Raw genomic sequence first — 55,546 nt, forward strand, 5'->3', positions numbered from 1 at the left:
TACCGCCACACCGGCAGAGTCGTGGCGCCGAGCTGCGAGTCCTGCAGGTGACAACCGGCCGTGCAGCAAGTCACCGAGCCTCGCTCGTCTGGCCAGCATCGGTGCAAATGGGGGTCGATGAATTGCAGAATTTTTGTATTCGAAATAACTAGCCGATGGCCCAGGCCGTCGACGACCTACCGCTCCTGCCGTTCGACTGTTCCTGGAGCCGATACAGCCTCGTGGATGTGCCACGACTGGCAGCGGTTGCACCAGGCGAAGCCGGGGGCGGCACTAGGATCGGCTGCCAGGTCGTCGAGGGTGTTCTTATCTGCGTCGGTGATCGGACTGCGGTGACCGCATTGCAGCATGCAGTTCGCCACGTTCCTTCTTCGCCGCGTCCATGACGGCCGGTCCTATGACCCCGTTCGTGATCGCTGACAAGATGGTCGACGTGCTCAAGCCACAGGACCGGCCGATGACATCGGACGCACTACCAAGATCCACTCGCCAGCGACGGTCACGGGCGACCGCTATCGGTGGTCCTCACAGCGGCGACATCAACGACTGCACGATGTTCACCCAGGTCCCTAACCGGAATCGAGCTCTGTCGGCGGGTCGCGGCCGCCGACCCGGCCGGGCAGGGTGCGGGCGGACAAGGGCTATTCCAGCCGCGCGATCCGTCCCTACCTGCACCGACGGCACATCCCGGTGACAATCCCCGAACGCCGTGACCGGTAGGCCAACCGCCTGCGCCGAGGCCAGGCCGGTGGCCGCCCACCGGTCTTCGACCGCGTCGCCTGCAAACGCCGAAACATCGTCGAACGCGGCTTCGACCGCCTCAAGCAATCACGCGCCATCGCCACCCGGTTCGACAACAAGACCGCCATCTCCTACCAAGGGCTCGACCTGGCCACCCTGCTCATCTGGCTTTTGAGGACACGCCCTGGCTACTAAGCCGAAGATTCCTCAAGGCCGTACAGATACAGGTCGGAGCGAACCAGAGACCGCTGCTCTAAGGGATGTCTCGTAACCCGGTGTGGGTCTGGTTGCCTAGATAGTTGATCATGGTGTGGTGCAGGTGATCTCGGCGTTGCGGTCGGAGTGGATTGCCCCGTTCACGGGGTTGGAACCGGGTCAGTTCCGCAGGTTGGTACGGATCGTGGCGAAACGTGGCGGTGACGAGATCGCCGATGGCCGACCTGGTCGTCAGTGGCGCCTTGACCTGGCCGATCGTGTGCTGCTGGTCGCGACGTACTGGCGGACGAACCTGACGATGCGCCAGATCGGGCCGCTGTTCGGAGTGTCGCATTCCGCGGCGCATCGGGTGATCGACACGATCGGGCCGCTGCTGGCGCTGGCCCCGGTCCGCACACGGCGGATCGACGCGATCGCGATCGTGGACGGCACCCTGGTGCCGACGCGGGATCACCGGCTGGCAGCACCGTCGAAGAACTACCGGTATTCGGCGAACGTGCAGGTCGCGATCGATGCCGACACCCGGTTGGTGATCGCCACCGGCGACGCGCATCCGGGCAACGCAGGCGACTGCACCGTCTAGGTGTATTTGGCCATTAGGTTGGTGGCAGTCGGCTGGTGGGTGGGTGTCCGCCGAGTGCGCTGTGGCGGCGTTGAGTGTTGTAGTGCTCGAGCCAGGGGGCAAGGGCTGCGGTGCGGTCGGTGTTGCTGGTGAAGGCTTGGCGGTAGGCCCATTCGGTTTGCAGGGTGCGGTTGAGGCGCTCGACTTTCCCGTTCTGCCAGGGGCAGTGGGGTTTGATGAACTTCTGCCGGATGCCGTGCCCGGCGCAGACCTGGCGTAGGGACCAGCGGTAGGCCCAGGCGTTGTCGGTCATCAGTCGTTCGATGCGGGTGATGCCGTGTTCGGCGAAGTAGGCGATCGCCCGGTGCAGGAACGCGGCGCAGGTCGGGCCTTTCTCGTCGGGGTGGATCTCGGAGTAGGCCAGCCGGGAGTGGTCATCGACCAGGGAGTGGATGTAGTCGTAGCCGACCTTGGTGTGGCGGTCGCGGGTGGTTTCCCGCTGGGCCCGGCCATGTGCTCGCCAGCCGCCGCCGTCAGGGATGCGGCCGATCTTCTTCACGTCCATGTGGACCAGCTCACCCGGCTGCTCTCGTTCGTAGCGCACGGCTGTGGTCTTGCTGGCCCGGATCACCAGTCCGGTGATCGGGTCCAGCGCGGCCAGCCGCGGGATCTGGTGGCGGGCCAGCACCCGTGAGACGGTCCGGGTCGGGACCCCGAGTTCATGGCCAAGCCAGGCCGGGCCGCGGCGTTCACGCTGCCGCAACGTGATGATCCGCTGCTCAAGCTGATCATCGGTTCGCCGCGGTGAGGTGTGCGGTCGCGAGGACCGGTCACGAAGACCGGACTCCCCCTCGGTGGCGTAGCGGTCCAGCCACGTCTTCACGCATTTGCGAGAGATTCCCATCGCGGCGGCGATGTGTGCTTGCGGCCAGCCGGCCCGATGGCGCTGGACGATCAGCAATCTGCCAAGGAAGGTGGTCCGGGCATTACGGTGAGACACGAGAGCCTCCGGTTCGGGGCGGGTCCTAGACAAGCCACACCCCAACTCGGAGGCTCTCCCCACGTCAACCCGTACTTCCCGCTACCAACGTCCTGGCCAAATACATCTAGGGCGCCTGCGGCATCGAGCAGGAGTTGGCGGGGCGTTCGGTGATGGCCGACGGCGGCTACCAAGGCAATCCCGAGGTGATCATGCCCTACCGCAAACCTCGTGACCGCAGCGATCTGCCCGGCTGGCAGGAAGACCTCAACGCCGACCATCGCAAGATCCGGGCCCGTGTCGAGCACGCGCTGGCGCGGATGAAGTGCTGGAAGATCCTGCGCGACTACCGCCGCGCCGCCAGCACGCTGAACGACACGGTCTCCGGCATCGCGCATCTGCACAACATCCTCCTCGCAGACTGATCCGCAACACCAGTCCCACCAACCACAAGATCAGTTACGAGACATCCCTTAGCGGAGGTCACCCAGCGGGTCATGAGGCGATCGGCGTCACGAGCGCGCTCGGCCCCTGACGATTTTGCGAGGAATCTGCTGAGGTGGTGTGGCTACTGGTGCTGGTCGCGCGGGCGCACCGGGAGCGGCAGGGCTCGCGACCGGCACGGGCCTACCGCGTGGCGACGTCCCGGCATCCGGCTCTTCCGCTCTGACCCGCTGTCAGGGCCGGTAGCCGAGCTCGCTGCCGGGCCGGGCGGTTTGGCCGGTGCCACCCGGGGAAACCGGCGGGTGCCGACGAGCGAGGTGAACCACATGAACGCACCACGCCAGGTGGCCGTCGGGGTACTGGCCGACGAAGGGCTACCGGAGCAGGTGATCGCCGCGATCGCCGACGATCTGCCCGGGATCTTCGCCGCCCGGGTGAGCGGGAAGACGCGGTGGCGGGTGGAGCACCAGGTGGCGCAGCTGCCGCTGGACGGAGACGGTGACATCCCGATGCGCACGTTGTCGCAGCAGCACCGGCAGAACCAGGGCTGGGACCTGCTGGTCCTGATCACCGATCTGCCCCGGCGCGCAGGGACGAAACCCGTCGTCGCAGGAATCGACGTCGAGCACGCAGTCGCGATGATCTCGCTGCCCGCGCTCGGCGCCGTCCTGGTGCGTCACCGGGCACGGGCGTTGCTCATCCGCGTGGTGCGGCAGCTGGTGTCGCGGCTCGGAATCGACGCGGATCACGGCCGACGGGGAGCGGTGGCACGGTTGCGTGAGGCGCTGGCCCCGACGCAGCGGATGTCCGGCGGACACCAGTCCGCCGCGACCCACCTTGCTCTGGTCGGGCTGCGTGGCCAGCTACGACTGATGGCGGGGATGGTGCGGGACAACCGTCCGTGGCAGCTCGTCCCGCACCTGGCGGGCGCCACCGCTGCGGCGGCCGGGACTGCCGCCTACGGAGTCATCACCAGTTCGTTCTGGAAGCTCGCGGCCGCGCTGTCCCCACTGCGGCTGGCGGGGATCACGGTGGTCACCGTCCTGGTCATGGCGGTGTGGTTGATGGTGTACAACCACCTGTGGGACCGGCCTTCCGAGGCCATCGAGCGACGCAAAGCCCTGATATACAACGTTTCCACGGCGACCACGCTGGCGGTCGGGGTGGGGTGCATGTACGCGATCCTGTTCGTGCTCGCGCTGCTCGCGGCCGTCGTCCTGATCGACAGCGGCTATCTCGCGCAAACGCTGGGGCACCCCGTCGGCGTGGGTTCGTACTTGAACCTGGTGTGGCTGTGCAGTTCGGTCGGGATCGTCGCCGGTGCGCTCGGGTCGAGCCTGGAGGACGAGGAGACCGTCCGCAAGGCGACCTACAGCCGCCGCGAGCGGGAACGCCAAGAGCGAAACCGGCGCCGACGGGAAGACCGGACGTCCCCTGGCAGGGAATGTCCCACGCAGACCGCGCGAAGCGACGAGTGACCGACGGCGTTGCAAGCAGATCACCCCCCCGGTGGCCGGCCGCAAGGTCGAGAGCGACGTCGGTGATCATGTCTTCTTGGCCGCCGACCATGCCGCGGCGGCCGACTTCCACGAGGATCGCTCGGGTGCCGAGGCCGTACCACGTCGCGGCCACCTCCGCGTGGCGCACAGGAAACTCGAGTAGACACCGGCGTAGCCGAGGCTGAGTGTTTCCCGGTCCACGCGGCCCCCTCGATCCTGCAACGGACGGACGAGGTCGTCGGCAGCGTCCATCAGCGGAAAGAGGTTGCAGCCGTGCTCGTGGCCCATCAACTCGGCGACCGCGATGAAGGCTCGAGGGGTCAGTTCCCGGCGCCCGCGCCCTGCCCGGCCGGGGACGCGTCCACCCGGGTCGCGCCGTTCTCCACCGCGACGACGCTGTTGGCGACATCGAGAACGAGGTTCTGGTGGGCGTGGATCCCCAGTTCCGTGGAGGGACGTCACGCTAGGCGCGGAAGCGGTCGCACACGCCGTCCATGGTCAGCCGCCCGCCGGAATCGGTGACATGCACAATACTAGTTGGCCAGACGCCAATAGGCCTTCAAGATCAACTTGAGTTTTCCCCAGGTCAACCGCATGATCGGGAGATGCAAAGTGGGCCGGGTCGGGCTCGAACCGACGGCCAAGGGATTATGAGTCCCCTGCTCTAACCAACTGAGCTACCGGCCCCTCGCTGACGCCCAGTTTGCATTAGCACATGAGCCCCAGTTCGCTCCAAAATATCACAGGGCCGCGGGCGCGCCGGTGGAGTAGGTCGAACAGGTTGTCGTTGTGCCGTGGAGTGGGACTCGTCGTTAGGTTGCAGGGACGTCGCCGCCACGACCTCGGCCTGGAGGGTTGAGCAGTGGGTGCCGCACGACGTCCGCCGGGGTCGTGGATGGTTCGGCTGGCGCTGGTGGACGCGTCGGCCGCGCTGAGTGCACAGCCGAGCTGAAGCAGCCAGGTCAGCTGCCACCGCCCGCACTGGTCGGGTGACTGTGCGTACCACGTGACCGTCCGTGACGCACTGGGCTTCGGCGGCCCGCCCGAGCAGGGCCGGCGATGCGCCCGCCGCGATTCTTCTGCCTGCCCCGGCGAACTCCCTTCGTGAGGAGCAGAACCGGTACGTCGCCGCTCCGCCACAGAATGTCAGTCGGGGCCCGCGAAGCTCACCCGTGCGCCGCCTCGGGTGAAAAAGCCGTGCCGCCGGGAAAATCACGGGACTTGGTGCATGGAAACCACGTCGAGGCCGAGGACGCGGAACAGGCTCAGCAAGCGGTGCAAACGTTCCTCGTCGGTGACGTGGCAGTAGATGATCGTTTCCGGTGGGGCCGCGGCGACTTCCAGCTCGCCGAAGTCCACGACGGCATGGGCGGCGCGGTCGGACAGGCGGCCGGAGACGCGGAACACATAGCTGGACTGCGACACTTGAGCCTCCCGTCTGGCCCTTCGAGCGCCCCTCGCCGCCACCGTCGCGCGTGCGCGGGTGGGCGTCCTCGCCCGTGCCGGATGAGCTCGTGTTCGGGCGGTGGGCGTGCGACAGTGGGTGACGGCGGGTCGGAGGGAGAAGAGGGTGTCCCACAACGAAAAGCCGCGCGTGCCGCGGCGCAAGAGGAGTGTGGCCGAACTTCCGGAGGGGTTCGTGTCCCGGCCGCGGCTGTTGAAGGCGCTCGATCGCGCGGCGCCGGAAGCCGCAACGATGGTGTGTGCGCCCGCGGGGTCGGGCAAGACGTTGGTTCTCGCGGAATGGCTGCGCGGCGGCGGACTCGGTTCCGCGGCCTGGCTTTCGCTCGACGCCGCCGACAACGACGGGCACCGGTTCCGCTCCGGTCTCCTCGACGCGCTCACCCCGGCGGCGCCCGGCCTGCACGACTTCGACGCGGGCAGCCCGAGTTTCCTGGCCGACCTCGTCGACGCCCTCGACACCCTGCCCGCGCCGCTGCGCCTCGTCCTCGACGACGTGCACGAGCTCGTGGCGACGGAACCGTTGCACGACGTGGAACAGCTGCTTCGCCTGCGCCCACGCGGGTTGCGACTTGTGCTGTCGACGCGCTGGGACCCACCGCTGCCCCTCGCACGCCTGCGGTTGTCCGGCCGGCTCGCCGACCTGCGCTCCGATCACCTGCAATTCCGCCCGGACGAAGCCGCGGCACTACTGGCGTCCGAAGGCGTCACCATCAGTCCGGAACAAGTCGACCGGCTCGTCACGCGCACGGAAGGCTGGGCCAGCGGGCTGCGCCTGGCAGCCGAATCCCTCAAGGGCGGCGCGGAGTTCACCGGCACCGACCCGACGGTGAGCGCCTACCTCGTCGACGAGGTCCTCGCGCCACTGTCCGAAGAGGAGCGTCAGTTCCTGCGCGAGATCAGCGTCTGCGAAAGAGTTTCCGCCTCGCTCGCCACCGCGCTCTCCGGTCGCGCCGACGCCGGCGAGCTGCTGGCCCGGCTGGAACACCGCACGGCGATGCTGTTCCGCGCCGGCGCCGGGCGCCGGATCTACCGCCTGCACACGCTGTTGCGCGCCCACCTGCTCGCCGACCTCATGCTGCGCACCCCCCGCCGGGTGCCCGCGCTGCACCGCCGCGCCGCCGAGTGGCTGCGTGAGCGCCACCAGGCCGGTGACGCCGTGTCGCACGCGCTGGAGGCCGGCGACGCCGCGCTCGTCGCGGACCTCCTGCGCCGCCACGCCCTCGACCTGCTGCTCGCCGGCGAACACGACGTACTGCGCCGGGCTCGCGCCGCGCTCAGCGACGATGTGGTCGGCGACGACCCGTGGCTCGCCCTCACCGGCGCCCTCGAGCATCTCGACGCCGCCCGCCCCGGCGCCGCGCGCGCCCAGGTCACGCTCGCCGAACGCGCGTGGCCCCGCGAGCCGTCGCCTGAACTTCACGCGCTGCGCGGGCTCGTCGACTCCCGCTTCGCCCACGCCACGGGCTCCCTCGAAGGCGACATCGACGCCCTCGCCCAGCAGGGTTCCGCGCTGAGCGCCATGACGCTGCTGGAGTCCGGCCAGGCGCTGCTCACCGCGGGCCGCGCCGTCGAGGCCCGCCGGCCCGTGGAGTCGGCGCTGGCCTTCGCTCGCGCACACGGTCACGGGCACCTGGAACAGCAGTGCCTCACCGTGCTGGCCGGCGTCGCCGCGGCCACGGGTGACTTCCGCGCCATGACCGCCCTCGCCCGCGACGCCGACGAGCTTGCCGAAACCCACGGCTGGCGCGATACCGTGGCCGGCGCGAAAACCTCGCTGCTCCTGGCCTGCGGAGCGCTGCTTCGTGCCGACGCCTCCGCCTGCCTGGCCCAGGTCGACCGCGTCGCGGGCGTGCTCGCCACCACCGAAAGCCTCGGCCACGGCGGCCTCACGCTGCTGACGGCGACGCTCGAAGGAACCGCGCGCTTCGACGGCGGTCAGCGCTCGGCCGGGCTGCGCCGCATGACCGACGCCCGCGTCGCCGAGGGCCCCGCTCCCCTGCCCGACGGCATCGTCGCCCTCGCCGCCGTGTGCGAGCACGACGCCGCCACGCGCCTCGGCCGCGGCGAAACCGCCCGTGACGTGCTGGCCTGGGCGCGCGAACGGATCCCCTCGGCCGCCGAGATCCTCCTGGTCCGCGCGAGCACGCAGGTCGTGCTCGGCCGCGACGGCCACGCCCGCAACCTGCTGCGTCCGCTGCTCGACGGCGCGGTCGACCCGGTGCTGCCGTGGACGCCGGTCACGGCCTGGCTGCTCGAAGCGGAGATCGCCCTGCGCTGCGGCGAGGACGCCCGCGCGCGGCGCGCCGTCGCGAAGGCGCTCGGCCCGGCCGAACGGCTCGGCGTGCTCCGCCCGCTCGTCACCGCCGCTCCGGAGGTGCTCGACCTGGCGCTGCTCGACGTGCCGGGCGGCCGCCGCTTCACCACCGACCTGCGCCAGGCGCGGGCCGTCCGCGGGAGGCAGCCCGACGCCGTCGCGCTCACCGAGCGTGAGCGGACCGTACTGCGCCTCCTGCCGACGGTCCGCTCGCTCGACGAGATCGCCGGAGACCTCATGGTGTCGCCCAACACCGTCAAAACACACGTTCGGGCTCTGTACCGGAAGCTCGGCGTCGGCTCGCGACGGGAGGCCGTGCGCTCGGCCGTCCGGCGCGGTCTCGTGGACAGTTAGTTGGGACGTTCGGCCCTTACCTGGGCACAGCGACGTCCTACGGTCGAAGGCGTGGGTGGAGTCGGCCGGTCGGGGACCAACCGGTGGCGGGTACCGGGTGCGAAGGTGACAATGCCCTTGCTGCCACCGGATTTCGTGACGCGCCCACGACTGCTCGACGCCCTCGACGCGGCCGCCGGCAGCCCCGTCACGGCCGTCTGCGCGCCCGCCGGCTTCGGCAAGACCGCGCTGCTGGCCGAGTGGGCCACGACCCGCCCCGTCGCGTGGGTCTCGCTCGACACGGAGGACAACGACCCGCGCCGCTTCTGGTCCGCGATCCTCTGCGCGCTCGACAAAACCGTGCCCGCCGACAGCCGGGTGCACAGCGTCGCGGCGCCGGAAGGCGACAGCCGCGCCGATTTCCTCGCCGAGCTCGTCGATGCCCTCGACGCGTTGCCCGCCCCGGTACGCCTGGTGCTCGACGACTTCCAGGAAATCGTGGCCGCCGGCCCGCTGCACGACATGACCACGCTCATCCGCACTCCGCCCGCCGGGCTGCGCCTCGCGCTCTCGGCGCGCGCCGATCCCCGGCTGCAGCTCGCGCGCCTGCAGGTGCAGGGCGACCTCGTCCGCATCGGCGCGGACGACCTCCGCTTCACCACCGCGGAGACCGCCCAGCTGCTGCGGGTCACGGGCGTGCGCTGCGGCGAGGACGAGGTCCGCCGGCTGGTCGAACGCACGGCGGGCTGGACCGCCGCCGTGCACTGGGCCGCAGTGTCGCTGCGGACCGTGGCCGACGTCGACGCCTTTCTCACCCAGCTCGACGGCGACGACCGCTCCGTGGCCGGGTTCCTGGCCGACGAGGTGCTCGCCCGCCTGCCGGAAGGCGCGCCCGAGCTGCTGCGCCGCATCAGCGTGTGCGACTCCGTGCCGGCCGCGCTGGCCCGCGAGCTGGCCGCGCGCGAAGACGCGGGCGCGGTGCTCGCCGAGCTGGAGCGGCGCACGTTCCTGGTCGCGCGCATCGACGACCCCAGCGCCTCCTACCGCGTGCAGCCGCTGCTGCGCTCCTACCTGCGCGCCGACCTCGATCTGCGCTACCCCGGCCTCGCGAGCGAGCTGCACGCCACGGCCGCGCGCTGGTTCGCGAACGAGGACCACATCGGTGAAGCCCTCGAACACGCCGTCGCCGGCCTCGACCGCGACGGCATCGTCGACCTCCTCCACGCCCACGCCGTCCCGTGCCTGCTGGCCGGCGACGACGATGCCGTCCGCGAAACCCTGGCGCACCTGGGTGACGACGTCGATCCCGGCCTGCGCGCGGCCCGCACGCTCGCCGCCATCCAGAGCGGCGACCCGGTCGAAACGCCCGACGATCCCCTGCTCGCCCGCCACCACGCGCTGGCAGAGGGCCGCCGTCCGGACGGGCCCGGACCGACCGAGCCGGGCACCTGGGCGGACCTCGACCGCGCCTGGTCCTCGCTCTACCGCGGCGCCTGGCACGACGCCGCCACGCGCGTCCGCGACGCCCTCGACACCGCGCGCGGCGACGGCCAGGACTACCTCGTGCTCCACGGCCTGGCTGCGCTCGCCGTGGCCGGCGCCTTCGGCGGCAACCAGGACGCCGCCCGCGCGGCCTGCCAGGAAGCCGTCGAACTCGCCGCCCGGCACGGCTGGCCGCGGTCGCCGTGGCTGGCCGTCGGCCGGCTCGTGCTCGCGTGCGACCACCTGCTGCGGCTCGACCCGGCGGCCGCCGCCCGCGACGCGCGCGACGCGGCCACGCCGCTGGGCGCGTTCCTCGAGGGCGCGGCGCAGTTCGACGGCGAGGACCGCCGCAACGGCCTCGAGACCATGCGCCGCGCCCGCCACGACCTCGGCGAGCTCGCCGCCGGCCCGGCCGCGCTCGTCGCCGTGCTGGAGCACCACGCGGCCGTGTTTCTCGGAGAACCCTTGCACGCCAACGAAGTGCTGCTGTGGGCCCGCGACCACCTCCCCCACACGCGCGAGCTGGACCTCATGCAGGCGTGGACCCACCTTGCCGCCGGCCGGCTCGACGAGGCCGCGGCCGCGGCGCGCACCCGCCGCGCGGCACTGCTGCCGACCACTCCGGTCCACGTCGAGCTCATCGAAGCCGCGCTCGCCCTGCGCGCCGGGCGCCGCACCGAGGCGCTGCGGACGCTGGAACACGCGCTGGACCTGGCAGCAGGCGGTGATTTCGCGCGGCCGTTCGCGCTGACCGAGCCGGCCGTGCAGCACCTGCTCGTGGACCACTCGGGCGGCTTCGGCCGGCTCGACGGCTTCGCCGCTTCGGTCCGCGACCGGTTGCGCCGCTTCGACCCCGCCCCCGTGGACGACCGCCTCACCGAGCGCGAGCAGGTCGTGCTGCAGCGGCTGCCGTCGCAACGCTCACTCGACGAGATCGCGGCGGACCTGACCGTGTCCGTGAACACCGTCAAGACCCATGTGCGGGCGATCTACGTGAAGCTCGGCGTGACCAACCGCCGCGACGCCGTGCTCATCGCCCGCGAGCACGGTCTCGCGTGAGGCTTCATCCGCGACAGATGAGGCCGGACCCGCGCCGGCGTCCGACGCTTTCCGCAAGCCCGGCACGGGCACGGATCCCGCGGACACGAGAGGACTCTCACCATGACCGACACGGGAGCACGAGCGCCGCACACCGAGGCCGGCGGAACCACCGGCCGCCACCCTGACTCTCAGCCGGTAATGAGCGGCTGGACCGGCTGGGTCGCCTTCGCCGCGACCATGATGATGCTGCTGGGCGCGTTCCAGGTGATCGAAGGGCTCGTCGCACTGCTCAACACCCGCTACTACGTGGTCGACGAGACCGGTCTCGTCGTCTCGGTCAACTACACCACGTGGGGCTGGGTGCACCTCGCGCTCGGCGCGCTGCTCATCCTCGTCGGCGTCGGCGTGTACATGGGCAACCGCGCGGCGCAGATCACCGGCATCGTCCTCGCGGGCCTGAGCGCGATCGTCAACCTCGCGTTCCTGCCGGCGTACCCGCTGTGGTCGATCATCATCATCGCCGTCGACGTGCTCGTGATCTACGCGCTCGCGGTGCACGGCAAGGAGATGAAGAGGATCTGACGGGGCGGTCAGGCCGGTGCGGGCCCCGGTTCCGCGGGGTCCGCGCCGGTGTCCGCGCGGGTTTTCCCCGGTGCTTCGGTCTCCTCGGCCGCCTCTTCTCCAGGCGCCGGACCGTCGGGGCCCCTGGCGACCATGCGGATGAGCGCGTCGGCCGAGCCCGCCGTCGGGTCGATGTCCACGAACAGCGCCTTGATCAGCAGTGTCGCCGGCACGGCGAGGATCGCGCCCAGCGGGCCGAGCAGCCACGTCCAGAACACCAGGGAGAGCACGGTCACCAGCGTCGACAGCCCGACCGAACCGCCCACGAAGCGTGGCTGGATGAGCGACTGCACCACGAAGTTCAGCGCGCAGTAGACCGCGACGACGACGACCATCTTCTCCCAGCCGCCGTCGAGCAGGCCCAGCAGCGCCGGCGGGATTACGCCGAGCACGAACCCCACGTTGGGGACGTAGTTGGTGACGAACGCCAGCAACGCCCACAGGATCGGCACGGGGATGCCGATGATCGCCAGCGCCGCCCCGTCGAGCACCGCCACGATGAAGCCGAACACGGTGGTCACGAGGATGTAGCTGCGGGTACCCGCGGCGAAGCGGTGGAACGCGGCGGTGAGCCACGGCCGGTCGGTGTCGATGGCGTCCAGCCGCTTGTCCGCCCAGGTGGCCTCGGTGCTGAGGAACAGCAGCAGCGCCAGCAGGAACACGAGGTTGGTGAGCACGCCGCCGATGCCGGAGAGCAGAGAGCCGACGACGTTCGCGAGTTTGCCGAGATCCAGTGAAGACACCATGTCCCGCAGCTGCTGCGGTCCCACGCCGAACTGGGCGAGTTTGTCGGTGGCGGACTGCAGCAGCTCGCTGGCCTTCGACGCGTAGGTCGGCAGCAACGTCGCGAGCTGCGCCAGCGACACGATCACCACGAACACCAGGCTCACGATCACCAGGTAGACCACCGTGACGAGCACGACCGTCGTGAGCCAGCGCGGCCAGCCCTTGCGCCGCAGCCAGGACTGCACGGGGCTCGCGGTGACCACGATGACCATCGCCAGGAACACGGGCCCGACGATGAACGCGATCGCCCGGAGGCCGGCCAGCGTGATGACCACCGAAGCGGCACCGACCATGATCACGAGCACCCGCGGCAGCATGCTCCCGGGCGGGAAAGTCGGCGCGACGGGCACAGGGCCGGATCGCTTGCGCTTCGTGGCACCGGTTCGTCCGCGCAGCTTCACGAGACCACCTCACCCTCGTCCGGGTTGGGGTGCTGCGGCGGTGCCCCGCGTCGACGGGCGACGCCCCCATGTCACTCCGGTGTGGCCGGACCTGCGCGGCGGCTCCGGCCGGTGGGTCCCGGGGATACGGTCACCGTGCGCACACGGCTCGCGCCTCACCCGTGCCGGATGAGACCTGGGCCGGCGCGTCGGGAGGGCCGGCGACGGGCTTGTGCGGGCGAGTTCGCGGGGCCGCGACGCGCGGGGCGCGGTGGCCGCGATGTCACTCGCGGCGGGTCAGTCCACAGGGGACCGTTGCGGCCTCAGCCGGCCAGCTCGCCGGATCCGCCGACGCAGGTGCGCTGGTCACCCGTCCGCCCGGGCCGGGGACACCGGCCGAGGCAAGGGATCTGCGCCCACACCGTCTTGCGCCCGAACCCGGTCTCGGGCAGCACACCCCACGTCACCGACAGGCGGTCGACGAGCAGCAGCCCGCGGCCGCGCGGGCCGGGCAGGCGGGACAAGCCCATGGTCGGCTGCACGAGGTTGCGGTCGGCCACCTCGACCCGCACGGTGCACGGGCGCAGGCTGTGCCACAACTGCAGGTGGCGCGGCCCGTCGCCGTGGTCGTGGGCGTTGGCCAGCAGTTCGGTGGCGACGAGGAGCACGTCGTCGCGGTGCTCGTCACCCAGCGTGCTCAGGTGCTGTGACACCCATCTGCGCATCGTCCGCACCGTCGCAGCCGTGGTGCCGTGCAGCGGCAGCACCCACGTGCCCGGACGGCCTGCACTTCGGGCCCCGGTCAACGGCACCACCTCCCCGATTCGCGGTAAGCGCACTTCCGACTTACCCGATCGGGTCACGAATGAATCACCGGAAGTGGCCCGGTCACGGACCGGCCCTGGTCCACAGTGGATCCGAAACTCAGCTCGCCGGCACGTTTTCCCTGGCCAGGAGCTCGTCGACCGCCTCCGCGGTACCCGTTCCAGGGCGGGGAACGAACGTGAAAGGTTCTGTCGGCCGGCGCCTCGCGAGGCCAGGTACTCAACGTAGAAGTTCAGCTCGCCCGCGCCCGGGTGGAACATCCGCTTCGTCGAACGCGGGGTCGCCTCCACGCGGTGGTCGGCCCACACGCGGCGGAACAGCGGGCTGGTCGCCGACAGTTCGGCCACCAGACGCCGGGCCCGCAGGTCCTCGGGGTCGCGGCCGACCGCGAGGCGCAGCATGCCGATCATCTCCTCGACGATGCCCTCCCAGCCGTCGTGGAGGGCACGGGCGGACTCGTCGCACAGCAGCCACCGTACGACCACGCGGTCACGCGCGGGCATGCCGGGGAAGTCCGCGAACACCAGCCGCGCGACCCGGTTCGCGGCGAGCACCTCGGTGGAGCGGCCGAGCAGGATCGCGGGCACGCGGCGCAGCTCGTCGAGCAGGCTGCGCATGCCGGGCCCGACGCCGCGCGCGACCTCGTCCGGCGGACCGCTGCGGCGCGCGGACAGGCGGCGCAGGTGGGCGCGCTCGGCCTCGTCGAGGCTGAACACCCGCGCCAGGGCATCGAGGACCTCGTGCGACGCCGTGAGCTGGCGGCCCTGCTCCAGGCGCGCCTAGTAGCCGGCGCTGAGCCCGGCCAGGGCCGCGACCTCTTCGCGGCGCAGCCCGGGCCCGCGGCGGCGGGCCGTCGGCGGCAGGCCGACCTGGGCGACGTCGACGCGGGCGCGCCTCGTCCTCAGGAACTCGCCGAGCTCGGAGCCCCTCATCGCCACCCGTCCTTTCGCCTGGTCACAGCCTGCGTCGGCCGGGGACCGGGCCCGTCCGTCGTGGACCGCCCGTACCCGCGGAGCTGCCCCGGCCGGTCGCTCGTGTGACGCCGATCCTGGGAACGGCAAGTCCTGGCTGAGCCCTCTTTCACCCGCCGGGGTCTGGCTTCATGGGCCGTGGGCACCCCGGGATGTCCGTCGAGGAGGGACACCCAAGAGATGAAGTACGACTACGTGGTCGTGGGCGGGGACGGCCGGTTCGGTCCTCGCCGCGCGGCGGAGCGAAGACGCGGCGGCGACCGTCCTGCTGCTGGAGGCCGGTCGCGCGACCGGGCCGGACGTGATGGGGGTGCCGCCCGCGTGGCCGGCGCTGCTGGGCAGCTCGGTCGACCGGAACTTCCACACCACCCCGCAGCCGGGCCTGCACGGCGTGGAGCTGCCGTACCCGCGCGGGCGCACGCTCGGCGGTCGAGCTCGATCAACGCCATGGCACACCTTCGCGGCCACCGCGCCGGCTACGACGCCTGGGGCGTCGACGGCCGGCGCTACGACGACCTGCTGCCCTACTTCCGCCGCAGCGAGACCGCGCGGCCCGGCAGCGACCCGAAGTACCGCGGCACCGACGGCCCCATGCGGGTCGGGCCGCCGCCCGTCCGGCACCCGCCGGCCCACGCCGCGCTGGCCGCCGTGCGGGAGCGCGGGTTCCCCGAATCGCCCGACCTCAACGGCGCCGAGCCGGAGGGCGCGACCTGGCTGGAGATGAACATCGTCGACGGCGCGCGCCAGTCGCCCGCCGCCGCCTACCTGCGCCCGGTGCTGAACCGGCCGAACCTGACCGTGGTGACCGGCGCGCCCGTGACCCGGCTCGTGCTCGCGGGCAGCCACCGCACCGGCGTCGAGTACCGCTTCGGCGATTCGTCGGCCTCCGCCGAGGCCGAACGGTCCGTGGTGCTGTCCGCCGGCGCGATCGGCTCGCCGCACCTGCTGATGCTCTCCGGCATCGGCGACCCGGCCGCGCTGGAGCAGGCCGGAGTCACGCCGCGGGTCGCACTGCCGGGCGTCGGGGCGAACCTGCAGGACCACCCGCTGACCGGCGTCGTGTACTCGAACGCCCGCCCCCTGCCCGACGGCGCCAACAACCACAGCGACCTCGTCGCCGACGTGCGCAGCAGCGCCGATCTCGAAGCGCCCGACGTGCAGCTGCTGTTCCTGGACATCCCGTACTTCCGGCCGCCCCTGCCCGGCCCGGCGACCGGGTTCACCATCGGCTTCAACTACCTGTACCCGCATTCCCGCGGCTCGGTCACGCTGGCATCGGCCGACCCGGCCGTCGCGCCCATCGTGGACCCCGCGTTGCTCCGCGACCCGCGCGACCTCGCCGGCATGCTGGCCGGCCTGCGCCTCGCCCGGCACGTCGGCACCGCCCCGGCGCTGAATCCGTGGCGCGACAAGGAAGTCCTGCCCGGCCCGGCTTCGATGAACCCTGCCGCGGAAGAGGACTTCCTGCGCCAGAGCACGGGCAGCTACTTCCACGCCTGTGGTACCTGCGCCCTCGGCACCGTGGTGGACCCCGCGCTGAACGTCCACGGCGTCACCGGCCTCCGCATCGCCGAGGCGTCCGTCCTCCCCACCCTGATCGGCGCGAACACCAACGCGACGGTGCTGGCGGTGACCCGAACGGGCGGCGGATGTGCTGCTGGGTCGGGAAGCCGCTCGGTAACGGCCTGCCCCTGGTGCAACGGCGGCTCCTGGAGCGAGTCCGAAATGCGAAATGGCCCGGCACCGAGAGGTACCAGGCCATTCCCCGGGCCGCCGTTACCGGTTCCGGGCCGCCACCAGCTCCCTGAGCCGGTAGTGCTGGATCTTCCCGCTCGGGGTCTTCGGCAGCTCCGTCACGAAGTCGATCGCGCGCGGGTACTTGTACGGCGCGATCGCCTGTTTGACGAAAGCCTGCAGAGCGGCGGCGTCCTCGGCGGCGCCGGGTCGCAAGTGGACGAAGGCGTGCACGATGGTGCCGCGGGCAGGATCCGGGGCGGCGACCACGGCGGCCTCCAGCACGTCCGGGTGGGACAGCAGGGCCTGCTCCACCTCGGGGCCTGCGATGTTGTAGCCGGAGGAGACGATCATGTCGTCGTTGCGGGCCTGGTACCAGAAGTAGCCGTCGGCGTCGCGGAGGTACGTGTCGCCGGTGAGGTTCCAGCCGTTGTCGACATAGTTCTTCTGGCGGCTGTCGGCGAGGTAGCGGCAGCCGGTGGGCCCCTTCACGGCGAGGCGGCCGGGCGTGCCGTCGGGGACGGGCCGGCCGGCGTCGTCGAGGATGGTGGCTTCGAAGCCGGGGACGGCGCGGCCGGTGGAGCCCGGTCGGATGTTGTCGTCGGCCGCGGACACGAAGATGTGGAGCATCTCCGTGCCGCCGATGCCGTTGATGATCTTGATTCCGGTGGCGGCGTGAAAATCCTCCCACGTGGACACGGGCAGGTGTTCGCCCGCGGACACGCAGCGTCGGAGTTTCGACAGCGTCGCCGCGTTGCCCGAGGACAGCAGGGCCTTGTACGCGGTGGGAGCGGTGAAGAACACCGTGACGTGGTGGCGTTCGACCGCGTCGGCGAGTTCTTCCGGGGACGCCTTTTCCAGCAACAGCGTCGAAGCGCCGAAGCGGAGGGGGAACAGGACCAGGCCGCCGAGGCCGAAGGTGAAGCCGATCGGCGGGGTGCCGGTGAAGACGTCTTCCGGCACGGGCTTGAGGACGTGCCGGGCGAAGGTGTCGGTGGCGGCCAGGACGTCGCGGTGGAAGTGCATGGTGGCTTTGGGCTTGCCCGTGGTCCCCGACGTCGGGGCAAGCAGGGCGACGTCGTCGGCAGCGGTGTCCACGGCGGCGAAACCCTCCCCGACGCCGCGAGCCCGAGCCACCAAGTCGTCGGGACCGTCGGCGCCGTAAGTGAGCACCGGCAACGAGACCTCGGACAAATCAGCGGCGAACCGATGGTCGGTGACGATCAGGCGAGGCCGCGTGAGCTCCACGAGGTCGTCGACCTCACGGGCCCGCAGCAGCGGCATCGTCGTGACGGGCACCGCACCCGCCTTCAGCACCGCGAACCACGCCGCCACCAGCCACGGGTTGTTCGGCCCTCGCAGCAGCACGCGATTGCCGGGTACCACCCCGAAGTCCCGCGCGAGCACGTGGGCGGCCTGGTCGCTGCGCCGGTCGAGGTCGGCGTAGCTCCAGGTCTCCGTGTCCGTGCGGAGGCACGGCCGGTCCGGGCCGAAGCGGTCGATGCTCCCGCGCAGCAGCTCGACGGCGCAGTTCAGCCGCGGCGGGTAGGCGAGCTCCGGCAGTGTGAACCGGAACTCGGGCTGGTCCGCCGGTGCGGGGAGGTTGTCGCGGCAGAACGAGTCGACGTGGGCCGATGGGGTGAGCTCCATCTGCGGCCTTCCTGGGAGTCCGTCAGCCGACGGCGGGCGGGACGGGATAAGGGGATTCGGCGTAGCGGCCGGACAGCAGAGCGCCGGCGCCGGGCGCGACGGCGGGCAGGCCGAGCGCGCGCATCATCTGGTGAGCGGTGGCGATCGACGCCGAGAGCACGGGTTTGCCGAGCTCGTTCTCGACGATGTCGATCGACGCGAGTGAGGGCATCTGCACGCACGCGGACAGCACCACGGCATCGGCGCCTTCGTGCTCGAGGTCGCGCGCCAGCGGCACGAGCCTGCGCGGGTCGTGGGCGGCGACCTCGAGGTTGTCGGGGATCTCCAGCGCCATGTAGTCAGTCACCTCGACGCCCTCGTAGCGGATGTAGTCCACGACGGTCTCGGTCAACGGCTTGAGGTACGGGCAGATCACGGCGATCGACTTCGCGCCCAGCACGTCGAGCGCGTTCACCAGAGCTCCCGCGCTCGTGACGACCGGGGCCGGCGCGTCGTTCTCCTCGGTGATCCGCGCGAGCGTCGACTCCGACGTGCGGTGGTAACCGTGGCCCAGGCTCATGATGGCGACGAGACACGCATACCCGAGCACGTCGACGTGCGCGTCCGAAAGCTCGGCTGCGCACCGGCCGGAGTCGGCGTCCATCGCCGCGAGCTCTTCCTTGCGCACGTGTTTCATCCGCATGCGGCTGGAGTGGAACGTGAACCGCTCTGGCGCGACGGTTTCGCGCGCGCGGAAGATCGCCGGGATCTCGGTCTCCATCGTGACGTTGGAGCTCGGCACGATCTGGCCGATGCGGTAGGTCCGCGCGGTCATCGGGCGTCCACCACGGGGTTGCGCAGCGTGCCGATGTCCTGAATGGACGCTTCCACGACGTCGCCGGGGTTGAGAAACTGTTGCGGGGTGAAGCTCGCGCCCACGCCCGCCGGCGAACCGGTCGCGATCACGTCGCCCGGCTCCAGTGTCATGCCGGAACTGATGTCGGCGATCAGCTCGGCGATGCGGAACAGCATGTACTTCGTGCTCGACTTCTGCTTCACGTCCCCGTTCACGCGCAGCGACAGCTCCAGCGCATACGGGTCGGCCACGTCGTCCGCGGTCCGGATCGCCGGGCCGAACGGCGCGTAGGAGTCCTGGCCCTTGGAGAAGAACCACTGCCCCGAACGCCGCTGGTCGCGCGCGCTGATGTCGTTGACGATGCTGTAGCCGAAGACGTGGTCCATCGCATCTTCTTTCGACACGCCCTTCGCCGTTTTCCCGATCACCACGGCGAGCTCGCACTCCCAGTCCAGCTGCGCGGTGAGGTCGCCGTTGTGCCGGATGGGCTCCCCCGGACCGACGACGGCGGTGGCCGGCTTGCTGAACAGCACCGGGCGCTGTGGCAGCTCTTTGTCGGTGTCGAGCGTCCGCGCGGACTCCGCGACGTGCTCGGTGTAGTTGAGCCCGACACCCACGATCTTGCCCGGCCGCAGGGGCGCGCGCAGGGTCACCGTCTCCAGTGGACTGCGCACGGGGGAATCCACGAGGGACTCCAGCGCCGCCGTGCCGGCGTGGATCACCTCGAGCATCGACGCGGGGGCGGTGGTTCCGCGGTCGGTCGCCGCGGCCCGGACGTCGACGACGTCGGTGCCGTCCTGGATCCCGAGCCGGTCCTGGCCGTCGGGACCGGCGAACGTGACGAGCAGCATGGAAGAACTCCGTTCGAAGTGGACAGTGAGCTCAGGCGAGCGGCTGGTGACCGTCGTTGTCCGAATAGGCCTCTTCGCGAAAGAAGCCGAGCGAACGCATCACCGGGAAGTCGTTGAACGAGAACAGGCACGCGTCGTCGGAGCGGCTTGCGTTGGCGTGCTCGTGCCACGCCCACGACGGGACGCAGAAGATGTCGCCTTCGGACCAGTCGATCCGCTTGCCCGCGACGATCGAGGTGCCGCTGCCCTTGGCCGCGGTGTAGATCTTCGACCCGACCTGGCGGTGGGCGAGCGTGGACTCACCGGCGCGCAGCAGCTGCATGTGCGCGCTCATGGTCGGCATCACCGAACCGCCGGTGAGCGGGTTGCTGTACTCCATGATGATGCCGTCGTACGGCGAACCGTCGCTCGCCTTCGCCGCGTTGAGCAGCGCTTCGTACGTCGGTTCCCACGGGTAGGCCAGCAGCGGTGAGTGGTTCTTGTGCCACGTGTCACCGAAGGGACGCAGCTGCCCGGCACCGTAGGTCAGCAGCGAGGAGTTCACGACCCCGTCCTGTTTCTGATAGACGTCCGGGTGCACCTCGTAGAACGGCGCGTCGAGCGCGTTGACCAGCGGGATGTCGAGCCCGTCCTGCCAGATGACCGGGCCGTCGACGCCTTCGAGGCCCTCGTTGCCGTGCTCGTGCCAGGTCCAGTTCGGGGTGATGGCGAAGTCGCGCGGGCCGACCTTGAGCTTCTGCCCGTCGACGATCGTCCACGCGCCGGTGCCCTCCAGCACGAACCGCAGCGCGGCGGCCTGGTGCCGGTGCGCCGTCATCGACTCCCCGGGACCCATCACCTGCAGGCCGGTGTACAGGAGCCCCACCGTGGCCGCGATGTCGCGCCGCAGCGGGTTGTACAGCGCCACCACGCGGCGGCCGGCGTCGTCACCGCTGACCAGGTTGAGCGCTTCGAGCACCAGTGGGCGCAGCTGCTCGTAGCTCCACTTGATCGGTACGGACTGCGGTTGCGGGTACCACGGCTCGATCTTGTTCGCGATCGTCCACAGTGCACCGGCGTCGAGCTGTTCCAGTTTCTCGTAGTACGCCCGCAGATCTTCGTTGTCCGTCACCCGTGCGCGGCCCAGCTGGTCATCGCTGTGTGTGGTCATCGCGCCTTCCCGTCCGTATGTCGTTTTCTTGACGACAGTCATAGTTCAGCTATACCGTTCGTGATGTCAAGGGCGCCAGGAGGAAAACTCATGCCGACATCCCCTTCCGCGGGTTCTCCCCCGCTCGCCGGTCTCGAGACCACGATCGAGCGACGGGTCGAATGGCACGACACCGATGCGTCGGGCCACCAGCACAACTCCGTGGTCCTGCGCTGGGCCGAAGAGGCCGAAGCAGACCTGTTGCGGGGCAAGGACCTCGCGTGGCTGTTCGGCCGCACCCCCCGGGTACGCCACGAGGTGAACTACCGGGGCCGGCTGTGGTTCGGCGACTCCGTGCGCATCATGTTCCGCGTTGCGCAACTCGGGCGTACGTCACTCACGTTCGCCTTCGAGGTCCACGGCCCGAACGGGATCGCCGCCGACGGTTCCGTCGTCGTGGTCCACGCCGAACCCGACAAGCCGGCCGCCACGCCGTGGCCCGAAGCGGTGCGGACCGCGCTCACGAAGGAGGTGCCGGCGTGATGAGGATCGCCATCGTGGGCGGCGGGCCCCGGCGGGCTCTACTTCGCCGCGCTCGCCAAGCAGCTCGACCCCAGCCGCGAGGTCACCGTCTGGGAACGCAACGCCGCCGACGACACGTTCGGCTTCGGCGTCGTCTTCTCCGACGAGACGCTCGAAGGCATCACCAACGCCGACCCGAGTGTGTTCTCCTCGATGGAGCGGGAGTTCGCCCGGTGGAGTGACATCGACGTGCACTACCGCGGCACCACGCAGACTTCGAGCGGCCACGGCTTCGCCGCCATCGCGCGCAAACGCTTGCTGGAGATCCTGCAACGGCGCTGTCACGACCTCGGCGTCGACGTCCGCTTCCGCACCGAGGCACCCGACGTCGAGCGGCTCGCCGCCGACTACGACCTCGTGATCGCGGCCGACGGGGTGAACTCCGCCATCCGCAAACGCTTCGAACAGGTCTTCCGCCCCTCGCTCGACGTGCGCCAGTGCCACTACATGTGGCTGGCCACCGACCGCGTGCTGGAGGCGTTCACGTTCCTGGTCGAGGAGACCGAGTTCGGCCCGGTGCAGGTGCACGCCTACCCCTTCAGCGCCGACCGCAGCACGTTCATCGTCGAGCTGAACGACCACACCTGGCGCGCCGCCGGGTTCACCGACGGCACCTTCGGTCCCGGCGTCAGCGACACAGCGAGCGTCGAACGCTGCCGCGAGCTGCTGCACGGTTTCCTCGGCGACGCGGAACTGCTCACCAACAACTCGAAGTGGCTGCGCTTCACCACCGTGCGCAACAAGACGTGGCGCCACGGCAACGTCGTGCTGCTCGGCGATGCCGCCCACACCGCGCACTTCTCCATCGGCTCGGGCACCAAGCTGGCCATGGAGGACGCGCTGGCGCTCGCCGCCGCGCTGGAGGCCACGCCCGGCGACCTCGCCGCGGCGCTGGAACACTACGAGACCGAACGCCGGCCCGTCGTCGAGTCCACTCAGCGCGCGGCGCAGGCAAGCCTCGAGTGGTTCGAGACGATCGACCACGTCGTGGGCCAGGAGCCGCCGCAGTTCGCGTTCAACCTCCTCACGCGCAGCCGTCGCGTCACCTACGACAACCTGCGCCTGCGCGACCCGGCCTACATCCGCACCGTCGACCGCTGGTTCAGCACCCACAGCCCCGGCGGCCGCGACGACGGCACTCCCCCGCTGTTCCAGCCGCTCGTCCTGGCGGGCCGGCATCTGCGCAACCGCATCGTCGCCGCGCCGATCTCGACGTACAGCGCGGTCGACGGGATTCCCGGCGAAGCGGAGCTGCTGCACCTTTCGGGCAAGGCCCTCGGCGGCGCCGGGCTGGTGCTCACCGGGATGACCGCCGTGACCGCGCACGGTCGCGTCACCCCCGCGTGCCCCGGCCTGTACACCGACGAGCAGGCCACGGCATGGCGCCGCATCACGAACGCCGTGCACGCGCACACCGGAGCCCTGATCGGCGTGCAGCTCAGCCACTCCGGACGCAAGGGCTCCACGTCCGTGCCGGACGCGGCATCGCTGGGCCCGGCGCTGGCCGCCAACGGCTGGCGGACCGTCGCCCCCTCGGCGCTGGCGTACGGCGACCTGCCTGTGCCGCACGAGCTCGCGGAAACCGAGCTGCAGGCGTTGATCGAGGACTTCGCCGCGGCCGCTCGCCGGGCCGACGAGGCGGGCTTCGACGTCCTCGAACTGCAGGCCGGACACGGGTTCCTGCTCTCGACGTTCCTGTCGCCGCTCACGCACCACCGCACCGACGGCTACGGCGGGAGCCTGCAGAACCGCCTGCGTTTCCCGCTCGCCGTCGTGGCCGCGGTGCGCGCCGTCTGGCCGCACTACAAACCGCTGCTCGTGCGGCTCTCGGCCGTCGACTGGGCCGAGGGCGGCACGACGATCGAGGACAGCGTGCGGATCGCCGCCGCGCTGGCCGAACTCGGGGTGGACGCGATCGACGTGTCCAGCGGCGAGGTCGTCGCGCACGAACGACCGGCGTTCGGCCGCAGCTACCAGACGCCGTTCGCCGAACGGATCCGCGCCGACGTCGGCGTCCCGACGATCGCCGTCGGCGGCATCTCCACCTGCGACGACGCGAACTCGATCGTGCTCGCCGGCCGCGCGGACCTTGTCGGCATCGGCCGAGCGCAGCTGCACGACCCGTCGTGGGCGCTGCACGCGGCGGCCGAGCTCGGCTACTCCGGGCCCGGCGCGTACTGGCCGCCCATCCAGGCCGGCGGCGAAGCCAAACCCCCCAGCGGCGGCCGCGCCCGGCCGTTGCTCACCCTGCGCGCGGACGAACCCTCGCCGGCCCGTTCGCGCTGGACCCCCGTACCCGCCGGAACCCCGAACAGGAGCGTCTGAGCCGTGGAAGACTTCCCCCGCTTCACCGCCGCCGCCGTGCAGGCCGCGCCCGTGTACCTCGACACCGCCGCGACGGTCGCCAAGGCCGTCTCGCTCATCACCGAAGCCGCTTCGCACGGCGCCTCCCTCATCGCGTTCCCCGAGGTCTTCGTGCCCGGCTACCCGTACTGGAACTGGACGATGAACCCGGTGCAGGGCTCGCCGTGGTACGAGCGCCTCTACCGCACCGCCATCGACATCCCCGGCCCGCACCTCGACGCCCTGCGCGCGGCCGCCGCGGCAACGAAGACCACGGTGGTCATCGGCGTCAACGAACGCAGCCGGCACAGCCTCGGGCTGATCTACAACAGCGTCGTCACGATCGGCCCCGACGGTTCGGTCCTCAACGTCCACCGCAAGCTCGTGCCGACGTGGGCCGAGAAACTCACCTGGGGCGGCGGCGACGGCAGCACCGTGCGCGTGCTCGACTCCGCCGTCGGGCCGCTCGGCGCGCTCGCGTGCGGCGAGAACACGAACACGCTCGCGCGGTTCTCCCTGCTGGCACAAGGGGAACTGGTCCACGTCGCCAGCTACATCTCGCTGCCCGTCGCGCCCGCCGACTACGACATGGCCCAGGCGATCGCCGTCCGCAGCGCCGCGCACGCCTTCGAGGGCAAGCTGTTCTCCGTGGTCGCCTGCTCCACCATCACCGACGAGATGATCGAGATCGCCGCCGGCGACGACGCGGGCATCGCCGAGCTCATGCGCCGCCCGAACAGCGCACTGTCGGGCATCTTCGGTCCCGACGGCAACCCCGTCGTCGAACCACTCATCGACGAAGAGGGCATCGTCTACGCGGAGATCGACCTGGCTCGCTGCATCCAGCCCAAGCAGATGCACGACATCGTCGGTGCCTACAACCGCTTCGACGTCTTCCAGCTCCACCACGACACCACGCCGCGCCCGCCGGTCGTGTTCGGTGACCGGCCGGCGGGCGAGGCGTTCACCTCAGCGGGACCCGTCCTCGGCCCCTGGGACCCGGACGAGAGCGCGGCGCGCAGCGCGTGAGCCGGCCGGCCGGTCCGGCGCGAACCAAACCGCGACGAAGGAGATCCCGCAGACGGCGATCGCGTACAGCGCGATGGAGCCCGACCAGTTCGTGCCGGCCAGCAGGGCGGTCGCGATGATCGGGGCGAACGCGCCGCCGAGCACGGAGCCGATCTGGTAGCCGAGTGAGATGCCGGTGTAGCGGACGCGTTCGCCGAACAGCTCGGCGAACAGGGCGGGCGCCGGGCCGTAGGTCATCGCGAAGAACACCTGGCCGACCACGAGCCCGAGCCCGACGAGCACGGGTGAGCCCGTCTCGACGAGCCGGATGAGGGGGAACGCCCACAGCGCGAAGAGAACCGCGCCCGCCAGGAAGATCCGGCGCCGGCCGACCACGTCGGACCACGCCGCGAACGCGGGCATCGCGACCGCGCACACGGCGGCCGAGACCAGCACTCCGATGAGGACGGTGCCGCGCGGCTGGTGCAGGTGGTCGGTGGCGTAGGAAACGAGGTACACCGCCAGCAGGTAGTAGCTGGTGCCACCGACCATCGTCGCGCCGGCCGCGAGCACGATCTGGCGCGGGTAGCGGCGCAGGATCTCGACCAGTGGAGCGCGGCCGCCGCCGCGGGGTGCGGCGGGCGCGTGCTCCGCGACCCGGCTCTGCGCGTACAACGCGACGACGACGAGGAGAACGCTGAGCAGGAACGGAATCCGCCAGCCCCAGGTGAGGAAGGCGTCCTCGGGCAACGCCGTTGAGGCCACGAGGAACACGACGTTCGCGAGGATCAACGCGATCGGCACGCCCAGCTGCGCGAAACTGCCGTAGAACCCACGCCGGGCCGGCGGCGCGTTCTCGGTCACGAGCAGCACGGCGCCACCCCACTGACCGCCGAGCGCGAGGCCCTGCACCAGCCGGAGGACCACGAGAAGAACCGGTGCGGCGGCGCCGATCGACGCGTACGGCGGCACGAGCCCGACCGCGGTGGTGGCGAGCCCCATGGTGAGCATCGCCGTGACGAGAGCAGGTTTGCGGCCGACGCGGTCGCCGAAGTGGCCGAACAGCGCGGCGCCCACGGGCCGGACGACGAAGCCGACCGCGAAGGTGCTGAACGCGAGGAGGGTGCCGGCGAGCGGATCACTCGCAGGGAAGAAGATCTTGCCGAACACGAGTGCGGTCGCCGAGGCGTAAACGAAGAAGTCGTACCACTCGATGGCGGAGCCGGCGAGGCTGACGAGGACGGATCTGCGCAGCGTGGAAGCCGCGGCGGTGCGGGACATGGACACTCCGGTGGGTCGCATGGGCGCGAAGGGGACGGGGAAACGAGGGGGCACCCGGCCGAGGCCGAGTGCCCCCGGGTGCGAATCAGCTTTCGAGCTCCTTGACCGGGTCGGTGCCGGCGACGTAGGGCGGGTCGTAGATCACGACGAACTCGAGGTCCACGTCGCCGGTGTTGGAGAACCCGTGCGGCAGCCCGGCGGGGATCTTCACGACACTGCCCGGCTCCACGTCCCAGCTGTCCTTGCCGATGCGGACCGAACCGGTGCCGGCGGTGACGTAGAAGGCGTGGTTGTACGGGTCGCGGTGCAGCTTCGACTTCCCGCCCGGCCCGATCTTCGAGAGCTGGACACTGTAGACGGACGTGTAGTCGTCGTCGACCACGCTTTCGCTGAACTGGAAACCGATGCCGGGGAACCCGGGCTTCTCGAGGCGGTGCCAGGCGATGTCGCTCGGGTTGAGGACGTAGTTCACGGCGGCTCCTTTCACTGGGTCTTCGCGGACAGGTGCTGCAGTTCTTCACAGAGCTCGGCGAACGGCTTCGCGGCCGCCAGCGCGCGCCGGCAGCCGACGAGTGCTTTCGGCCAGTTGACGACCACGGCGCCCGCCGGCCGGCCGCCGGTGCCGAAGACCATCGCGAACGCGTCGCCGGAGCGTTCGAACAGCCGGGTTTCGGTGCCGGCCCGGGCATCGCCGACGAGCTGCACCTTCCAGTCGTACTGGTCGGTCCAGACGTATTCGGCGGGTTCGTGCGGGCGGGGATCACCCGGGTGCACGAGGGTGTGCGCGACACACGCGGCCTGTTCGACCGCGTTGGTCCAGTGCTCGAACCGCACCGCGCGGCCGTGGCGGGCGGTCTGCCAGCGGGAGACGTCGCCGACCGCGAACACGTGCGGCGCGGCACGGCCGAGCGGATCGCAGACGACGCCGTCGTCGACCTTCAGCCCGGAGCCGGTCACCCACGTGTCGTTCGGCACGGCCCCGATGCCGACGACCACGGTGGCGGCGTCCACTTCGGACCCGTCGTCGAGCCGGATCCGCAGCCGGCCGCCGATCCGCTCCACGGTCGCGACGCGGGCGCCGAGCCGCACCCGCACTCCGTGCCGCCGGTGCAGGTCCGCGAGCCGGTCGCCGAACACTTCCGGCGCCGCGCGGGACAGCAACGCCGGCGTGGCGTCGAGCACGGTCACGTCGGACAGGCCGAGCCGGGTCGCGGTGGCCGCCACCTCCGAGCCGATGAAGCCGCCGCCGATCACGGCCACCGGGCCGCCGCGGTCCAGGTCCTCCCGCAGCGCCCGGGCGTCGGCGGCCGTGCGCAGCGAGTGGACGCCTTCGAGGTGCTCCCAGCCGGCGGGCCGCGCGCTCGCGCCGGTGGCGATCACCAGGTCGTCGAAGTCGAGGGCCGACCCGTCGGCCAGGTGCACGCGGGAACCGGGCAGGTCGAGCCGGGTCGCGGCCTGACCGAGCTCGAGCTCGATCTCCGCGTCGGCCGCTTCGCGTTCGGTGAGCAGCCGGACGTCGTCGAGCACGGCCGAGCCGGCGAGCACTCCCTTGGACAGCGGCGGTTTGTCGTACGGGAGCTCGTCCTCCCGGCCGACCAGCACGACGCGGCCCTCGTAGCCGTGCGACCGCAGTGCCTGGGCCACACGCACCCCGGCGACGGACGCACCGACGACGACCGTGCGCGGCCTCATGCCCCGTCCACCGCCAGCGCCGCCTCGGGGCACCGGCGCGCGACCTCGCCGACGCGCCCGACCTCGTCCGGTCCGATGGCCTCGCGCAGCAGCGTGACGACGCCGTCGTCGTCGATGTCGAACACGTCGTCGGCACCGGCCACGCAATTGGCCCAGCCCCGGCACTTCCCCCGATCCGCGTGAACGATGGCCATTCCGTCCTCCTCTTCTATGTCGCCTCCGTGACGACCGCAATAGAAAGAATAGTATTCTGCACAGCAGAATGACAACACCCTTCGCCGGCTCTCCCTCGGTCAGGTGAGGCCGGCCGGCCGCGTCCAAGGTGCGAAAAACGGCGGTGACCTGGGCATTTGACCCAGGTCACCGCCGTTCGGAAAAGACGGGGCTCAGCTGTGCAGCAGCGGCGTCGCCTCCCGCACGATCGCCTGGAGCGCCTTCGCGACGACGAGCTGCTGCGACTCGGGCATGCGGCTCGCGGGCACGGCGACGTTGAACGAGATGCGGCCGGCCCCCACCGTCACCGGGAAGGCGACCGCCACCGACGACACCCCGGCCTCGCTCTCCTCGGCACTGGTGGCGTAGCCGCGCTCGCGGACCCGCCCGAGCTCGGCTTCGAGGTCACCGCGGGTGCGGATGCTGCGGTCGGTGAGCCCGCTGATCCGTTCGTCCGGGTAGAGCACCCGCAGCTGGTCGGTGCTGAGGCCGGCCAGCATCGCCTTCCCCGACGAGGTCGAGCTCGCCGGCAGTGAGCTGCCCAGCCGCGACCCGACCCGGACCGCTTGCGGGCTCTCGATCGCATCGACGAACCGCACGCTCGTGCCGTCGAGCACGCCGAGGTGCACGGTCTCGCGCAGCTCGGCGTTGAGACGTTCGAGGTAGGGCCGCAGCACCTGGCGGAAGTCGAACCGCTCGAGGATCGAGAACGCCACGCCGGTCAGCGCCGTACCCGGCTCGTACGCCTTCGTCGCCGGGTTCTGCCGCACGAACCCGCGGTAGAGCAGCATCGCCATCAGCCGGTGCGCCGTGGACGAGGCGACGCCCAGGTACTCGCTCACCTCCGCCAGCCGCACCTCCGGCCGCTCGCCGAACAGCAGCAGCAGCTTGAGCGCGTTGTCGACGGATTCGATCGGGTATTGAGGCGGGTTGACGCCCGCCACGCCCTCACTTCTGCTCATGTGGAGGACTGTATTCCGCTCGGCGCGGGCGCCGCGAATCTCCCGGTTGCCCGGGTGTCGAAGGACTCTCCGGACGTCAGCTCGCCGGCAGGTGCCGGGTCGACGGCGGTTCCAGCGAGAGCTCCGCGGCCGCGCGGTAGAGACCGGCGTCCTGGCCGGTGATGCGTTCGTGGTGCTGGCGCGGGCGTTCCGCCCAGGTCGCGACCTCGACGTGACGGTCCGGCGCGCTGAGGTCGCGGTAGGCCTCACCGGCGCGCGCCCGTGCGCTGCCGCGAGACCCCGGCGCGCGCCCGTGCGCTGCCAGGAACTCGGCCGAGCGTTCGGCCGGGACATCGTAGGAGACCTCGATCCGCACCGGTCCCGCCGCGGCGGCGAGGGCTTCCTGGTCGCCGGTGACCACGGCGTTCTCGGGTTCTGGCCACGGCCTGACGATCGTGCGGTCCAGCTCGCCCGTGCGCGCGTGGATCGGGAGCACGAGCAGCGACGCCGCGCCCAGCACGAGCAGCACACCGGAGATGGCCGGCGTCGTCGCCGCGCCCGCCGCGGCGGCGGCGACCAGCCCCCAGATGAGGGCGCCGACGCCCTGGCCGCCCAGGAAGATCATCAGGTACACCGCCAGTGCCCGCGCGCGGACCCGGCCGGGCAATGCGAGCTGCAGCGTGGTGTTCAAAGTGGACAGTCCCGCCAGCCAGCCGGCGCCGCCGAGCACGAGCAGGACCGCGACCACCACCGCGCTCGGCAGCCGACAACAACTCCGGCACCCGCATCGGCGCACCCGACGCGAACCGAGCCCGCGCCGCGCGCATCTTGGGGTCCGGCGTCAGCTCGGCGGCCCGCTCGAAAAAACGCCGCCGCCCCCACCGGCCGGCCCCGGGCCACCGCCCGGCAGGCGGACTGCTCCAGCTCGGCCGCGACCGTCTCGTCCGGCCCGGCGGTCGCGGGTGCGCGGTGCCACGCCAGCCGGTCGGGATGCCGCTCGGGGTCGATGGCGCGACCAGCGCCCGTTGCAGCCCCGAGAAGGACAGCTCCGACTCCGACTGCACCCCAACCGTCCACACGACCCGGCACGGCGGCGCCTACCCCGCGAGGTGATCGAGCAGCGCCGTCTTCCTGACGCCCGCCTCGCCGCGCACGACGAGCACCCGGCTGTGTCCCGCGCGCACGTCACGCAGCAGCTCCTCGAGCGCACCGCATTCCCGCTCGCGTCCCCGAAGAACCCCGTCCACGGCCACCTCCCCCGGCGGACGCTGCACGCGTGATCTCAGGCCGGCGAAACGCGGAACACCGGCCAGCCGATCTCCGTGCGCCACGACCGCGGATCCGGGTCGTCACGCGGGCCGCGCAAATAAGTCTCGTGCACCGGCCCGGCCACGGCGAGCGCGTGCTCCACCACCCAGTTGCCCAGCCGGCCATAGATGACGTCGATGTCGTCGGGCTCGCCGGCGTGCACCGTCACGGCGAGGTCCGTGGCCGGAAGTGTGTGCGGCACAACGCGACCGACAGCCGGCGCGTCGGACACCGGCCGGTAGACCAGGGCCGTGCCGCGGCCGGCGGTGAACAGCTCGTTGTCGTACAAGCCACCCGGCGGTGTGAAGCCTTCGTGGCCGGCCACGGCGGCGTCCAGTTCGGACATCGCCGCGTCGTACCACTCCAGCACGTCGTCGAGGTCCACTGTGGCCTCGATCGCCGCGACGGTCCGCGCGGGCACCGAGCGCAGCTCGACCGACAGCTCCTCGACGTCCGGCTTCAGCAGCTGCCGCAACGACGTGACCGCGGCGCGCGTGCGGTCCAGCCGGTCCTCCAGCCGTCGCAGGTGGCCGGCGACGAGGTCGGCGCGCGTTCGCGGATCACTCGTGGCCAGGATGTGCTTCACCTCGGCGAGCGGTACGTCGAGCTCGCGCAGCCGGTGGATCACCTGGGCGTTCGGGATCTGCTCGCGCGCGTAGTAGCGGTAGCCGGTGGCGTCGTCGACCGACGCGGGCGCCAGCAGCCCCGCCTCGTGGTAGCGGCGCAGCGTGCGCACGCTCAAGCGCGTGAGCTGGGCGAACTCGCCGATCGTCAGACCTGACCGCATGAGGCCACTGTGCACCCTCTCCCAGGGAGAGAGTCAACTCGGGTTTGACTCTCTCCCTGGGAGAGGGCCGACGGTGGGGTCGTCGTCCCGAGTCGAATCCAGGAGAGCCCCGCATGACCACCGCGCTGCCCCAGACCGTCACCGGCTACCTCGCCGCGCACGAAACCCGCGACGCCGACCGCGCGCTGCCGCACTTCACGCCCGAGGCCACCGTCGCCGACGACGGCCACACCTACCACGGCCCCGCCGAAATCCGCGCCTGGCTCGAGGGCGCCGCGACCGAATACACCTACACCAGTACGCTCATCGCCACCGAGCACGTCGACGACGAACACTACGTCGCCACGCACCACCTGGAAGGCGACTTCCCCGGTGGTCAGGTCGATCTGCACTTCCGCTTCACCCTCGACAACGGGCTGATCTCGCGGCTGGTCATCGAACCCTGAACCCGCTGCGGAAAAACCCCGCGACACCACCGGATCCGCGAGGCTAGAGTAAGCGTCAAGGTTCGAGTGTGCCCGGTGCGCAGGCAACGGTTACTTCAACTGGTGCCCACAGGTTCGATTCCTGGACACCGTCGCCGATCTTTCTCGGGCGCACCCGAACCGGACCGAAAGCTTCTTCAGGAGCAGCAGTTTCAGGTGTGCCCGGTGCGCAGGTGACGGTTACTTCCGCTGTCAACGGGCAGGTTGCGGGTTCGAATCCCGTCACCCCGACTCATCGGGGTGTAGCTCAATCCGGCAGAGCAGCTAAATGTACCGTGGCCGACTTTTTCTCGGGCACACCTGAAACTGCTGCTCCCTCCCACGACCGGACAGACAAAACATGAGGGGGTCGACCCATGGCCAAGTTCAACATCCTCGGCGCACTGCGGGCGGCCCGCTCGCCGATCTCCAGTGAGGCCGTCGCGAGCGGGCGCACGTACGAAGGCGGGGCCGGCTACGCGCGCGATGCCAAGAGCGAGCTGTTCCTTCTCGCCGTGACCAACCTGGTCGGCGAGCACACGTTCTACGAGAGCGCCGAGCAGCGCGACACCCGCTATGCCGAACTCGTGCGTGCGGCGACGCTGGCCGATCCCGAGTGGACGGTGCGCTTCCTCGCGTGGCTGCGCGGGGAGGCGAACCTGCGCACCGCGGCGCTCGTCGGCGCGGCCGAATTCGCCGCGGCGCGGCGGGAAGCCGGCCTCGAAGGCCTCTCACGCCAGGTGGTCAACAGCGTGCTGCAGCGGGCGGACGAGCCGGGTGAGCTGCTGGCCTACTGGACGAGCGTCCACGGCCGCACCCTGCCCAAGCCGGTGAAGCGCGGTGTGGCCGACGCCGCCCAGCGCCTCTACACCGAGGGCTCCTACCTCAAGTGGGACTCCGACGCGCGCGGGTTCCGGTTCGCCGACGTCCTCGGGCTGGCGCACCCCGGCCCGCGTGTCGACTGGCAGGACGCTCTGTTCGAGCACGTCCTCGACGTCCGCTTCCACGCCGACCGCGAGATCCCCGCTTCACTGCGGACTCTCGGCGCGCACCGGGAGCTGATGGCCTGGCCGATCGAACGCCGGCGCGAGCTGGTCGAGTCCGCCACGGCGCCCGAGGCGCTGCGCCGGGCCGGGATGACGTGGGAGTCGCTCGCCGGGTGGCTCCAGGGGCCGCTGACCGCGGCCGCGTGGGAGTCGATGATCCCGTCGATGGGTTACATGGCGCTGCTGCGCAACCTGCGCAACTTCGACCAGGCCGGGGTTTCCGACGAGGTGGCGCAAGCCGTCGCCACGCGGCTCGCCGACCCGGAGCAGGTCGCGCGGTCGCGGCAGCTGCCGATGCGGTTCCTCTCGGCCTACCGGGCGGCACCGTCGCTGCGGTGGGCGTGGGCGCTGGAACAGGCGATCACGCACTCGCTCGCCAACGTCGGAGTGCTGCCGGGCCGCACCCTGATCCTGGTGGACACCTCGTGGTCGATGACCTCGCGGTTCTCGAAGGACGGCACGCTGAAGCGGTGGGACGCGGCCGCGGTGTTCGGCCTCGCGCTCGGGCAGCGGTGCGAGCAGGCCGACGTCGTGTCGTTCTCCGACGACACCCGCGAGTTCCCGCTGCGGCAGCGGGAATCGCTGCTGAAGTCGGTGGACCGCTGGACCGCCGACGGCTACTTCCTCGGCAACGGCACCGACACGCACCTCGCCGTCGGAAAGCACGAGCGCGGCCACGACCGCGTCGTGATCATCACCGACGAGCAGGCCGCGCAGGGCGATGTCGGGAAGTCCGTGCCCGCGGCCACGCCGCTGTACACGTGGAACCTCGCCGGGTACGAGCGGGGCCACGCGCCCAGCGGCGGCCGCAACCGGCACACGTTCGGCGGCCTGACCGACCAGGCCTTCCGGATGATCCCGCTGCTGGAGGCCGGGCGCAACGCCGACTGGCCGTTCTGACCGTCGCGATCGGACGGTGGTCCGGGTGACCACCGTCCGATCGCGACAGTGGGCCCGCCAGGAACCTTTTGCCAACCGGTACAGGAAAGCGGCCCTCGATTGGACCGGTCACACGCGCGGAAGCGGACCTAGCCTGGCCCTATGATCCTTTCACCCGGCTCACGCAGCACCTACGACAACCTGCTCACGCGCACGCCGCCGTTCGTCCCCGAGGGCGCGCACTTCATGGTCGGCACCGTTTCGATCCCGCCGGGCGACCCGGGCAGCGGCCCGCACCGCCACTCCGGTCCCGTGTTCGGCTACGTGCTCGAGGGCGAGATCCTCTTCGAGCTCGAAGGCGAGGAGCCCTACCCGATCAAGGCCGGGGAGGCGTTCTGGGAGCCCGGCGGCGAGGTTGTGCACTACCAGGCCGGCAACCTGCGCGAGGACATCGCGAGCAAGTTCGTGGTCTGCATGGTCTGCGCGCCCGACGTGCCGATGCTCACGTTCCTCGACGAGGACGAGATCCGCGAGCGCGACCACCTGCGTCATCCGAAGGCCCGTCGCTCGGCCTGAACTTCCGTCCGGCCTGCTGTCTCCGATCTGGAGGCGGCAGGCCATTTTTTTGGGCGGCGCTGCCGTCAGGCGCGGCCGTACGCCTTGCGGGCCAGCCGGGCGGCCGAAGGAGCGTGACTGTCAGCTTCGGCCCGGATGTCGGCGATCGTCTTGGCCGCCAGGGCTTTGCGCCACTGCAGCTCGGCGTGCTGCATGGCCGAGTCGACCGCGCACTTGCGGCGGAACGCGCTCTGCGGCGCCTCCTGACCCATACCGTGCTGCCGGATCTCGGTGCACTGGAACGCGAGCCCCCGGCCCTCGATGGCGGCGACCACGTCCATCAGCGTGATGTCCTCGGGCCGGCGCGCGAGCACGAACCCGCCGCGCGCGCCCGGGAGCGAACGCAGCAGCCCCGCGCGCACGAGCGCCTGCAGCTGCTTGTTCAGGTACGCCACGGGAAGCTCGTAGCTGGCAGCGAGGGACGCGGTGGACACCGGTTCGTCGTCGTCGAGCCACGCGAGCGACAGCAGGACGTGGACGGACCACTCGACACCCTGGTTCATCCGCACGGCCGCCACCCTAGACAATCTGGACCCTGGAAGTCAAGGTTCCGGTTGCGGGCACGGGAGCGCACCTGCCACCATCGGAATCCCCTGCAGCGCACGAGGAGCGGCGAAGTGACCGAAGTGGCCGGTGGCGGACTGACCGACGCGGTGGCGGCGTTCGAAGCCATGCGCCCGCGCCTGTTCGGCATCGCCTACCGGCTGCTGGGCACTGCGGCCGACGCCGAAGACGTGGTGCAGGACACCTGGATCCGCTGGCAGGGCACGGATCGCGGCGCAGTGCGCAACACCGAGGCCTTCCTCGTCACCGCCGCGAGCCGCCTTGCGCTGACCGCCGCGACCGCGGCCCGGGCGCGCCGCGAGCTCTACGTCGGCCCGTGGCTGCCCGAGCCGATCCCGACCGCCGACGGCGCCGACGTCACGGTGGAGCGCGGCGAGGCACTCGAGCTCGCCGTGCTGATGCTGCTCGAACGGCTGACGCCGCAGGAGCGCGCGGTGTACGTGCTGAAGGAGGCCTTCGACTACCCGTACCGCGACATCGCCGGGTTCCTCGACATCAGCGAGCAGCACGCGCGCCAGCTGGGGCACCGGGCGCGGGGCCACGTGACCCGCGAACGCGGCGCGCGCGTGAGCCCGGCCGAGCGCGACCGGTTGCTGCAAGCGTTTCTGGGAGCCGCCCAGCGGGGTGACCTCGAAGGCCTGCAGAGCCTCCTGGCCGAGCACGCCGTGGCCTACTCGGACGGTGGCGGCGTCGTCACGGCAGCGCGCAAACCGGTCTCCGGCCGCGATCGCGTGGCGCAGTACCTGCTGCGAACGGTCGGGATTCACGGGCAGCAGGTCGACACTTCCGTCGTGGCGGCGAACGGGCAGCACGTGGTCCTCGTCTCCCGCGCCGGCGAACCGCTGGCGGCGTGCTGGGTGGACGCGTCGCCGCTGGGCATCGACCAGGTCTGCTTCGTCGTGAACCCGGCGAAGCTCGCCCGGCTGGCCGCGGCGGTCGCGGGGTGAGCTCGCTCGGGATCGACCTGCACCTCGAGGCCGGCGGCGAGCCGCGGGCGCGCTCGATCGAAGCCGCGCTGCGCGAGGCCGTGACGTCCGGGCGGCTGCCGGCCGGCACGCGCCTGCCCGGCACCCGCAGCCTGGCCGACGACCTGGGGATCGCCCGCGGCACTGTCGTGGAGGCCTACGCGCAGCTCGTGGCCGAGGGCTGGCTGGTGAGCACGACCGGGTCGGGCACCCGCGTCGCCGAAACCCGGCTCCCCGTGACGAAAGCGATGTCGGAGGTCGAGCCGCGCCTGCTCGACCTGCGGCCGGGGCGGCCGGATCTGAGCCTGTTCCCACACACGCTGTGGTCGGCCAGCGTGAAACGCACACTGTCGGCGGCGGGACCGTCCAGTTTGGACTACGGCGACCCGGCCGGCTCGCGTCTGCTGCGCGAAGCGGTGGCCACCTATGTGTCGCGGACCCGCGGTGTGCGCGCCGAGGCCGAGGCGGTCGTGATCACGAGCGGCTTCACCCACGGCCTCGCCTTGCTGGCGCGGGCGCTGCGGGAGTCGGGGATGTCCGTGATCGGCACGGAGGACCCCGGCCTCGTCCACCACCGGCGCCTCATCCACGGCGCGGGTCTCGCGACCGCACCGCTGCCCGTGGGTCCGGAGGGCGCGGATCCCGCCGCACTGGACCCGGACGTCCGCGCGGTTCTGCTCACGCCCGCCCACCAGCACCCGCGCGGCGTCGTGCTGAGCCCCGACCTGCGCACGGCCTTCCTCGACTGGGCCCGCGCCCGCGACGGCTTCGTCATCGAGGACGACTACGACGGCGAGTTCCGCTACGACAAACAGCCCGTGGGCGCGCTGCAGGCGCTGGACCCGTCGCGCGTGGTCTTCGCGGGCAGCACCAGCAAGTCCCTGGCGCCCGGCCTGCGCCTCGGCTGGCTCGTGCTGCCGCCGCGGCTGCGCATCCCCGTGCTCGACGCGCTCGCCGTCACCGGCGCGTCCGTCGGCGTCCCCGACCAGCTCGCCCTCGCCGACCTGCTCCAGCGCGGCGACTACGACCGCCACGTGCGCCGCGCCCGCCAGACCTACCAGAGGCGGCGCACCGAGCTGGCCACCCGCCTCGCCACCCTCACCGACGTCCCCCTCGACGGCGTCCCCGCCGGCCTCCACGCCCTGCTCCCCCTGGCGTCACGCCACGAGGAAAAGCGCCTCGTCGACGCCGGCCTCCACGCGGGAGTCCGCCTGCTGGGCCTGCACACCGCGGGCTACTGGCACGGCAGCGACGACCGCGCCGGCCTGGTCCTCGGCTACGCCACTCCACCGCAACACTCGTGGCGCCCGGCGCTGGACACGCTGGCGCAGCTGCTGGAGGGCGCGGAGATCGCCACTTGGTGACCCGGCTGTTGCCGGCTTGGGCATTCAGTCGGCTTGGCATTCAGCCGGCTTGGGCATTCAGTCGGCCAACTCACGCCGAGCCGCGGCCGCTGCCGCCGGGCACCGGACCACACCGGTGTGTAGCCGCGGCCGTCCGCCCAGCCCGGAGCCTTCGGGCCGCGGTCCCGCACAGCCCTTTTCACCGGGCCGCCAGGCCGCGCCGGCGGAGCCTTCTCCCAGCCGAAGCCGAGAGCGAACCAGGCCACGCCCCGCGCTGCCCGGCCCCGGCCCAGGTGCAGCCCTTTGGGCACGCCGACCCGGGGCCACCAGAACGCCAGTGCGCGCCCTACTCCACGCGAGAGCCGAGCAAAACAGGTCGCGCCTGCGCGTTGCGCTGGTGACAACCTCAGGCTGAAGCCCACCCCATCGCACTCGCGCACAGCCACAGCCACAGCCGCCGAGACGCCAGTGCGCCGTGCTCCACACCAGAGCCGAGGCAACCGGGTCGCGCTCGCACGTTGCACCGGCGACCAACTTACGCTGAAGCCCACCCCATCACGCACAGCCACAGCGACCGAGACGCCAGTGCGCCTGCTCCACACCAGAGCTGAGGCACCCGAGTCGCGCCCGCACATTGCGCAGGCGACCAACTTACGCTGAAGCCCACCCCATCACGCACAGCCACAGCCACAGCCACCGGGACGCCAGTGCGCCGTGCTCCACACCAGAGCCGAGGCAACCGGGTCGCACCCGCACATTGCACCGGCGACCAACTCAGACTGAAGCCCACCCCATCACGCACAGCCACAGCCACAGCCACAGCCGCCGAGACGCCAGGCCACGCCCTGCCCTGCCCCCACCCCGCCCAAGGGTGCAGCCCTCCGGGCACGCCGACCCACGGCCACCAGAACGCCAGGCCACGCCAGTGCGCCCACCTCCACACCAGAGCCGAGCCAACCGGGCCGCACAGTGCGCTGAGGCCGCGGTCAGCCCAGCTCGAACCCCTCCCGCCACGAAGGCCGGCTCGGCAGCCAGCCCAGGTCCTTCCGAGCGCGTGTGTTGTCCGCTCCCCGAGCCCACGGCGTGCGCTCACCCTCGGTCCGAGCAGGAGGCGGCGCCCCGACGGAAGCGCAGAACGCCGGCACCCAGTCGTAGCCCGCCGCGGGCTCGTCGTCGCAGACGTTGACCGGGCCGGTGGGCCAGGTGAGGGCGGCGAGCGCGGCCGAGGCGGCGTCGTCGATGTGGAGGAAGCTGGTGACGTCCGCGGTGGCCGGGAGGTTGTCGGCCGCCGCGAGCTGGGCCATGAGGGCGCCGGCGGTGTACCAGGTGTCCGGGCCGTAGAGGGTGCCGTAGCGCAGGACCACCCATTCGGGCAATTCCGACACCGCCGTCTCCAGGCTGGCGACGCCCGACACCGAGCCGAGCCGGTCGGGGGCGCCGCCCAGGTCGAGTGGCGTGTCTTCCGTCGCGGGCGCGGCGCCGGGCTCGTACGCCCACGAGATGCTCTGCGCGACGATCCGTCCCACGCCGGCGGCCTTCGCCGCGTCGACGAGGTTGCGCGTGCCGACCGTGCGCACCTGGGCGTTCGCGGTGCGGTCGCCCGAGCCGAGGTCCGTCAGCTGGTGCATCACCACATCCGGCGCGGCGGCCCGGACGATCTCGGCCAGTGCGGGCGCGTCGTACACGTCGCCGAGCACGGCCGTCGCGCCGAGCGCGGTGATCCGGTCGGCCGAGGCCCCGCCGCGCGCCAGCCCGACCACCTCGTGGCCCGCCCCGAGCAGCGCCGGCACCACCTTGCGCCCGACAACGCCGGACGCGCCGGCGAGGAAGATCCGCATCTTTCCCTCTCAAACGATCTCGTGTGGACAACCCAGGTGAGTTCCAGTCAACCGGCGCCCACGCCGGACCGGTAGTCCACTTCACCCCCGCCCCACTGGACCGGTTCACGGCACCCGGAGGTGTGGATCACACACCGGCCTGTCACGTTCGCCGGACCTGCGCGGTCTGGGCAGTGATCGACACCCGAGACGAAATGAGGCAAGACCGATGCGAGTGGCTGTCGCCGGCGGGACCGGGCTGATCGGCGCGCTGGTGGTGCGGAAGCTGACCGCGGCCGGGCACGAGCCGGTGGTGCTGGCGCGTTCGAGTGGCGTCGACCTGACGACCGGCGCCGGGCTCGGCGGGAAGCTCGACGGCTGCGAAGAAGTCGTCGATGTCACCAACGTCATGTCCGTGCGCAGGAAGCCCGCGGTCGGGTTCTTCGCCGCCGCCACGCGCAACCTCCTGGACGCCGCCGCGACGGCCGGGGCGCGACACGTGATTACGCTCTCGATCGTCGGCGTGGACGACGTCGACCTCGGCTACTACTTCGGCAAGCGCAAGCAGGAGGAGCTGGTGCGCAACGGCCCGGTGCCGTGGACGATCCTGCGGGCCACTCAGTTCCACGAGTTCCCGGAGCCCCTTGTGGACGGTGCCCGCGGGCCGTTCGTGGTGGTGCCCCAGGAGCTGTCCCAGCCGGTCTCGGCGGACGAGGTCGCGAGCGCGCTGGCCGCGCAGGTCGGGCAGGAGCCGGGCGGCTACGTGCGGCCGCTCGCCGGACCCGAGCAGCTCCAGATGGCCGACATGGCCCGCCGGCTGGTCAAGGCCCGCGGATCCCGCAAGATCGTGCTGCCGGTGCGCCTGCCGGGCGCAGTCGGCAAGGCCATGACCGGCGGCGCGCTGCTGCCGCGCGAAGACTACGCCCAGGGCGAGCGGACGTTCGCCGAGTACCTGCGCCGCGTCGCGAACCGACTGTCCTGAAAGGACTCCCATGAACACCCTCGCCATCCGGGCCGCCCTGGTGATCCCGTTCCTCGACGAAGTGGTCGTCGGCGGCTGGAACCAGCTGTTCCCCGAAAGCTTCTACACCACGTTTCCCACGGTGGACCTGAACCCACCGTTCAGCGAGCACTTCGCCCGCGACTTCGGCGGCGCGACGCTGGCTATCGCGCTGGTGCTCGGCATCGCACTGGTCAAACCGAAGATGCACTACGTCGTGCCCGCCGCGGCGGCGTTCTCGCTCTTCGCCGTGCCGCACTTCTTCTTCCACCTGTTCGACACGCACCCGCGGGTCATGTGGCAGGCCGTCGTGCTCACCACCGCCAATGCCCTGGTGGCACTCCTCGGCCTGGCTGCGATCCTCCTGGCCGTGCTGCGCGACCGGCGCGAGGCTACTGCGGATTAGCCCGGTACGGGTCGAGCGCGCCGGTCGGCCCGTTGCCGACGAAGTCGCCGGTCGCCCGCTACATCTCGCGTTCGTCCGCCGGCCGAGCGGGCAGCGTCAGCCCCATCGCGGTGCCAGCGGCGGGCGGCCGAGGTCGGCCATCGCGCAGACGGCGCCGGCCCACTCGCCCGTGGCGACCACGGCCACCCGATACCAGACGACGGCAGGCGCCCCCGCCGTCACCCACGACCGGTCCGCCCGCCCCGGCGACGAGGTCGACGGCGGCGGCCACCGCGACGAGCCCGTGGCCGTAGAGCAGGCTGACCAAGAAGTCGACTTACGTGCGCCGAACCGCGTGGCCACTACCTGCCGAAGCCTGGACCCGGCGGCTGGACACCCTGTTGACCACCGCCGGCCCACGTTGCGGAATCCTTCGACCCGAGGAGTTCGACATCGAAGCGAATCCCACCGACGGAAGGTGACCGGGCGTCGCCTCCGCGGAATCCCCGACGGTGGCGTCGGCGCGTCAGGATCACCAAATCGCGGCGAGTCCTCGTCGGGAGCGCCGGGATCCGTAGGTCCGTCGTTGTGCGACGTCGTCATCCGCCGCCCCTGTCGTTCACGCGAGCCCGGTCACCATAGTGGGAAACGCCCGCGCAACCGAGGGTCGGCGCGAAATCAAGCCGGCCCCAGATCCGAGGACAGCCAGTGTTCCGGCCGCATCGAAATCACGATGTGCTCTCCGATGTGGGTGCGCTCGAAGTCCAGGAAGGGCGCGACTTTCTCCGGCGGGAGGTACCGCGACACCATTTCCCGCGTTTGCTCGTCGGCACTGGGGCCGGTACCGGTAACCGGTCCTTCCACCGAGACGTAGCGGACGGTGGGCGAGATCCGTTGCACCATCAGGGTGAAGCGCCCCGTCGCCTCGATCGCGCGGGCTTTGCGCGCGCCCGGGGGCGTGCGGATCCACAGATCACCACCCGGGGTGTACTGGTACCAGATGGGCACGACGAGCGGAGCACGGTCGGGGCGTTCGACCACCGACAACGCGCCGACGTGCGGCTCGGCCAGGAACTGTTCGCGTATTTCCGCTGTCAACACCATGACCGCGCAGGCTACGCCGTGGGTCCGACAAGAACCGTCACACTCGGCCATAAAGTCCACTGTGGACGAATGATTCGGTACGATCGAGGCAACTCCTGTAACGCTCATGAAATCCTTTTCGATTGAACTGGGGTAACCCTTTCGCGAGACCGAGAGGAACGGGGAAATGACAGTCGCCAAAACAGATGACCGCGATCTGACGCCCGCACCGTGACCGCGTCCGGGCAGGACACCGTGCTGGTCGTGGGGGCCGGGCCGGTGGGCTTGACGGCCGCCGCCGAGCTGGTGCGCCAGGGCGCGCGCGTGCGGGTGGTGGAGCAGCTGGCCGAGCCCACCACGCAGTCCCGCGCGGTCGTCGTGCACCCGCGCACGCAGGAGCACCTGGCCGCCATGGGCGTGCTCGCGCGGTTGGAGCGCGAAGCGTCCGCCATGACCGCGCTGGAGATCTACGCCGGCCACGACCCGAAGCAGCCCACCGTGCGGCTGGACACCGAGCACCTCACCACCCGCTACCGCCGCATCCTCGACCTCCCCCAGCCACGGACCGAGGCGCTGCTCGCCGAACACGCGGCCGGCCTGGGCGTGCGGGTCGAACGCGGCGTGACACTGGAGAGCCTCGAACAGGATTCGACGGGCGTCACGGCCACCTTCACCTCGGCGGCCGGGCGCGACCGGTCCCGCTACGGCTGGGTGGTCGGCGCCGACGGCGGGCACAGCACCACGCGCACAGCCGTCGGCACGCGGATCGAGGGCGTGTTCGAAGGTCAACATTTCTTGTTCGCCGACGTCGCCGCCGAATCCGAACGCTCACCCGACACCGTGCGAATGTTCGCGCACCCCGATGGCATCGGCGGCGTGTTCCCGATGCCCGAGGGCCGCACGCGGCTGTTGTTCGAAGTCGAACCCCCGGCGGCCGGCGCGGTCCCGACGATCGCCGAGACACAGAAGCTCGTCGACCAGCGCGCGGGCGGCGCCTGGCACGTGCCGGACGCACACTGGCTCACGTACTTCGAGATCCACCACGGCCAGGTGCCCCGCTACCGGCACGGCCGGGTGCTGCTGGCCGGCGACGCCGCGCACATCCACAGCCCCGCCGGCGGTCAGGGCATGAACACCGGCATCCAGGACGCGGTGAACCTCGCGTGGAAGCTCGCCTTGGTCGCCACCGGCCGCGCCGATCCCGCGCTGCTCGATTCCTACCACGCCGAACGCCACCGGGTCGGCGCGTCCGTGGTCAAGGAGACCACGCGCATGACCGACGTCATGACCGTCAACGGCGCCGAACGCGGGCTGCGCAACCTCGCGCTGTTCCTGGTCGGACACCTCCCGCCGGTGCGCGAGGAGCTGATCTCCGGCATCGCCGAGGTCGACATCCACTACCGCGCCAGCCCCATCGTCACCGGCCGCGCGACCTCACGGCGGCACCCGCACCCGGGCGACCACGCGCCCGACCTGCCCGGCCTGCGCGCCGCCGACGGCACGCCGACCTCACTCGACGAGCTGCTCCGTCGGCCCGGCCACCTGCTCCTCACGAGCGTCCGGGACACGGCGGTCCTCGACGAGTTCCGCGCGGCCCTGGCCGGGCTCGGCACGGTCCTACCCCTCGGCCCCGGCGGACTCCAGGACCCGGACGGCTCGTTCACCGACCGCTACGGCACCGGCGACCACGGCCTCGCCCTCATCCGCCCCGACGGTTACCTCGGCCTCATCACCCGGGAGGGAACTCCCGAAAAACTGTCCGAATACGCACAACTCCTGATGCACGGCGCTCAGGCTTCGTTGCCCGGTGGTAAGTCCCGCACATTCTGAAACCCGAGCTGCGGGCCGCCACTCGTCGCGGCGGCGAACGGGCTCAGCAGGTACCCGATGTGGTCGCCCGTGTCGTGACGCGACAGGACTTCGCCGGCGAACCAGTCGGGGCACCCGTCGAGCAACGGGAGACCGCGCGGCCCGGAATGCCAGGCGCACAAGGAGAACTTGTCGACGTCGAACCCACTGCGGGAGCCGAACAGCCGGGCGAGCTCCGCCGCGTCCCGCGTCAGCCGGTGCACGGCGAGCTCCCCGACGCCCGCCGCGACCTCCGTCGTGTGGTTCTCCTTCGACAGCCACACCATGAACCGCGGCGGCGAGATGCTGCACTGCGCCGCGAAGCCCACGAGGCACCCGGCTCGTCGCTCGCCGTCGCGGCACGTCACGACGTACATCGGGTAGTCCAGCTGTCCTGCCCAGCTGTCGAACTGGTCGTCGGCCACGGCCCTCCTCACCGAACGGACCGTCAGCGTAGGGGCGCGGCGAGCCCGGCACATGTCGCGGCCAGCAGCCGGGTCAGTGTCGGGGCGAAGTCACCGGGGCCGACGATCGACAGCGACGCGTCGGCCCGGTACGCTGCGGCGAGCTCGGCCCCGGGATGGGTGACCTGCCACAGCGTGGCCGCGAGGGCGTTGGCCGCGGTGACGACGTCGATCGCCGCGGCGGCAAGGGAAGGCGTCGCAGCTCCGATGGCCGCGGTCAGGACGTCGATCGCCTGGCGGCTGCCGCGCTTGAACTCCACGACGTGCTCGACGTCGACGTCGTGTTCCAGGTGTAGCGGGACGTTGGCGAACAGGTCGCACAGCAACGGATCGGCGGCCAGGCACGCGACGAGCACCTCCGCCAGCTCCGCCGGTGAAACCGTGCGGCCGCGAAGCTCTTCGTCGACCGCATTCGCCCAGCTCGCCCAGCCGTCCGCCGCGAGCCGCAACAGCACGTGCTTGTGCGAGGGGAAGTAGCGGCGCATCGCGGAATGGTGCACGCCCACCTGGTCGGCGATCGCCGTGAGCGTGACCGACGCGACGCCCCGCTCCCGCGCGAGCGTGCGCGCCGCGTCCACCAGGGCTTCAGCACGCTGACGCTTGCTTTCAGGCGAACGCGCGCGCTGGAAGGAAGTCACCTCCGCAGCATAACGCACGATGCGTGCGTTGACAGGACGAGCGCGGCGAGGCTAGCGTCTCATTAACGCACAAGGTGTGCGCAATCAACAGGAGGCTCCCATGGCCAGCAAGGTTCTCCTCGTCACCGGCACCACGTCCGGGATGGGCCGCACGATCGCGCTCGACGCCGCCGCGGCCGGGTACACGGTCGTGGCCACCGGGCGCGACGAGCAGCGGATGGCCGAACTCGCCAAGGAGGCGAAGGCCCGCCAGGTCGAGCTCGACATCCGGTTCCTCGAGATCACCGACCACCCCGCCGTCTACGCCCTGATCGACGCCGTGGCCCGGATCCACGGGCACCTCGACGCCGTGGTCTCGCAAGCCGGCGGCATCTTCGCCCTCGGCACGGCGGAGCAGATCACGATGGACGGCTTCCGTTTCGTCCTCGAGACGAACTTCTTCGGCAACCTCGCCGTCATCAAGGCCGCGCTGCCGCACCTGCGCGCGAGCAAGGGCAGGCTGATCGTGACGACCAGCGCCAACGGGCTGGTCGGTGCGCCGTACAACGACGCGTACGCGGCTTCGAAGTTCGCGCTCGAAGGAGCTGTCGAGTCGCTCGCTCCGGTCGTCGCGCGCTACGGCGTGCGGACCACCATCGTGGAACCCGGGCCGGTGGCCACCGAGGTGATGGCCCCGCGGCGCTTCGAGAAGCTGCTGCTCCACGACGCGGTGGAGAACAGCCCGTACCCCGAGCCGTGGGACTTCCTGTCCCGGGTCATCGGGAACACCGGCGGCGTGCAGGCGGTCGAGGAGGTCGGCCCGCAGATCCTCGACCTGCTCGCCCGCGACAACCCGCCGCTGCGGTTCCAGACCGCGCAGTGGGCCCGGGACTTCGTCGCGCCGAAGTTGTCCGCGGACTTGGACGGCAAGAAGGTCTACGAGGCTTCGGAGGCATACATCGGCCTCGCCGGCTAGTACCTACGGCAGCAGCGGCGGGATGAGCGCCCGGCGGTGGCCCGTGACGAACTGCCACACGAGAAAACCCAATGCCAGCAACAGGTAGCTGTTGCCGATCACGTGGTCCAGCGGCCCCCAGGACAGCTCGCGGAAGTCGTTGTTGGGCAACAGCGAATGCGGCGCGACTATGAAGATCGCGATCACGGGCGCCAGCCCGGCGACCGCGCGGCCGGTCGTGGCGCGGGCGGCCGCCACGATCGTCGCGGGGACGATCCAGACCCAGTGGTGCGACCACGAGATGGGTGAGCACACGAGGACCGCGGCGGCGTTGAGCAGGAAGGCGACCGGTTCGTCGGCCCGGCGCATGGCCGCCGCCGCGAGGATCAAGGCGGCCAGGGTCGCCGCGGCGACCAGGACGAGCGTGGGTGTCGCGGGGAAGCCGAAGCGGTGGACGGCGCCCTGGATGGTCTGGTTGGTGGCGAAGATCGAACCGCTCATGCCCGACGCGCCGGTCAGCCCGCCGCCGAGCCAATAGGCCGCGGAAGCCTGAGGGGCCAACACAAAACCGACCACGCCGGCGGCGACGAACGTGACGAGGGCGGTGGCGAGCGCACGGAAGTCCTTCCTCAGCAGGAAGAACAGCAGAAACCCGGCGGGCGTGATCTTCACGGCCGCGGCCAGGCCGACGAGCACCCCGCGCGGCAGGCGGGTTTTCGGCCCGAGGCAGTCGATCACGACCAGAGCCATGAGCACGAGGTTGACCTGTCCGAACCACAGCGTCTCGCGCACCGGCTCGAATGCCAGCGACGCCGCCCCGACCACGACCGCGGCCAGCACCGCGGTGCGCGTTTCGGCGCGCGGCCGCACGACGACGTAGACCGTGGCACCCAGTGCGGTCAGCGAAATCGCCAGCATCAGGACGGCGGCCACCGGCGTGGGCACCGCGGCCGGCACGAGGAACAGGACGGCGGCGAACGGCGGATAGATGAACGGCAACGTCATGCCCGACCGCGTCGGCGGCAGCGGGCCGTAGAGGTCGCGGCCGTGCGCCAGCGCCTGCGCGCCGAGCCGGTAGACCTCCAGGTCCACCGGCCACAGCGTGCACACGACCGCGAGCACGCCCGCCGCGAAGACGACCGCCGCCACCACCAACGCCACCACGACCCCCCGGCGAGCGGCCGCCTCGTCAAACAGGTGTTTCAGCACTCCGGCCGGTGTCGCGCGCCCCCCAGGGCCTCGGAACGTGATCACCCCGTGATCATCCACGGCGCGTGATCGTTTCACCGAGTCGGGGGCTGTTCGTCACGCGCTGAAGCCGCTGCGGCGGGCCCGCCGTGCCTGCGCCCAAGTAGTGACGGGCACCAGACCGGGGGTCGATCGGCGCCGGGGTCGCCCGGGCAAATCGGCTATTCGGCCCAGACCACGCACGAGTCGACAGTCGCCCGCACCCAACGCTCCGGCGGATACCAGCCCGGCTCGGCGCGGCAGTCACCCCTGCCGCACCAGGAGAATCGCTGCGGCCAGGACCTCCGCGTCAGCCCAACGCCGTCCGACCGGCCCGCCCAGGCCGGACCATCACCGGAGTCGACGGTTGCGCACCTGCGCCCAACGCACTCCGGCCGGATTCGCGATGCACACCCCCTCGTGTACCAGGCCGCTCCGTGCGCACATCTGCCGCGTCGAGTGAGTCGCCGCCTGACCAGACCTCCGCACAAGCGCGACGCCGACCGCTCGCCCCCGCCACACCGGACCACCCCACGAGCCCACGGTTGCGCACCTGCGCCCAACGCACTCCGGCCGCGTTCGCGATGCACACTCCCCCGTGGACCAGGCCCACTCCGCGCGCACACCTGCCGCGTCGAGTGAGTCGCCGCCTGACCAGACCTCCGCACAAGCCCCACGCCACCCGACCGGCCCCGCCACACCGGACCACCCCACAAGCCCACGGCTGCGCACCTGCACCCAACGCACCCCGGCCGCGTTCGCGAAGCACACTCCCCCGTGGACCAGGCCCACTGCGCGCCACCTGCCGCGACGAGTGAGTCGCCGCCAGACCAGACCCCCGCCCAAGCCCGACGCCGACCGCTCGCCCCCTCCACACCGGACCACCCCACGAACCCACGTCGCGCCCAACAGGTCCCGCCGCGTCGGCGATGCACACGCCCGCCGGCATCAGCCTCACTCGGCGCCGGCAATCGCCCCGTGGCCGCACGAGCCCGGCGCTGCTCGCGGGCTCCAGGTCCGGACCACTCCGGATCAGCGGCCCCGGCGTGCCGCAGCCGCCGACACCATCCCCAGCGCCAGATCCGCGTAGTACTCCCCCAGTTCCTCAGGCGAATCCGCCCCGTCCAGCCGGTACCACCGGACCAGGTCGACGCCCAGCGAGAGGATCGCGCGCACGACCCGGTGGGCGTCGGCGTCGGGGAAGGCACCGGTGGTGGTGCCGTGGGTGAGGGCGTCGTGGAAGACCGAGGTGGACCGGCGGCGCAGGTCGACGATCACGTCGTAGTGCGCGGGCGTCAGGGCGCCCAGTTCGTACTGGCTGACGCGCGCGGCGACGTGGTGGCGGGCGTGCCACGAGACGAAGGCGGCGACGAGGGCGCGCAGGTGCGCGGCGGGGTCGGCGTCGGGCGGGACGCGGTTCAGCACGTCGAGTGAACTTTTGTGCCCGGCGCGGGTGATCTCGAACAGCACTTCCTCCTTGGAGCTGAAGTGCACGTACAGCGCGGCGGGCGAGAGGCCGGCCGCGGCGGTGATGTCCCTGGTCGTGGTGGCGTGGAAACCCTGGGCGGCGAAGCAACGCACGCCACCGGTGAGCAGGCCGCGCGCGGCTTTGCCGAAGCCGGCGTCCCAGAGGTCGGGCGAGTCGTCCGCCAGGTCGGGGAGCGCGGATCGCTGGGCGCTCATCGGGGTCCTTTCCGTCGGAAGGGGCCCTTGCTCCGCCCCGCGGGTGTGTGTATCGTCGCACACCACCAGCGATTATGACTATGCGATTAGTCATTGTCCCAGGTAGATGTGTCCCAGCTAGATGTTCTGCCGCGATCCGCCGTCGATCGGGAGGAGGACACCGTGGACGTGTCCTGCGCGTTCCCCACCGCCCTGGACTCTCCGGAAAAAATCGCGCTGGCCGAGCGACTCGGCTACCACCGGGCGTGGGTGTACGACACACCCCAGCAAAGCCCCGACGTCTGGATGACCCTCGCCCTCGCCGCCGACCGCACCGAGCGCATCGGCCTCGGCCCGGGCGTGCTCGTGCCCAGCCTGCGCCACCCCATGGTCAACGCCGCGGCCACGGCCACCCTCGCCGCGCTCGCCCCCGGCCGCGTGGCGGTCGCGTTCGGCACCGGCTTCTCCGGCCGCCGCGCGATGGGGTACGGCGCCGTGCGCTGGGCGTTCATGGAGTCCTACCTCCGCGCGTACCGCGGGCTGCTGCGCGGCGAAACCGTGGAGTGGGAAGGCGCGCGGATGCGGATGCTGCACCCCGACGGCCACGCTCCGGCGCGGCCCGTCGACGTGCCGATCCTCGTCGGCGCGCTCGGCCCCAAGGGCAACAAGGTCGCGAGCGAGCTCGGCGACGGCCTGTTCGCCACGCTGCAGACGCCCGAGTTCATGAAGGACCACCCCTGGGTCGCGTTCCTCGAATGGGGCACGGTGCTCGACGAGGGTGAACCCACCGACTCCGCCCACGCACGCTCGGCCGCCGGCCCGGGCTGGGCACTGTCCTTCCACGGCGCCTACGAGTTCGGCGGCCCCGACGCGGTGCGTACGTTGCCCGGCGGGGTGGAATGGCTCGAGGTGGTGGAAAAACACACGAGGAACACCGCCACCTCACCATCCACTCAGGACACTGCGTCGACCTCAACGAAGCCGACAGCGCCGCCTGGCAAGCCGGCGGCGACTCCACGCTGCGCGAGGTGACGCTGAGCGGAACCCGCGACGAGGTCCGCCGCAAGATCGACGACTACGCCTCGCGCGGCGTCACCGAGATCGTCTTCCAGCCGTGCGGGCCCGACATCCAGGGCGAGCTCGAGCGCTTCCTCTATGCCGCCGCCGGCTGACCCGAACCCACACCGTCCGCAGGGGAATCATGAGCCGCGAAACGAGCACCGTCCTAGAAGGACTGTCCTACCTGGAGTGCCCACGCTGGCACGAAAACCGCATGTGGTTCGCCGATTTCTACACCTACCGAGTGTGTTCGGCCGCCGAAGACGGCACAGACCTGCGCACGGAAGCCGAGGTTCCGCAGCAGCCGTCGGGCCTCGGCTGGCTGCCCGACGGCCGGCTCCTGGTCGTGTCGATGCGCGACCGCCTGCTGCTGCGCCGCGAGCCGGACAGCACGCTCGTGCCCCACGCGGACCTCTCCGGCCACGTCAAGGGCCACCCCAACGACATGGTCGTCGATGCCCGCGGCCGCGCCTTCGTCGGCGAGTTCGGCTTCGACCTCATGGGCGGCGCCCCGCTCGAATCCGCGTCGCTGCTGCGCGCCGACCCGGACGGCACCGTCACCACCGTCGCGCGGGACCTGTGGTTCCCCAACGGAAGCGTGCTCACCGACGACGGGGTGCTCCTGGTCAACGAGACCTTCGGCAACCGTGTCACGGCGTTCGACGTCGCCGACGACGGGTCCCTGGCCAACCGCCGGATCTGGGCGCAGTTCGGTGACCTACCGACCGGCGCGGATCTCCCGGCCGCGATCGCGCAGCTGGTCGTCGGCCCCGACGGCTGCTGCCTCGACGCCGAGGGCGCGCTCTGGATCGCCGACGCCGTGGGGGCCCGCGTGATCCGCGTGCGTGAGGGCGGCGAGATCACCGACGAGATCCCCACGGGCACCGGCGTGTTCGCCTGCATGCTCGGCGGCGCCGACGGCCGCACCCTCTACCTGTGCACCGCGCCCGACTTCGACGAGAACGCCCGGAAGAACGCCCGCGAAGGCCGTCTCGCCGCGGCCCGGGTGGACGTGCCCCACGCCGGGCTTCCCTGACCCGTCAGGGTTCCAGCCGCACCGGCAGCCGCGCCTTGCCGGAGAATACGATGGTGGGCAACGGTTCCAGCGTCTCCCCCGGCTCGGCGAGCTCGAGGCGGGAGAAGCGGTCGAAGAGCGCGGTCACGGCGACCGTCGCCTCGGTGAGGCCGAGTGCCCCGGCGATGCAGAGGTGCGCGCCGTGGCCGAAGGCGAGGTGGTCTTTGTCCGGGCGGTTCACGTCGAAGGCCCCGGGCGTTTCGCCGTGGCGGCGAGGATCGCGCCCGGCCGCGCCGAAGCCCAGGAGGATGGCCTCGCCGCGGCGGATGAGAACGCCTTCGCCGAGATCGATGTCCTCGACGGCGTAGCGCAACGGCATGTGCTGCACGGGAGCGTCGGCGCGCAACGTCTCGTCGAGGACATCCGGCCACGGCGTCTGTCCGCCGAGGACGGACGCTCGCTTGGGGCGCGGTGAGGTCGTGCCGGCAGCGTTCCAGCCGCCGTGTGCGAATCCGCGCGGCAACGGACGTGCCTTGGGACTCGACATCTCACCGAAGAGGAACGTGTTCTCGCCCTCGCCGTGACCATCGCCGGCGGCATCCCGTCGACGACCGGCCTGATCACCAACGCGGTCTTCGATCTCGCCACTCACCCGGACCAGCACCGGCACGTGCCGATCGCCGCCATCGGGCGGCGCTGGGGGTTCTCGGATGCCGCGCACTTCTCCCGCCTGTTCCGCAGTACTTATGGCCGTTCTCCGCGCGAATACCGCCACGACAGCGTGCTCGCCGAGTAACAATGCTCTGCGATGACGTACAACCACAGCGTCATCCGACGGGCGCGGTGAGCGGGTGCCGGAATCTAACTTGATCTTGTGAACGATCCCCACAACCGACGTCCGTTTCCGAACACAACGCGTGCGATCACGATCATGCTCACCACTCTTGCGGTGGGTGTTGTGACTGCGTGTTCAACGCCCACCACCCCGACCGCCGCCGCCCCCAGCCCACCGCCCCAGCCCCCGCTGCGGCCGCGACCAGCTGGTCACCGGCACCCGTGGTGCCGCTCGCCTCGCAGCCGCCGCCGGCGCTGCTCGTGGACAGTCCCCTGCCCGACCAGCTCGCCATGGGGCTGGTGGTGATCCGCTACCGCGCGGAGAACCTGCGGATCGTGCCCGTGTACGGACCCGCCGCGCTCGACGTGTCGCCGCGGATCGGCCACATCCACGTGACCGTGGACGACGCGCCGTGGCACTGGGCCGACGCGAGCGGCGAGCCGCTGATCCTCCAGAGCCTGCCGCCGGGGCCGCACAAGGTGTGGATCGGGCTGGCGGACCCGACGCACAAGATCCTCGACAGCAAGACGGTCGCCTTCACCGTCCCACCCCACGCCGGCGGCCATTAGCCGACGGCCTGCACGCCGGGCTCTAGCGACGGCCACACGCCGACGGCCCGCCGCCAAACCCAGCCGACGGCCAAGCACGCCGGGCTCTAGCCGACGGCCCGCACGCCGACCTCAGCCGACAGCCCGCACACCAGGCTCAGCCGGCGAACTCCACGATCAGCCGCACCAGCTCGTCCGGCTGGTCCTCCGGCACGAAGGCGCCCGAATCGGCGACCGTGACCAGCCGGGCGTCGGGCAGGACAGCCGCGAGGCGGTCGAAGAGCGAGGCAGGGAAGATGCGGTCGTCCGCCGCGCGGACCAGCAGCACCGGCTTGCCGAAACCGGGCAGTGCCTCGGCGGCGGCCAGCGTGTACCGGGGGTGCACGCCGAGAAGGAACCGGCGCAGGTCCCGGCGGATCTCGGCGCTGCCGTAGGCCGGGCGCAGGTAGGAATCCAGCACCTCGGCGGGGATCCCGTGCTTGGCCAACGCGCCGAACGCCGACGGCTGCCGCCGCACGATCGGCAGCCGCAGCAGCCGGCTGCCGGCCCAGGCCGCGCCGGGCAACCGCATCAGCCGCGGCAGCGCGTCGAACGGCGCGGGGAAGAACTCCTCGAACGCGTCGCACGGCGTGAGCACAACCCGGCCGATCCGGCCCGGGTTTTCCGTCATGAGGATCTGGGTGAGTGCCCCGCCGGTGTCGTTGGCGACCACCGTCACGTCAGTGAGGTCGAGCGCGTCGAGGAACTGCCCGATCAGCCGGGCGACGCCGGACGGCGTCAGGTCCGCGTCCGCCGCCAGGGGCACGCGGTGCGCGCCGAGCGGCCAATCCGGGGCGAGACATCGAAACCCCGCGTCGGCGACGGCCGGCACGACCTTGCGCCACAGGTTCGCGTTGACGAGCAGCCCGTGTACGAACACCACCGCCGGCCCGGACCCACGCTCGGAGTACGCGACCCGGCCCCCGGGCAGGGTCACGCTCTTGCCGGTGCCGAGCATGCCGGCCTCCTCGGTGCTCGACGGTGCCGACAGTCCTTTGTGGAATACGCCGGTGCCGCCATCGTCACAGAACGCCGCGCGACCTTCAACACGCCTACCCCCATTCCAGGGTGGGCCTCAGGCCGGCTCGGGGATTTCTAAGTCGTCGAACCCGGGGATGAACATCACGACGTGGGTGATGAGCTCGCCCTCGAACGTCAGCACGTCCCACCCGGTGATGGGCTCGGTTCGCCCGGGCGTGCAGCTCGGTGATCCGCTCGTTCAGCGCCTCCCGGCCCCGCAGCACCCGATCCGGCTCGACCACCGTCACGTCCTCGGTGTACACGCGCTCGAGCGCCGCCGCCCGCTCTGGGGTGTCAGCGATCATCCAGGCAGCCAGGTGCCCCTTGACCAGTCGGTAAACAATCATGACGACCGGGCCTTCCGGGCCGACGTGCGCCGGATCACGGATCATCCCGATTGTCGCCTGATGGAAGGCTTTTCTCCGCGGGCGGCGTCGGTCTAGGATGGACGATTCTCCTGGGGGAGGAGGGTGGGCGAGGGATGTTCCAGATTCCGGTGACCGCGGACATGCGGCGGTGGACGGTCCGGCTGTGCGAGGACGTCGCGGTGTTCGCGTGCACACCGCTGGTCGAGGACCACACGGCGGCGCGCGCGCTGCCTCGGAGCTGGGACGGGCGCGGGCTCGGCCTGCCGGAGCACGACGTCGCGGGGTTCGCGGCGGCGCTGGGCGAGATCATGAAGACTCCGCTGTTCTGGCGGGCCTACCGCGGCGCCGCTCGCGGCCCGGAGCAGCTGTGGGCCGAGCCGCACCGGGACGACGAGGACGGGTTCGTGTACCTGAGCGGGCCGTGCGGCGAGACGTCCGAGGTCATCGGCTACCGCCCCGTCTACAGCTTCACCCTCGCGCTGGCCGACCTGCGCGGGCTGCGGATCCGGCTGGCCGCGTACCTGCGCGACAGCCTCGTCCGCGCCTGATCGTCACCCCGGTTCGCCCGGGGCGGGTGGGAGGGTGAGCGACATGGACGACCAGTGGCGATCCGTGGACGACCTGGACGCCGACCCCGCGTGGTCGGTCACGCGCAGCCCGACGCACGGGCAGTGGGTCACGGCGGAATGGGCGTCGGGGCCGTGGCTGGTCGGCCTGACCCCCGTCGACTCCGGCGTGGTGGCGGCCATCCTCTGGTCCGGCGACGACGTGGTCGGCCACGCGCGTGGCAGCGAAGCGGCGATGTGTGCGACCTGCCGGACCTGGATCCACGGGCTGCGCACGCAGGACGCCGCACCGGCACCCGTCCGGCGCGACGCCGAGCTCAACGTCTGACGGTCGTCAGCGTGACACCCCGCCGGAGGGGCCGGTCACGTCAGCCGGTAGACGCGTTCGGCGTTGCCGCCGAGCACCGCGTCGAGCACGCTCGGCCCGAGCCCGAGGCCGGCCACGGCCTTGCGGTTGACGCCGATGCCGGGGGACGCGGGCCAGTCCGTGCCGAAGATCCACCTCGCCGCGATGCGGTCGAGGTCGAACCGGTCGTAGTACTGCGGCAGCTTGCGTGGCGGCAGGCCGGCGATGTCGAGCCAGACGTTCGGCCGGGCCAGCGCCATGAAGCCGGCGACCTCGTAGCTCCAGCCGCGGCCGCCGTGCGCGAGCACGACAGTGAGGTCCGGGAAGTCGCGCAGCACGTCGTCCATCAGCACCGGGTCGCCGCGGCGGCCGCTCGCGCCGGGGAACGAGCTGGGGCCGGTGTGCGTGATCACCGGGATCCCGCGTTGCTCGCACTCGGCGTACGCGGGGTAGAGCTCCCGGTCGTTCGGCGCGAAGTTCCCGTGGACCGGGTGGATCTTCAGGGCGACCGCGCCCAGGTCCAGCTGCCGGCGCAGCTCGGTCGCGACCGGGTAGTGCAGGTGTGGGTTGACGTTGGCGACCAGGCGGAACCGCGTCGGGTTGTACTCGAGGACCGGGAGCAGGTCCTCGGCCGGCTGGATGCCCGTGACCCGCGGGCTGTGCTCGGTGAACAGCAGCGCGCGATCCACCCCGCCGGCGGCGAACAGCGCGTCGATCCGCTCCGGGACGATCGCGCCGTCGGGCCCGTACATGGACTCCACTTCCGCCCGGTCGGAGGCCGGGCTGAGCCAGGTGTCCCAGTCGAGCTTCAACGTCGGGAGCCGCGCCAGGTGCACGTGAGCATCGACGATCATCCGCGCGATCCTGCCAGTCGGGTTCCGGTGAACGGTCAGCTGGTTCTACCACGAGAAGGTTCCCGGGACGTCAGCGCCAGGTGTGCATCTGCGTGTCGATGTAGCGGGTGCCCGGGACCGCGACGACGTCGTCACCGCGGCCGGGCAAGGAGCACCGTCCTCGATGATCAAGCCGCGAGCTGCCGGACCAGCAGCGTCGTGCCGATCGCGATCATGGCTCCGCCGGAGAAGCGGGACACACCACGGGCCCAGCTGGGCCGTGTCGACAGCACCACCCGAGCGCCCAGCCCGACTCCGGCGTAGACGAGCCCGCAACTGACGGTGTGCACCAGGCCGAGCACGAGGATCTGCCCGGCCACCGGCCACGCCGCCGACGGGTCGGTGAACTGCGGCAGCAGCGCGAGGAAAAGCAGCAGCGCCTTGGGGTTCAGGCCGCTGATGCCCGCGCCTTTTGCGACCTGCCGCGCCCACGAACCGGCCTCGTTGTCCGTGGCCGACCCGGGCGTTGCCGGGCGGAGCAGCGCCGACACGCCCAGCCAGATCAGGTACACCGCGCCCACGGCGGTGAGCACCGTCAGCACGACCGGCGAGCCGGCCACCAGCGCGGCGACGCCCGCCGCGACCACCGCGGTCAGGGCCAGGTAGCCGACGAGCAGCCCGCCCACCGCGAGCGGGATCGAGCGTTTTCGCAGGCCCGCGTTGATCAGGTAGGCCCAGTCCGCGCCGGGTGTGAGCACCAGCAGGAACGACACGCCCCAGAACGCGAAGATGCCGCCGATCGCCATCGATGTTCCTTTCGCCAGGCCCCCACCTGGGGAAAGGCTATGGCGAAATGTCCGGAAGATGTTTCCAAAGTTCCCCGGATCCGTGGCTCATGAGGGAGAATTACGGCCATGGACGCTCTAGACCGGAAGATTCTTGCCGAGCTGCAGCGCGACGGCCGGCAGACC

53 protein-coding genes, 1 tRNA gene and 6 pseudogenes (1 of these 60 cut by a window edge) are annotated in these 55,546 nt (G+C 71.2%); 28 read left to right on the forward strand and 32 right to left on the reverse strand.

Annotation, left to right across the window (positions count from 1 at the left end; translation table 11 throughout):
* Positions 1–1,054 precede the first annotated feature (1,054 nt).
* Positions 1,055–1,537: pseudogene (locus tag AB0383_RS23015) on the forward strand (transposase family protein); the annotation flags it as partial.
* Positions 1,538–1,553: 16 nt separating this feature from the next.
* Here AB0383_RS23015 and AB0383_RS23020 read toward each other — a convergent pair.
* Positions 1,554–2,519 carry an IS481 family transposase gene (locus tag AB0383_RS23020; RefSeq protein WP_366188626.1) on the reverse strand — a complete coding sequence of 322 codons (966 nt, stop codon included), beginning with the start codon at positions 2,517–2,519 and terminating at the stop codon, positions 1,554–1,556.
* A gap of 119 nt (positions 2,520–2,638) precedes the next feature.
* Between AB0383_RS23020 and AB0383_RS23025 the strand changes: the two are divergent.
* Positions 2,639–2,923 (forward strand): annotated as a pseudogene (locus AB0383_RS23025) (transposase family protein); the annotation flags it as partial.
* A 345-nt stretch (positions 2,924–3,268) separates the two neighbouring features.
* The gene (locus tag AB0383_RS23030; RefSeq protein WP_364185046.1) at positions 3,269–4,420 is read left to right on the forward strand and encodes a hypothetical protein; all 1,152 of its coding nucleotides are present in this window, start codon (positions 3,269–3,271) and stop codon (positions 4,418–4,420) included.
* 52 nt (positions 4,421–4,472) lie between these two features.
* Here the strand turns inward: AB0383_RS23030 and AB0383_RS23035 are convergent.
* From AB0383_RS23035 to AB0383_RS23055, 5 genes and pseudogenes are all read right to left on the reverse strand, one after another.
* A pseudogene (locus AB0383_RS23035) lies at positions 4,473–4,589 on the reverse strand (4-hydroxy-2-oxovalerate aldolase); the annotation flags it as partial.
* Positions 4,590–4,606: 17 nt separating this feature from the next.
* A pseudogene (locus tag AB0383_RS23040) lies at positions 4,607–4,729 on the reverse strand (4-hydroxy-2-oxovalerate aldolase); the annotation flags it as partial.
* A gap of 32 nt (positions 4,730–4,761) precedes the next feature.
* The gene (locus AB0383_RS23045; RefSeq protein ID WP_366188627.1) at positions 4,762–4,884 is read right to left on the reverse strand and encodes a hypothetical protein; all 123 of its coding nucleotides are present in this window, start codon (positions 4,882–4,884) and stop codon (positions 4,762–4,764) included.
* 170 nt (positions 4,885–5,054) lie between these two features.
* Positions 5,055–5,128 (reverse strand) — tRNA-Ile (locus AB0383_RS23050).
* Positions 5,129–5,653: 525 nt separating this feature from the next.
* Entirely contained in the window at positions 5,654–5,866 is a 213-nt protein-coding gene (locus AB0383_RS23055; protein ID WP_220242519.1) for a hypothetical protein, read from the reverse strand.
* A 145-nt stretch (positions 5,867–6,011) separates the two neighbouring features.
* On the opposite strand from AB0383_RS23055, the gene AB0383_RS23060 reads away from it, so the two are divergent.
* The 3 genes from AB0383_RS23060 to AB0383_RS23070 all read left to right on the forward strand — a co-directional run bounded on the left by AB0383_RS23060 (position 6,012) and on the right by AB0383_RS23070 (position 11,657).
* Entirely contained in the window at positions 6,012–8,573 is a 2,562-nt protein-coding gene (locus AB0383_RS23060; protein ID WP_366188487.1) for a LuxR C-terminal-related transcriptional regulator, read from the forward strand.
* A gap of 111 nt (positions 8,574–8,684) precedes the next feature.
* On the forward strand, positions 8,685–11,093 hold the full coding sequence (locus tag AB0383_RS23065) for a LuxR C-terminal-related transcriptional regulator (protein WP_366188488.1): 2,409 nt from the start codon (positions 8,685–8,687) through the stop codon (positions 11,091–11,093).
* A 102-nt stretch (positions 11,094–11,195) separates the two neighbouring features.
* Positions 11,196–11,657 (forward strand): hypothetical protein, encoded by a 462-nt coding sequence (locus AB0383_RS23070; RefSeq protein WP_364185040.1) that lies wholly within the window; start codon positions 11,196–11,198, stop codon positions 11,655–11,657.
* An 8-nt stretch (positions 11,658–11,665) separates the two neighbouring features.
* Here the strand turns inward: AB0383_RS23070 and AB0383_RS23075 are convergent, their stop codons facing one another.
* From AB0383_RS23075 to AB0383_RS23085, 3 genes are all read right to left on the reverse strand, one after another.
* The gene (locus tag AB0383_RS23075) at positions 11,666–12,883 is read right to left on the reverse strand and encodes an AI-2E family transporter (protein WP_364185038.1); all 1,218 of its coding nucleotides are present in this window, start codon (positions 12,881–12,883) and stop codon (positions 11,666–11,668) included.
* A gap of 302 nt (positions 12,884–13,185) precedes the next feature.
* Positions 13,186–14,403: an ATP-binding protein gene (locus AB0383_RS23080; RefSeq protein ID WP_364185036.1), complete on the reverse strand. Its 1,218-nt coding sequence runs from the start codon at positions 14,401–14,403 to the stop codon at positions 13,186–13,188.
* Between the two features lie 63 nt (positions 14,404–14,466).
* Complete coding sequence (locus tag AB0383_RS23085; RefSeq protein ID WP_364185034.1) at positions 14,467–14,619, reverse strand: hypothetical protein; 153 nt, start codon at positions 14,617–14,619, stop codon at positions 14,467–14,469.
* 486 nt (positions 14,620–15,105) lie between these two features.
* Here AB0383_RS23085 and AB0383_RS23090 point away from each other — a divergent pair.
* Positions 15,106–16,281: pseudogene (locus tag AB0383_RS23090) on the forward strand (GMC oxidoreductase); the annotation flags it as partial.
* A 153-nt stretch (positions 16,282–16,434) separates the two neighbouring features.
* Here the strand turns inward: AB0383_RS23090 and AB0383_RS23095 are convergent.
* The 4 genes from AB0383_RS23095 to AB0383_RS23110 are packed head-to-tail and all read right to left on the reverse strand — an operon-like array spanning position 16,435 to position 20,878.
* Positions 16,435–18,042 carry an AMP-binding protein gene (locus AB0383_RS23095; RefSeq protein ID WP_366188489.1) on the reverse strand — a complete coding sequence of 536 codons (1,608 nt, stop codon included), beginning with the start codon at positions 18,040–18,042 and terminating at the stop codon, positions 16,435–16,437.
* A gap of 22 nt (positions 18,043–18,064) precedes the next feature.
* Entirely contained in the window at positions 18,065–18,856 is a 792-nt protein-coding gene (locus AB0383_RS23100; protein WP_364185030.1) for an Asp/Glu racemase, read from the reverse strand.
* Positions 18,853–19,728, reverse strand: coding sequence for a fumarylacetoacetate hydrolase family protein (locus tag AB0383_RS23105; protein WP_366188490.1), 876 nt, complete (start codon positions 19,726–19,728; stop codon positions 18,853–18,855). Before AB0383_RS23105 ends, AB0383_RS23100 begins: the two co-directional genes overlap by 4 nt.
* 31 nt (positions 19,729–19,759) lie before the next feature.
* Positions 19,760–20,878 (reverse strand): cupin domain-containing protein, encoded by a 1,119-nt coding sequence (locus tag AB0383_RS23110; protein ID WP_364185026.1) that lies wholly within the window; start codon positions 20,876–20,878, stop codon positions 19,760–19,762.
* A gap of 90 nt (positions 20,879–20,968) precedes the next feature.
* On the opposite strand from AB0383_RS23110, the gene AB0383_RS23115 reads away from it, so the two are divergent.
* The 3 genes and pseudogenes from AB0383_RS23115 (at position 20,969) to AB0383_RS23125 (ending at position 24,811) form a co-directional block, all read left to right on the forward strand.
* Positions 20,969–21,400, forward strand: a complete 432-nt coding sequence (locus AB0383_RS23115; RefSeq protein ID WP_364185024.1) for a thioesterase family protein — start codon at positions 20,969–20,971, stop codon at positions 21,398–21,400.
* Positions 21,400–23,764 (forward strand): annotated as a pseudogene (locus tag AB0383_RS23120) (FAD-dependent monooxygenase). Before AB0383_RS23115 ends, AB0383_RS23120 begins: the two are co-directional and overlap by 1 nt.
* Before the next feature lie 3 nt (positions 23,765–23,767).
* Complete coding sequence (locus AB0383_RS23125) at positions 23,768–24,811, forward strand: carbon-nitrogen hydrolase family protein (protein WP_364185020.1); 1,044 nt, start codon at positions 23,768–23,770, stop codon at positions 24,809–24,811.
* Here AB0383_RS23125 and AB0383_RS23130 read toward each other — a convergent pair.
* The 8 genes from AB0383_RS23130 to AB0383_RS23165 all read right to left on the reverse strand — a co-directional run bounded on the left by AB0383_RS23130 (position 24,752) and on the right by AB0383_RS23165 (position 31,012).
* Complete coding sequence (locus AB0383_RS23130; RefSeq protein ID WP_366188491.1) at positions 24,752–26,071, reverse strand: MFS transporter; 1,320 nt, start codon at positions 26,069–26,071, stop codon at positions 24,752–24,754. The genes AB0383_RS23125 and AB0383_RS23130 overlap by 60 nt on opposite strands.
* 85 nt (positions 26,072–26,156) lie before the next feature.
* Positions 26,157–26,543, reverse strand: coding sequence for a cupin domain-containing protein (locus AB0383_RS23135; RefSeq protein WP_220242532.1), 387 nt, complete (start codon positions 26,541–26,543; stop codon positions 26,157–26,159).
* An 11-nt stretch (positions 26,544–26,554) separates the two neighbouring features.
* On the reverse strand, positions 26,555–27,763 hold the full coding sequence (locus AB0383_RS23140; protein WP_364185016.1) for an FAD-dependent oxidoreductase: 1,209 nt from the start codon (positions 27,761–27,763) through the stop codon (positions 26,555–26,557).
* On the reverse strand, positions 27,760–27,957 hold the full coding sequence (locus tag AB0383_RS23145) for a ferredoxin (RefSeq protein WP_220242534.1): 198 nt from the start codon (positions 27,955–27,957) through the stop codon (positions 27,760–27,762). The genes AB0383_RS23140 and AB0383_RS23145 overlap by 4 nt, the downstream gene beginning before the upstream one ends.
* 192 nt (positions 27,958–28,149) lie before the next feature.
* On the reverse strand, positions 28,150–28,938 hold the full coding sequence (locus tag AB0383_RS23150) for an IclR family transcriptional regulator (protein WP_366188492.1): 789 nt from the start codon (positions 28,936–28,938) through the stop codon (positions 28,150–28,152).
* 76 nt (positions 28,939–29,014) lie between these two features.
* Positions 29,015–29,668: an MFS transporter gene (locus AB0383_RS23155; RefSeq protein WP_364185012.1), complete on the reverse strand. Its 654-nt coding sequence runs from the start codon at positions 29,666–29,668 to the stop codon at positions 29,015–29,017.
* A gap of 346 nt (positions 29,669–30,014) precedes the next feature.
* On the reverse strand, positions 30,015–30,164 hold the full coding sequence (locus AB0383_RS23160; RefSeq protein WP_364185010.1) for an AAA family ATPase: 150 nt from the start codon (positions 30,162–30,164) through the stop codon (positions 30,015–30,017).
* Between the two features lie 35 nt (positions 30,165–30,199).
* Entirely contained in the window at positions 30,200–31,012 is an 813-nt protein-coding gene (locus AB0383_RS23165) for a MerR family transcriptional regulator (RefSeq protein WP_366188493.1), read from the reverse strand.
* A gap of 113 nt (positions 31,013–31,125) precedes the next feature.
* Here AB0383_RS23165 and AB0383_RS23170 point away from each other — a divergent pair, with 113 nt between their 5' ends.
* From AB0383_RS23170 to AB0383_RS23180, 3 genes are all read left to right on the forward strand, one after another.
* Positions 31,126–31,458: a nuclear transport factor 2 family protein gene (locus AB0383_RS23170; protein ID WP_364185006.1), complete on the forward strand. Its 333-nt coding sequence runs from the start codon at positions 31,126–31,128 to the stop codon at positions 31,456–31,458.
* A gap of 395 nt (positions 31,459–31,853) precedes the next feature.
* Positions 31,854–33,422 carry a TROVE domain-containing protein gene (locus AB0383_RS23175; RefSeq protein ID WP_364185004.1) on the forward strand — a complete coding sequence of 523 codons (1,569 nt, stop codon included), beginning with the start codon at positions 31,854–31,856 and terminating at the stop codon, positions 33,420–33,422.
* A 141-nt stretch (positions 33,423–33,563) separates the two neighbouring features.
* Positions 33,564–33,977 (forward strand): cupin domain-containing protein, encoded by a 414-nt coding sequence (locus AB0383_RS23180; RefSeq protein WP_366188494.1) that lies wholly within the window; start codon positions 33,564–33,566, stop codon positions 33,975–33,977.
* A 65-nt stretch (positions 33,978–34,042) separates the two neighbouring features.
* Here AB0383_RS23180 and AB0383_RS23185 read toward each other — a convergent pair whose 3' ends face one another.
* Positions 34,043–34,519 (reverse strand): Rrf2 family transcriptional regulator, encoded by a 477-nt coding sequence (locus AB0383_RS23185; RefSeq protein ID WP_366188628.1) that lies wholly within the window; start codon positions 34,517–34,519, stop codon positions 34,043–34,045.
* 114 nt (positions 34,520–34,633) lie between these two features.
* Between AB0383_RS23185 and AB0383_RS23190 the strand changes: the two genes are divergently transcribed.
* Both AB0383_RS23190 and AB0383_RS23195 read left to right on the forward strand, forming a co-directional pair.
* Entirely contained in the window at positions 34,634–35,527 is an 894-nt protein-coding gene (locus AB0383_RS23190; RefSeq protein WP_366188495.1) for a sigma factor-like helix-turn-helix DNA-binding protein, read from the forward strand.
* Positions 35,524–36,909 (forward strand): PLP-dependent aminotransferase family protein, encoded by a 1,386-nt coding sequence (locus AB0383_RS23195; protein WP_364184998.1) that lies wholly within the window; start codon positions 35,524–35,526, stop codon positions 36,907–36,909. Before AB0383_RS23190 ends, AB0383_RS23195 begins: the two co-directional genes overlap by 4 nt.
* Positions 36,910–37,874: 965 nt before the next feature.
* Here AB0383_RS23195 and AB0383_RS23200 read toward each other — a convergent pair.
* Positions 37,875–38,726: an NAD(P)-dependent oxidoreductase gene (locus tag AB0383_RS23200; RefSeq protein WP_366188496.1), complete on the reverse strand. Its 852-nt coding sequence runs from the start codon at positions 38,724–38,726 to the stop codon at positions 37,875–37,877.
* A 208-nt stretch (positions 38,727–38,934) separates the two neighbouring features.
* On the opposite strand from AB0383_RS23200, the gene AB0383_RS23205 reads away from it, so the two are divergent.
* Positions 38,935–39,687, forward strand: coding sequence for an NAD(P)H-binding protein (locus AB0383_RS23205; RefSeq protein ID WP_366188497.1), 753 nt, complete (start codon positions 38,935–38,937; stop codon positions 39,685–39,687).
* A 10-nt stretch (positions 39,688–39,697) separates the two neighbouring features.
* Positions 39,698–40,111: a hypothetical protein gene (locus AB0383_RS23210; protein WP_366188498.1), complete on the forward strand. Its 414-nt coding sequence runs from the start codon at positions 39,698–39,700 to the stop codon at positions 40,109–40,111.
* Between the two features lie 657 nt (positions 40,112–40,768).
* Here the strand turns inward: AB0383_RS23210 and AB0383_RS23215 are convergent.
* Positions 40,769–41,194, reverse strand: coding sequence for a pyridoxamine 5'-phosphate oxidase family protein (locus AB0383_RS23215; protein WP_366188629.1), 426 nt, complete (start codon positions 41,192–41,194; stop codon positions 40,769–40,771).
* A 210-nt stretch (positions 41,195–41,404) separates the two neighbouring features.
* Here AB0383_RS23215 and AB0383_RS23220 point away from each other — a divergent pair, with 210 nt between their 5' ends.
* Positions 41,405–43,003 carry an FAD-dependent monooxygenase gene (locus tag AB0383_RS23220; RefSeq protein WP_366188499.1) on the forward strand — a complete coding sequence of 533 codons (1,599 nt, stop codon included), beginning with the start codon at positions 41,405–41,407 and terminating at the stop codon, positions 43,001–43,003.
* Here the strand turns inward: AB0383_RS23220 and AB0383_RS23225 are convergent.
* Positions 42,964–43,446 (reverse strand): flavin reductase family protein, encoded by a 483-nt coding sequence (locus AB0383_RS23225; RefSeq protein WP_364184986.1) that lies wholly within the window; start codon positions 43,444–43,446, stop codon positions 42,964–42,966. The two genes, AB0383_RS23220 and AB0383_RS23225, sit on opposite strands and share 40 nt — an antisense overlap.
* A 23-nt stretch (positions 43,447–43,469) precedes the next feature.
* Positions 43,470–44,123 (reverse strand): TetR family transcriptional regulator, encoded by a 654-nt coding sequence (locus AB0383_RS23230; RefSeq protein WP_366188500.1) that lies wholly within the window; start codon positions 44,121–44,123, stop codon positions 43,470–43,472.
* Positions 44,124–44,223: 100 nt separating this feature from the next.
* Here AB0383_RS23230 and AB0383_RS23235 point away from each other — a divergent pair, with 100 nt between their 5' ends.
* Entirely contained in the window at positions 44,224–45,078 is an 855-nt protein-coding gene (locus AB0383_RS23235; protein WP_366188501.1) for an SDR family NAD(P)-dependent oxidoreductase, read from the forward strand.
* A gap of 3 nt (positions 45,079–45,081) precedes the next feature.
* Here AB0383_RS23235 and AB0383_RS23240 read toward each other — a convergent pair whose 3' ends face one another.
* Together AB0383_RS23240 and AB0383_RS23245 are read right to left on the reverse strand one after the other, a co-directional pair.
* Positions 45,082–46,266 carry a glycosyltransferase 87 family protein gene (locus AB0383_RS23240; RefSeq protein ID WP_366188502.1) on the reverse strand — a complete coding sequence of 395 codons (1,185 nt, stop codon included), beginning with the start codon at positions 46,264–46,266 and terminating at the stop codon, positions 45,082–45,084.
* A gap of 1,050 nt (positions 46,267–47,316) precedes the next feature.
* Complete coding sequence (locus AB0383_RS23245) at positions 47,317–47,967, reverse strand: TetR/AcrR family transcriptional regulator (protein ID WP_364184978.1); 651 nt, start codon at positions 47,965–47,967, stop codon at positions 47,317–47,319.
* Between the two features lie 162 nt (positions 47,968–48,129).
* On the opposite strand from AB0383_RS23245, the gene AB0383_RS23250 reads away from it, so the two are divergent.
* The 3 genes from AB0383_RS23250 to AB0383_RS23260 are packed head-to-tail and all read left to right on the forward strand — an operon-like array spanning position 48,130 to position 50,041.
* A complete protein-coding gene (locus AB0383_RS23250; protein WP_366188503.1) occupies positions 48,130–48,978 on the forward strand; it encodes an LLM class flavin-dependent oxidoreductase in 849 nt (282 codons plus the stop codon).
* Entirely contained in the window at positions 48,975–49,118 is a 144-nt protein-coding gene (locus AB0383_RS23255) for a hypothetical protein (RefSeq protein WP_366188504.1), read from the forward strand. The genes AB0383_RS23250 and AB0383_RS23255 overlap by 4 nt, the downstream gene beginning before the upstream one ends.
* Before the next feature lie 29 nt (positions 49,119–49,147).
* On the forward strand, positions 49,148–50,041 hold the full coding sequence (locus AB0383_RS23260) for an SMP-30/gluconolactonase/LRE family protein (RefSeq protein ID WP_366188505.1): 894 nt from the start codon (positions 49,148–49,150) through the stop codon (positions 50,039–50,041).
* Positions 50,042–50,045: 4 nt separating this feature from the next.
* Here the strand turns inward: AB0383_RS23260 and AB0383_RS23265 are convergent, their stop codons facing one another.
* On the reverse strand, positions 50,046–50,567 hold the full coding sequence (locus tag AB0383_RS23265; protein ID WP_366188506.1) for a cytochrome P450: 522 nt from the start codon (positions 50,565–50,567) through the stop codon (positions 50,046–50,048).
* A 33-nt stretch (positions 50,568–50,600) separates the two neighbouring features.
* Between AB0383_RS23265 and AB0383_RS23270 the strand changes: the two genes are divergently transcribed.
* Both AB0383_RS23270 and AB0383_RS23275 read left to right on the forward strand, forming a co-directional pair.
* Positions 50,601–50,816 (forward strand): helix-turn-helix domain-containing protein, encoded by a 216-nt coding sequence (locus AB0383_RS23270; RefSeq protein ID WP_366188507.1) that lies wholly within the window; start codon positions 50,601–50,603, stop codon positions 50,814–50,816.
* Between the two features lie 170 nt (positions 50,817–50,986).
* The gene (locus AB0383_RS23275; RefSeq protein ID WP_366188508.1) at positions 50,987–51,424 is read left to right on the forward strand and encodes a DUF6130 family protein; all 438 of its coding nucleotides are present in this window, start codon (positions 50,987–50,989) and stop codon (positions 51,422–51,424) included.
* A 136-nt stretch (positions 51,425–51,560) separates the two neighbouring features.
* Here AB0383_RS23275 and AB0383_RS23280 read toward each other — a convergent pair whose 3' ends face one another.
* The gene (locus tag AB0383_RS23280) at positions 51,561–52,400 is read right to left on the reverse strand and encodes an alpha/beta hydrolase (protein WP_366188509.1); all 840 of its coding nucleotides are present in this window, start codon (positions 52,398–52,400) and stop codon (positions 51,561–51,563) included.
* Positions 52,401–52,557: 157 nt separating this feature from the next.
* On the opposite strand from AB0383_RS23280, the gene AB0383_RS23285 reads away from it, so the two are divergent.
* The 3 genes from AB0383_RS23285 to AB0383_RS23295 are packed head-to-tail and all read left to right on the forward strand — an operon-like array spanning position 52,558 to position 53,724.
* Positions 52,558–52,905, forward strand: coding sequence for a hypothetical protein (locus AB0383_RS23285; protein WP_364184966.1), 348 nt, complete (start codon positions 52,558–52,560; stop codon positions 52,903–52,905).
* A gap of 38 nt (positions 52,906–52,943) precedes the next feature.
* Complete coding sequence (locus AB0383_RS23290; RefSeq protein ID WP_366188510.1) at positions 52,944–53,378, forward strand: hypothetical protein; 435 nt, start codon at positions 52,944–52,946, stop codon at positions 53,376–53,378.
* A gap of 43 nt (positions 53,379–53,421) precedes the next feature.
* The gene (locus AB0383_RS23295; protein WP_364184962.1) at positions 53,422–53,724 is read left to right on the forward strand and encodes a hypothetical protein; all 303 of its coding nucleotides are present in this window, start codon (positions 53,422–53,424) and stop codon (positions 53,722–53,724) included.
* A 35-nt stretch (positions 53,725–53,759) separates the two neighbouring features.
* On the opposite strand, the gene AB0383_RS23300 is transcribed toward AB0383_RS23295, so the two are convergent.
* On the reverse strand, positions 53,760–54,596 hold the full coding sequence (locus AB0383_RS23300) for an amidohydrolase family protein (protein WP_366188511.1): 837 nt from the start codon (positions 54,594–54,596) through the stop codon (positions 53,760–53,762).
* 167 nt (positions 54,597–54,763) lie between these two features.
* Positions 54,764–55,381, reverse strand: a complete 618-nt coding sequence (locus AB0383_RS23305; protein ID WP_366188512.1) for a LysE family translocator — start codon at positions 55,379–55,381, stop codon at positions 54,764–54,766.
* 108 nt (positions 55,382–55,489) lie between these two features.
* Here AB0383_RS23305 and AB0383_RS23310 point away from each other — a divergent pair, with 108 nt between their 5' ends.
* Positions 55,490–55,546: the 5' portion of an Lrp/AsnC family transcriptional regulator gene (locus AB0383_RS23310; RefSeq protein WP_366188513.1), read on the forward strand. It continues 396 nt past the right edge of the window; only the first 57 of its 453 coding nucleotides appear in the window; the start codon lies at positions 55,490–55,492; its stop codon lies beyond the right edge, outside the window.

This window comes from Amycolatopsis sp. NPDC051373, from assembly GCF_040689465.1.
Classification (GTDB): domain Bacteria; phylum Actinomycetota; class Actinomycetes; order Mycobacteriales; family Pseudonocardiaceae; genus Amycolatopsis.

Bases quoted from the DNA above. Each gene is read 5' to 3' on its own strand.
- AB0383_RS23145 (WP_220242534.1), bottom strand. From the start codon at position 27,957: ATGGCCATCGTTCACGCGGATCGGGGGAAGTGCCGGGGCTGGGCCAAT.
- AB0383_RS23280 (WP_366188509.1), bottom strand. From the start codon at position 52,400: ATGCTCGGCACCGGCAAGAGCGTGACCCTGCCCGGGGGCCGGGTCGCG.
- AB0383_RS23030 (WP_364185046.1), top strand. From the start codon at position 3,269: ATGAACGCACCACGCCAGGTGGCCGTCGGGGTACTGGCCGACGAAGGG.
- AB0383_RS23130 (WP_366188491.1), bottom strand. From the start codon at position 26,071: ATGTCCCGCACCGCCGCGGCTTCCACGCTGCGCAGATCCGTCCTCGTC.
- AB0383_RS23210 (WP_366188498.1), top strand. From the start codon at position 39,698: ATGAACACCCTCGCCATCCGGGCCGCCCTGGTGATCCCGTTCCTCGAC.
- AB0383_RS23085 (WP_364185034.1), bottom strand. From the start codon at position 14,619: ATGAGGGGCTCCGAGCTCGGCGAGTTCCTGAGGACGAGGCGCGCCCGC.
- AB0383_RS23185 (WP_366188628.1), bottom strand. From the start codon at position 34,519: ATGAACCAGGGTGTCGAGTGGTCCGTCCACGTCCTGCTGTCGCTCGCG.
- AB0383_RS23300 (WP_366188511.1), bottom strand. From the start codon at position 54,596: ATGATCGTCGATGCTCACGTGCACCTGGCGCGGCTCCCGACGTTGAAG.
- AB0383_RS23170 (WP_364185006.1), top strand. From the start codon at position 31,126: ATGACCACCGCGCTGCCCCAGACCGTCACCGGCTACCTCGCCGCGCAC.
- AB0383_RS23165 (WP_366188493.1), bottom strand. From the start codon at position 31,012: ATGCGGTCAGGTCTGACGATCGGCGAGTTCGCCCAGCTCACGCGCTTG.
- AB0383_RS23295 (WP_364184962.1), top strand. From the start codon at position 53,422: ATGGACGACCAGTGGCGATCCGTGGACGACCTGGACGCCGACCCCGCG.
- AB0383_RS23140 (WP_364185016.1), bottom strand. From the start codon at position 27,763: ATGAGGCCGCGCACGGTCGTCGTCGGTGCGTCCGTCGCCGGGGTGCGT.
- AB0383_RS23180 (WP_366188494.1), top strand. From the start codon at position 33,564: ATGATCCTTTCACCCGGCTCACGCAGCACCTACGACAACCTGCTCACG.
- AB0383_RS23265 (WP_366188506.1), bottom strand. From the start codon at position 50,567: ATGTCGAGTCCCAAGGCACGTCCGTTGCCGCGCGGATTCGCACACGGC.
- AB0383_RS23285 (WP_364184966.1), top strand. From the start codon at position 52,558: ATGAACATCACGACGTGGGTGATGAGCTCGCCCTCGAACGTCAGCACG.
- AB0383_RS23095 (WP_366188489.1), bottom strand. From the start codon at position 18,042: ATGGAGCTCACCCCATCGGCCCACGTCGACTCGTTCTGCCGCGACAAC.
- AB0383_RS23235 (WP_366188501.1), top strand. From the start codon at position 44,224: ATGGCCAGCAAGGTTCTCCTCGTCACCGGCACCACGTCCGGGATGGGC.
- AB0383_RS23215 (WP_366188629.1), bottom strand. From the start codon at position 41,194: ATGGTGTTGACAGCGGAAATACGCGAACAGTTCCTGGCCGAGCCGCAC.
- AB0383_RS23200 (WP_366188496.1), bottom strand. From the start codon at position 38,726: ATGCGGATCTTCCTCGCCGGCGCGTCCGGCGTTGTCGGGCGCAAGGTG.
- AB0383_RS23205 (WP_366188497.1), top strand. From the start codon at position 38,935: ATGCGAGTGGCTGTCGCCGGCGGGACCGGGCTGATCGGCGCGCTGGTG.
- AB0383_RS23150 (WP_366188492.1), bottom strand. From the start codon at position 28,938: ATGAGCAGAAGTGAGGGCGTGGCGGGCGTCAACCCGCCTCAATACCCG.
- AB0383_RS23305 (WP_366188512.1), bottom strand. From the start codon at position 55,381: ATGGCGATCGGCGGCATCTTCGCGTTCTGGGGCGTGTCGTTCCTGCTG.
- AB0383_RS23100 (WP_364185030.1), bottom strand. From the start codon at position 18,856: ATGACCGCGCGGACCTACCGCATCGGCCAGATCGTGCCGAGCTCCAAC.
- AB0383_RS23070 (WP_364185040.1), top strand. From the start codon at position 11,196: ATGACCGACACGGGAGCACGAGCGCCGCACACCGAGGCCGGCGGAACC.
- AB0383_RS23260 (WP_366188505.1), top strand. From the start codon at position 49,148: ATGAGCCGCGAAACGAGCACCGTCCTAGAAGGACTGTCCTACCTGGAG.
- AB0383_RS23065 (WP_366188488.1), top strand. From the start codon at position 8,685: ATGCCCTTGCTGCCACCGGATTTCGTGACGCGCCCACGACTGCTCGAC.
- AB0383_RS23175 (WP_364185004.1), top strand. From the start codon at position 31,854: ATGGCCAAGTTCAACATCCTCGGCGCACTGCGGGCGGCCCGCTCGCCG.
- AB0383_RS23110 (WP_364185026.1), bottom strand. From the start codon at position 20,878: ATGACCACACACAGCGATGACCAGCTGGGCCGCGCACGGGTGACGGAC.
- AB0383_RS23105 (WP_366188490.1), bottom strand. From the start codon at position 19,728: ATGCTGCTCGTCACGTTCGCCGGTCCCGACGGCCAGGACCGGCTCGGG.
- AB0383_RS23290 (WP_366188510.1), top strand. From the start codon at position 52,944: ATGTTCCAGATTCCGGTGACCGCGGACATGCGGCGGTGGACGGTCCGG.
- AB0383_RS23115 (WP_364185024.1), top strand. From the start codon at position 20,969: ATGCCGACATCCCCTTCCGCGGGTTCTCCCCCGCTCGCCGGTCTCGAG.
- AB0383_RS23245 (WP_364184978.1), bottom strand. From the start codon at position 47,967: ATGAGCGCCCAGCGATCCGCGCTCCCCGACCTGGCGGACGACTCGCCC.